Annotated in this window: 56 protein-coding genes and 7 pseudogenes (1 of these 63 running past the window's edge); 33 read left to right on the forward strand and 30 right to left on the reverse strand. The window is 68.7% G+C overall.

Features of this window, described 5'->3' with window-relative positions:
- A pseudogene (locus ACZ7M2_RS32980) lies at window positions 1-200 on the forward strand (hypothetical protein); the annotation flags it as partial.
- 153 nt (window positions 201-353) lie between these two features.
- Here ACZ7M2_RS32980 and ACZ7M2_RS32985 read toward each other — a convergent pair.
- A pseudogene (locus tag ACZ7M2_RS32985) lies at window positions 354-547 on the reverse strand (transposase); the annotation flags it as partial.
- A gap of 241 nt (window positions 548-788) precedes the next feature.
- On the opposite strand from ACZ7M2_RS32985, the gene ACZ7M2_RS32990 reads away from it, so the two are divergent.
- Window positions 789-1,385: a Rid family hydrolase gene (locus ACZ7M2_RS32990; protein ID WP_471598408.1), complete on the forward strand. Its 597-nt coding sequence runs from the start codon at window positions 789-791 to the stop codon at window positions 1,383-1,385.
- A gap of 101 nt (window positions 1,386-1,486) precedes the next feature.
- Here ACZ7M2_RS32990 and ACZ7M2_RS32995 read toward each other — a convergent pair whose 3' ends face one another.
- Window positions 1,487-1,972 (reverse strand): cupin domain-containing protein, encoded by a 486-nt coding sequence (locus tag ACZ7M2_RS32995; RefSeq protein ID WP_471598409.1) that lies wholly within the window; start codon window positions 1,970-1,972, stop codon window positions 1,487-1,489.
- Window positions 1,973-2,335: 363 nt separating this feature from the next.
- Window positions 2,336-3,517: an IS4 family transposase gene (locus tag ACZ7M2_RS33000; RefSeq protein ID WP_471598410.1), complete on the reverse strand. Its 1,182-nt coding sequence runs from the start codon at window positions 3,515-3,517 to the stop codon at window positions 2,336-2,338.
- 307 nt (window positions 3,518-3,824) lie between these two features.
- Here ACZ7M2_RS33000 and ACZ7M2_RS33005 point away from each other — a divergent pair, with 307 nt between their 5' ends.
- Window positions 3,825-5,057 carry a GNAT family N-acetyltransferase gene (locus ACZ7M2_RS33005; protein ID WP_471598411.1) on the forward strand — a complete coding sequence of 411 codons (1,233 nt, stop codon included), beginning with the start codon at window positions 3,825-3,827 and terminating at the stop codon, window positions 5,055-5,057.
- 507 nt (window positions 5,058-5,564) lie between these two features.
- On the opposite strand, the gene ACZ7M2_RS33010 is transcribed toward ACZ7M2_RS33005, so the two are convergent.
- A complete protein-coding gene (locus ACZ7M2_RS33010; protein WP_471598412.1) occupies window positions 5,565-6,668 on the reverse strand; it encodes a sensor histidine kinase in 1,104 nt (367 codons plus the stop codon).
- A complete protein-coding gene (locus tag ACZ7M2_RS33015; protein ID WP_471598413.1) occupies window positions 6,665-7,330 on the reverse strand; it encodes a response regulator in 666 nt (221 codons plus the stop codon). The genes ACZ7M2_RS33010 and ACZ7M2_RS33015 overlap by 4 nt, the downstream gene beginning before the upstream one ends.
- 351 nt (window positions 7,331-7,681) lie before the next feature.
- Here ACZ7M2_RS33015 and ACZ7M2_RS33020 point away from each other — a divergent pair, with 351 nt between their 5' ends.
- From ACZ7M2_RS33020 to ACZ7M2_RS33035, 4 genes are all read left to right on the forward strand, one after another.
- Complete coding sequence (locus tag ACZ7M2_RS33020) at window positions 7,682-8,077, forward strand: hypothetical protein (protein WP_471598414.1); 396 nt, start codon at window positions 7,682-7,684, stop codon at window positions 8,075-8,077.
- A gap of 93 nt (window positions 8,078-8,170) precedes the next feature.
- Complete coding sequence (locus ACZ7M2_RS33025; RefSeq protein WP_471598415.1) at window positions 8,171-8,851, forward strand: histidine phosphatase family protein; 681 nt, start codon at window positions 8,171-8,173, stop codon at window positions 8,849-8,851.
- 519 nt (window positions 8,852-9,370) lie between these two features.
- Window positions 9,371-10,468 (forward strand): DUF4037 domain-containing protein, encoded by a 1,098-nt coding sequence (locus ACZ7M2_RS33030; RefSeq protein ID WP_471598416.1) that lies wholly within the window; start codon window positions 9,371-9,373, stop codon window positions 10,466-10,468.
- 289 nt (window positions 10,469-10,757) lie between these two features.
- A complete protein-coding gene (locus tag ACZ7M2_RS33035) occupies window positions 10,758-11,231 on the forward strand; it encodes a hypothetical protein (RefSeq protein WP_471598417.1) in 474 nt (157 codons plus the stop codon).
- 233 nt (window positions 11,232-11,464) lie between these two features.
- On the opposite strand, the gene ACZ7M2_RS33040 is transcribed toward ACZ7M2_RS33035, so the two are convergent.
- The 3 genes from ACZ7M2_RS33040 to ACZ7M2_RS33050 all read right to left on the reverse strand — a co-directional run bounded on the left by ACZ7M2_RS33040 (window position 11,465) and on the right by ACZ7M2_RS33050 (window position 13,883).
- On the reverse strand, window positions 11,465-11,839 hold the full coding sequence (locus ACZ7M2_RS33040) for a zf-HC2 domain-containing protein (RefSeq protein ID WP_471598418.1): 375 nt from the start codon (window positions 11,837-11,839) through the stop codon (window positions 11,465-11,467).
- Window positions 11,840-11,986: 147 nt separating this feature from the next.
- Entirely contained in the window at window positions 11,987-12,682 is a 696-nt protein-coding gene (locus tag ACZ7M2_RS33045; RefSeq protein ID WP_471598641.1) for a response regulator transcription factor, read from the reverse strand.
- A complete protein-coding gene (locus ACZ7M2_RS33050) occupies window positions 12,654-13,883 on the reverse strand; it encodes a sensor histidine kinase (RefSeq protein WP_471598419.1) in 1,230 nt (409 codons plus the stop codon). Before ACZ7M2_RS33050 ends, ACZ7M2_RS33045 begins: the two co-directional genes overlap by 29 nt.
- 685 nt (window positions 13,884-14,568) lie before the next feature.
- Here ACZ7M2_RS33050 and ACZ7M2_RS33055 point away from each other — a divergent pair.
- Window positions 14,569-14,994: a hypothetical protein gene (locus ACZ7M2_RS33055; RefSeq protein WP_471598655.1), complete on the forward strand. Its 426-nt coding sequence runs from the start codon at window positions 14,569-14,571 to the stop codon at window positions 14,992-14,994.
- A 9-nt stretch (window positions 14,995-15,003) separates the two neighbouring features.
- Here ACZ7M2_RS33055 and ACZ7M2_RS33060 read toward each other — a convergent pair.
- The 4 genes and pseudogenes from ACZ7M2_RS33060 to map all read right to left on the reverse strand — a co-directional run.
- Window positions 15,004-15,180 (reverse strand): annotated as a pseudogene (locus ACZ7M2_RS33060) (transposase); the annotation flags it as partial.
- 57 nt (window positions 15,181-15,237) lie between these two features.
- Window positions 15,238-16,305 (reverse strand): serine hydrolase domain-containing protein, encoded by a 1,068-nt coding sequence (locus tag ACZ7M2_RS33065; RefSeq protein WP_471598420.1) that lies wholly within the window; start codon window positions 16,303-16,305, stop codon window positions 15,238-15,240.
- A 201-nt stretch (window positions 16,306-16,506) separates the two neighbouring features.
- Window positions 16,507-16,779, reverse strand: a complete 273-nt coding sequence (locus ACZ7M2_RS33070; protein ID WP_471598421.1) for a hypothetical protein — start codon at window positions 16,777-16,779, stop codon at window positions 16,507-16,509.
- Window positions 16,780-17,077: 298 nt separating this feature from the next.
- Entirely contained in the window at window positions 17,078-17,845 is a 768-nt protein-coding gene (gene map / locus ACZ7M2_RS33075) for a type I methionyl aminopeptidase (protein ID WP_352048914.1), read from the reverse strand.
- A gap of 62 nt (window positions 17,846-17,907) precedes the next feature.
- Between map and ACZ7M2_RS33080 the strand changes: the two genes are divergently transcribed.
- From ACZ7M2_RS33080 to ACZ7M2_RS33105, 6 genes are all read left to right on the forward strand, one after another.
- Window positions 17,908-18,183 (forward strand): helix-turn-helix domain-containing protein, encoded by a 276-nt coding sequence (locus ACZ7M2_RS33080; protein ID WP_471598422.1) that lies wholly within the window; start codon window positions 17,908-17,910, stop codon window positions 18,181-18,183.
- Between the two features lie 33 nt (window positions 18,184-18,216).
- Complete coding sequence (locus ACZ7M2_RS33085) at window positions 18,217-18,399, forward strand: hypothetical protein (RefSeq protein WP_471598423.1); 183 nt, start codon at window positions 18,217-18,219, stop codon at window positions 18,397-18,399.
- Window positions 18,400-18,920: 521 nt separating this feature from the next.
- Complete coding sequence (locus ACZ7M2_RS33090) at window positions 18,921-19,274, forward strand: DUF1259 domain-containing protein (protein WP_471598424.1); 354 nt, start codon at window positions 18,921-18,923, stop codon at window positions 19,272-19,274.
- Window positions 19,198-19,491, forward strand: a complete 294-nt coding sequence (locus ACZ7M2_RS33095) for a DUF1259 domain-containing protein (RefSeq protein ID WP_471598642.1) — start codon at window positions 19,198-19,200, stop codon at window positions 19,489-19,491. Before ACZ7M2_RS33090 ends, ACZ7M2_RS33095 begins: the two co-directional genes overlap by 77 nt.
- On the forward strand, window positions 19,491-20,696 hold the full coding sequence (locus ACZ7M2_RS33100) for a cytochrome P450 (protein WP_471598425.1): 1,206 nt from the start codon (window positions 19,491-19,493) through the stop codon (window positions 20,694-20,696). The genes ACZ7M2_RS33095 and ACZ7M2_RS33100 overlap by 1 nt, the downstream gene beginning before the upstream one ends.
- Window positions 20,697-21,309: 613 nt before the next feature.
- Window positions 21,310-21,873 carry a DUF4259 domain-containing protein gene (locus tag ACZ7M2_RS33105; RefSeq protein WP_471598643.1) on the forward strand — a complete coding sequence of 188 codons (564 nt, stop codon included), beginning with the start codon at window positions 21,310-21,312 and terminating at the stop codon, window positions 21,871-21,873.
- 27 nt (window positions 21,874-21,900) lie between these two features.
- On the opposite strand, the gene ACZ7M2_RS33110 is transcribed toward ACZ7M2_RS33105, so the two are convergent.
- Entirely contained in the window at window positions 21,901-22,077 is a 177-nt protein-coding gene (locus ACZ7M2_RS33110; RefSeq protein ID WP_471598426.1) for a hypothetical protein, read from the reverse strand.
- A 704-nt stretch (window positions 22,078-22,781) separates the two neighbouring features.
- On the opposite strand from ACZ7M2_RS33110, the gene ACZ7M2_RS33115 reads away from it, so the two are divergent.
- The gene (locus tag ACZ7M2_RS33115; RefSeq protein WP_471598427.1) at window positions 22,782-23,519 is read left to right on the forward strand and encodes a class I SAM-dependent methyltransferase; all 738 of its coding nucleotides are present in this window, start codon (window positions 22,782-22,784) and stop codon (window positions 23,517-23,519) included.
- A gap of 70 nt (window positions 23,520-23,589) precedes the next feature.
- A pseudogene (locus tag ACZ7M2_RS33120) lies at window positions 23,590-25,025 on the forward strand (NF041680 family putative transposase); the annotation flags it as partial.
- Between the two features lie 89 nt (window positions 25,026-25,114).
- Here ACZ7M2_RS33120 and ACZ7M2_RS33125 read toward each other — a convergent pair.
- Together ACZ7M2_RS33125 and ACZ7M2_RS33130 are read right to left on the reverse strand one after the other, a co-directional pair.
- Entirely contained in the window at window positions 25,115-26,161 is a 1,047-nt protein-coding gene (locus tag ACZ7M2_RS33125; RefSeq protein ID WP_471598428.1) for a CU044_5270 family protein, read from the reverse strand.
- Window positions 26,158-26,904, reverse strand: a complete 747-nt coding sequence (locus tag ACZ7M2_RS33130) for an RNA polymerase sigma factor (protein ID WP_471598429.1) — start codon at window positions 26,902-26,904, stop codon at window positions 26,158-26,160. Before ACZ7M2_RS33130 ends, ACZ7M2_RS33125 begins: the two co-directional genes overlap by 4 nt.
- Window positions 26,905-27,106: 202 nt before the next feature.
- Between ACZ7M2_RS33130 and ACZ7M2_RS33135 the strand changes: the two genes are divergently transcribed.
- Both ACZ7M2_RS33135 and ACZ7M2_RS33140 read left to right on the forward strand, forming a co-directional pair.
- A complete protein-coding gene (locus tag ACZ7M2_RS33135) occupies window positions 27,107-27,454 on the forward strand; it encodes a hypothetical protein (protein WP_471598430.1) in 348 nt (115 codons plus the stop codon).
- A gap of 66 nt (window positions 27,455-27,520) precedes the next feature.
- The gene (locus ACZ7M2_RS33140; RefSeq protein ID WP_471598431.1) at window positions 27,521-28,240 is read left to right on the forward strand and encodes a DinB family protein; all 720 of its coding nucleotides are present in this window, start codon (window positions 27,521-27,523) and stop codon (window positions 28,238-28,240) included.
- Between the two features lie 167 nt (window positions 28,241-28,407).
- On the opposite strand, the gene ACZ7M2_RS33145 is transcribed toward ACZ7M2_RS33140, so the two are convergent.
- The 3 genes and pseudogenes from ACZ7M2_RS33145 to ACZ7M2_RS33155 form a co-directional block, all read right to left on the reverse strand.
- The gene (locus ACZ7M2_RS33145) at window positions 28,408-28,737 is read right to left on the reverse strand and encodes a hypothetical protein (RefSeq protein WP_471598432.1); all 330 of its coding nucleotides are present in this window, start codon (window positions 28,735-28,737) and stop codon (window positions 28,408-28,410) included.
- Window positions 28,738-28,939: 202 nt separating this feature from the next.
- Window positions 28,940-29,536 (reverse strand): type 1 glutamine amidotransferase family protein, encoded by a 597-nt coding sequence (locus ACZ7M2_RS33150; protein ID WP_471598433.1) that lies wholly within the window; start codon window positions 29,534-29,536, stop codon window positions 28,940-28,942.
- 361 nt (window positions 29,537-29,897) lie between these two features.
- Window positions 29,898-30,255: pseudogene (locus tag ACZ7M2_RS33155) on the reverse strand (transposase); the annotation flags it as partial.
- 248 nt (window positions 30,256-30,503) lie between these two features.
- Here ACZ7M2_RS33155 and ACZ7M2_RS33160 point away from each other — a divergent pair.
- The 5 genes from ACZ7M2_RS33160 to ACZ7M2_RS33180 all read left to right on the forward strand — a co-directional run bounded on the left by ACZ7M2_RS33160 (window position 30,504) and on the right by ACZ7M2_RS33180 (window position 35,924).
- Window positions 30,504-30,911: a YciI family protein gene (locus ACZ7M2_RS33160; RefSeq protein WP_352048906.1), complete on the forward strand. Its 408-nt coding sequence runs from the start codon at window positions 30,504-30,506 to the stop codon at window positions 30,909-30,911.
- Window positions 30,912-30,919: 8 nt separating this feature from the next.
- A complete protein-coding gene (locus tag ACZ7M2_RS33165) occupies window positions 30,920-32,065 on the forward strand; it encodes an RNA polymerase sigma factor (protein ID WP_471598644.1) in 1,146 nt (381 codons plus the stop codon).
- 396 nt (window positions 32,066-32,461) lie between these two features.
- Window positions 32,462-33,985: an APC family permease gene (locus tag ACZ7M2_RS33170; protein WP_471598434.1), complete on the forward strand. Its 1,524-nt coding sequence runs from the start codon at window positions 32,462-32,464 to the stop codon at window positions 33,983-33,985.
- Between the two features lie 429 nt (window positions 33,986-34,414).
- Window positions 34,415-34,579 (forward strand): hypothetical protein, encoded by a 165-nt coding sequence (locus tag ACZ7M2_RS33175; RefSeq protein ID WP_471598435.1) that lies wholly within the window; start codon window positions 34,415-34,417, stop codon window positions 34,577-34,579.
- Window positions 34,580-35,573: 994 nt separating this feature from the next.
- Complete coding sequence (locus ACZ7M2_RS33180; protein WP_352048903.1) at window positions 35,574-35,924, forward strand: VOC family protein; 351 nt, start codon at window positions 35,574-35,576, stop codon at window positions 35,922-35,924.
- A 111-nt stretch (window positions 35,925-36,035) separates the two neighbouring features.
- Here ACZ7M2_RS33180 and ACZ7M2_RS33185 read toward each other — a convergent pair whose 3' ends face one another.
- Window positions 36,036-36,626 carry a TetR/AcrR family transcriptional regulator gene (locus tag ACZ7M2_RS33185; RefSeq protein WP_471598436.1) on the reverse strand — a complete coding sequence of 197 codons (591 nt, stop codon included), beginning with the start codon at window positions 36,624-36,626 and terminating at the stop codon, window positions 36,036-36,038.
- A gap of 450 nt (window positions 36,627-37,076) precedes the next feature.
- Here ACZ7M2_RS33185 and ACZ7M2_RS33190 point away from each other — a divergent pair, with 450 nt between their 5' ends.
- On the forward strand, window positions 37,077-38,039 hold the full coding sequence (locus tag ACZ7M2_RS33190; RefSeq protein ID WP_471598437.1) for an alpha/beta fold hydrolase: 963 nt from the start codon (window positions 37,077-37,079) through the stop codon (window positions 38,037-38,039).
- Between the two features lie 65 nt (window positions 38,040-38,104).
- Here the strand turns inward: ACZ7M2_RS33190 and ACZ7M2_RS33195 are convergent, their stop codons facing one another.
- Window positions 38,105-38,539, reverse strand: coding sequence for an ankyrin repeat domain-containing protein (locus ACZ7M2_RS33195; RefSeq protein WP_471598438.1), 435 nt, complete (start codon window positions 38,537-38,539; stop codon window positions 38,105-38,107).
- A gap of 173 nt (window positions 38,540-38,712) precedes the next feature.
- Between ACZ7M2_RS33195 and ACZ7M2_RS33200 the strand changes: the two genes are divergently transcribed.
- Window positions 38,713-39,696, forward strand: coding sequence for an aldo/keto reductase (locus ACZ7M2_RS33200; RefSeq protein ID WP_471598439.1), 984 nt, complete (start codon window positions 38,713-38,715; stop codon window positions 39,694-39,696).
- Window positions 39,697-40,083: 387 nt separating this feature from the next.
- Here the strand turns inward: ACZ7M2_RS33200 and ACZ7M2_RS33205 are convergent.
- Window positions 40,084-40,275, reverse strand: a pseudogene (locus tag ACZ7M2_RS33205) (transposase); the annotation flags it as partial.
- Window positions 40,276-40,337: 62 nt separating this feature from the next.
- On the reverse strand, window positions 40,338-41,873 hold the full coding sequence (locus ACZ7M2_RS33210; protein ID WP_471598440.1) for an AMP-binding protein: 1,536 nt from the start codon (window positions 41,871-41,873) through the stop codon (window positions 40,338-40,340).
- A 590-nt stretch (window positions 41,874-42,463) separates the two neighbouring features.
- Here ACZ7M2_RS33210 and ACZ7M2_RS33215 point away from each other — a divergent pair.
- The 5 genes from ACZ7M2_RS33215 to ACZ7M2_RS33235 all read left to right on the forward strand — a co-directional run bounded on the left by ACZ7M2_RS33215 (window position 42,464) and on the right by ACZ7M2_RS33235 (window position 47,032).
- The gene (locus ACZ7M2_RS33215) at window positions 42,464-42,985 is read left to right on the forward strand and encodes an HAD domain-containing protein (protein WP_471598441.1); all 522 of its coding nucleotides are present in this window, start codon (window positions 42,464-42,466) and stop codon (window positions 42,983-42,985) included.
- Window positions 42,986-43,199: 214 nt separating this feature from the next.
- Entirely contained in the window at window positions 43,200-43,706 is a 507-nt protein-coding gene (locus ACZ7M2_RS33220) for a SigE family RNA polymerase sigma factor (protein WP_099918540.1), read from the forward strand.
- A gap of 8 nt (window positions 43,707-43,714) precedes the next feature.
- The gene (locus ACZ7M2_RS33225; protein WP_471598442.1) at window positions 43,715-44,224 is read left to right on the forward strand and encodes a cellulase; all 510 of its coding nucleotides are present in this window, start codon (window positions 43,715-43,717) and stop codon (window positions 44,222-44,224) included.
- Between the two features lie 187 nt (window positions 44,225-44,411).
- On the forward strand, window positions 44,412-45,638 hold the full coding sequence (locus tag ACZ7M2_RS33230; RefSeq protein WP_471598645.1) for a bifunctional glycosyltransferase family 2/GtrA family protein: 1,227 nt from the start codon (window positions 44,412-44,414) through the stop codon (window positions 45,636-45,638).
- Window positions 45,635-47,032 (forward strand): hypothetical protein, encoded by a 1,398-nt coding sequence (locus ACZ7M2_RS33235; protein ID WP_471598443.1) that lies wholly within the window; start codon window positions 45,635-45,637, stop codon window positions 47,030-47,032. Before ACZ7M2_RS33230 ends, ACZ7M2_RS33235 begins: the two co-directional genes overlap by 4 nt.
- A 13-nt stretch (window positions 47,033-47,045) precedes the next feature.
- On the opposite strand, the gene ACZ7M2_RS33240 is transcribed toward ACZ7M2_RS33235, so the two are convergent.
- Complete coding sequence (locus ACZ7M2_RS33240; RefSeq protein ID WP_471598444.1) at window positions 47,046-47,348, reverse strand: hypothetical protein; 303 nt, start codon at window positions 47,346-47,348, stop codon at window positions 47,046-47,048.
- A 126-nt stretch (window positions 47,349-47,474) separates the two neighbouring features.
- Window positions 47,475-47,825, reverse strand: coding sequence for an MFS transporter (locus tag ACZ7M2_RS33245; RefSeq protein WP_471598445.1), 351 nt, complete (start codon window positions 47,823-47,825; stop codon window positions 47,475-47,477).
- Here ACZ7M2_RS33245 and ACZ7M2_RS33250 point away from each other — a divergent pair.
- From ACZ7M2_RS33250 to ACZ7M2_RS33260, 3 genes and pseudogenes are all read left to right on the forward strand, one after another.
- Window positions 47,806-47,904, forward strand: a pseudogene (locus tag ACZ7M2_RS33250) (Lrp/AsnC family transcriptional regulator); the annotation flags it as partial. The gene ACZ7M2_RS33245 and the pseudogene ACZ7M2_RS33250 overlap by 20 nt on opposite strands.
- Before the next feature lie 100 nt (window positions 47,905-48,004).
- Window positions 48,005-48,316, forward strand: coding sequence for an Lrp/AsnC ligand binding domain-containing protein (locus tag ACZ7M2_RS33255; RefSeq protein ID WP_471598446.1), 312 nt, complete (start codon window positions 48,005-48,007; stop codon window positions 48,314-48,316).
- Window positions 48,267-48,986, forward strand: coding sequence for a GntR family transcriptional regulator (locus ACZ7M2_RS33260; RefSeq protein WP_471598447.1), 720 nt, complete (start codon window positions 48,267-48,269; stop codon window positions 48,984-48,986). Before ACZ7M2_RS33255 ends, ACZ7M2_RS33260 begins: the two co-directional genes overlap by 50 nt.
- Window positions 48,987-49,011: 25 nt before the next feature.
- Here ACZ7M2_RS33260 and ACZ7M2_RS33265 read toward each other — a convergent pair whose 3' ends face one another.
- The 6 genes from ACZ7M2_RS33265 to ACZ7M2_RS33290 form a co-directional block, all read right to left on the reverse strand.
- On the reverse strand, window positions 49,012-49,872 hold the full coding sequence (locus ACZ7M2_RS33265; protein WP_471598448.1) for an amidohydrolase family protein: 861 nt from the start codon (window positions 49,870-49,872) through the stop codon (window positions 49,012-49,014).
- Window positions 49,873-49,934: 62 nt separating this feature from the next.
- On the reverse strand, window positions 49,935-50,258 hold the full coding sequence (locus tag ACZ7M2_RS33270; RefSeq protein ID WP_471598449.1) for an L-rhamnose mutarotase: 324 nt from the start codon (window positions 50,256-50,258) through the stop codon (window positions 49,935-49,937).
- Window positions 50,255-51,805, reverse strand: coding sequence for a sugar ABC transporter ATP-binding protein (locus ACZ7M2_RS33275; protein ID WP_471598450.1), 1,551 nt, complete (start codon window positions 51,803-51,805; stop codon window positions 50,255-50,257). The genes ACZ7M2_RS33270 and ACZ7M2_RS33275 overlap by 4 nt, the downstream gene beginning before the upstream one ends.
- The gene (locus ACZ7M2_RS33280; protein ID WP_471598451.1) at window positions 51,802-52,869 is read right to left on the reverse strand and encodes an ABC transporter permease; all 1,068 of its coding nucleotides are present in this window, start codon (window positions 52,867-52,869) and stop codon (window positions 51,802-51,804) included. Before ACZ7M2_RS33280 ends, ACZ7M2_RS33275 begins: the two co-directional genes overlap by 4 nt.
- Window positions 52,866-53,942 (reverse strand): ABC transporter permease, encoded by a 1,077-nt coding sequence (locus tag ACZ7M2_RS33285; RefSeq protein WP_471598452.1) that lies wholly within the window; start codon window positions 53,940-53,942, stop codon window positions 52,866-52,868. The genes ACZ7M2_RS33280 and ACZ7M2_RS33285 overlap by 4 nt, the downstream gene beginning before the upstream one ends.
- Before the next feature lie 42 nt (window positions 53,943-53,984).
- Window positions 53,985-54,455 carry the final stretch of a mandelate racemase/muconate lactonizing enzyme family protein gene (locus ACZ7M2_RS33290; protein WP_470053279.1) on the reverse strand. 618 nt of this gene lie beyond the right edge of the window, so 471 of the gene's 1,089 nt are visible here — the last part of the coding sequence; its start codon lies off the right edge, out of view — the gene reads right to left on this strand; its stop codon occupies window positions 53,985-53,987.

Below are 54,455 nucleotides of genomic sequence, written 5' to 3' on the forward strand. Positions count from 1 at the left end.
CCACCACCCTCCACGCCACCTTCCACCACTACACCGAACACCACACCCCCACCTACATCACCGCACACACCAACAACAACGACACCGACACCGACACCGACCACACCCCAACCCCCACCACCCACATCACCGCACACCAAAACAACACCACCGTCTTCACCGCACAACTCACCACCCACACCCCCACCGACACCACCTGAGAGAGCGCTTCACCCTGGTGAGGTCGTTTCGTACGAGGTTCAGGTGTCGCGCCAGTTCGGGGTGCATGCGCGGGTGAGTCCTCGACTTATGAGGGAATGACTTTTGCTGTGACGCTAGCGGCCCGCGATTTTCTTGCCGGCATCGATGCCTCAGTCGGCCGCGGGCACGTTCGCGGAGGTCTTCACGCTCTGCGCGTCCAGCACGCAGACGCTCTGCTCGCCGTCGCGGCCTTCGGCCTTCCGCTCTCTCACGGTGCAAAGTCATGTGGCAGGTATCGCCGGGGGAGGCCGGTACGGGCGACGTAGAGGATGACGTCCATATCCGGGCCGTTGCCTCTCAACTCGGCCCAACGGCCATGAGTCAACAAGTGGCGTGCGCAGGCAGCTCCCATCCCGTCTGCCATCGAGCCAGGCAGAGCAGACCACACCATCAGCCACCGGTGGATCCGGGCTTACGGCGACGAGGACCGTGCTGTTGTTGTGGCAGCGTTCTCGGCGAGACTGCGGCCGTACGGTGCGCCCTGCCTGGTCCTGACCGCCATGGCCTCCGGACGCGGAGGTGGCCGGCAGGGGACACCCTGGTTTGGGGTGCTCTTCACGCCGGGAGGGCTCTACCACAGCATCGGCGCGAAGCTGGTCCTAGCTGTCGTCCACGCCCGCGCGGGGATGGTTGGGCCGATGAAGGAGAAAACCGTGACCGTTCGGTGCAGGGAACTCAGCTTCGGTATGCCGTGGGAAAGTCTTTACGGGTTCAACCAGGCCGTGCAGGCCGGCGACACGCTCTACGTCTCCGGGCAGTTGTCGCACAACAGCACCGGGGCCTTCGTCGGAGCGGGCGACTTCGAGCTGCAGGTGAGAACGACTCTCGAAAACCTCGACCGGGTGCTGGAGCACTTCAGCACCGACCGCGACCCGATCGTCGAGACCACCGTTCTCGTCAAGGACCTGCGGGACCACTTCGATACCGTCGCCCGACTGCACGCCGCGTACTGCGGCGACCACCGGCCCACCAGCACCGTCCGACATCATCACCGCCGCGATCCAGCGACTGGACGCCCTCCTCAACCCTGGCTGACCAGCAAAAACCCAACCCGACCAGCTGGAAACACCCACCGGAGAAGTGAAATCCGGCGCCCACCCGACGCGACAGCCAGGCCATCAAGCGGCGAGGCCGGGGTCTGTTGAGCTGCCGTCGAAGCTCGCCGGTATGGCCGTCTGAGCGTGCGGACGCCGGTACTGTGCCGCTGCACGCCCGGAGCCCGACGCACCGGGCGCGGCGGGACCGCTCAGTCGACGAAGTACTGGTCGTGCCTGTCGAAGAACTCGGCGCGTTCCTCCTCCGTGGCGTTGCTCAGCTCCGACATCTTCTCGAAGAACTCCTCACGCGGTGCGCCTGGCGTGAAGAGCAGCAGCATCTCGGCCAGGGTGTCGGAGTCGTTGCGGAAGGCATGCAGCCCGCCCCGCGGAACGTACAGGAAGTCGCCCTCCCGCCCGTCGACCCACTGCTCACCGTTGAACAGGCGAACGGTTCCGTTGAGGATGAAGAAGGACTCCGAAATGGTCCGGTGGAAGTGCGTCTTGGGGCCACCCGACTTCTCCTTCATCATGACCCGGTAGAGGCCGAACTCACCGCGCGTCATGTCGTTCGTCGCGAGGTAGCGGATGCGCATGCTGTCTCCGGATTCGCCGACATCCGGCGCGGTGTCGGCCGGCAGGAAGTGCGCGCTGACCTCGCCTCCATCGCCGAAATACACCTGCTTCGGGTACGACATGCAAACCATCCCCTTACCCGGATCGCGTGCGCACCGACGCACCGACGGGACATGTGCCGATCACTCCAGATGCCCGCCGCCCAAGACCACGCCCCTTCAGGGAGACCGAATTCCCCGCACCTGTACGACAGTTGCGGAATCCCCCGCGGCCCCGTCCGTCCGACAAGATCGCGACCGTTTTGCGCGTAATATAGCCCCTTAGCCAGTTTTATGATAACAGCATTCCACGACGTTCCCACTGAGCGGGCACGCCTCACTGACCATGAGTTAAGCCGTGTCGGGTGCCAAGTTGGTGAGGCACGATGGTGCGGGTGACTCGGCGGCTGCCAGGGGCTGTTGAACTGCGGGTCTGGTAGCTCGGGTTCAGGGCCTTCGCGACGAGTCCAGGGGGAAAGGGCCGTCCGCCCGGAGCTTTTGATCGCCTTCCAGGACGGGCGGGAAGCTGATGCGGGCCGGGTCGACGCCCGCGATCACGGAGGCCTTCGTGATCAGGGTGCGTAGGGCCTGGTAGAGGCAGAGCAGGGCCCACAACTCCTGGCGTACGCCCTCGGGTTTGCCTGACCGCAGGACGCCGCCGTCGGTCCGCAGGTCGACCTTGACCAGCTTGAACAGGACTTCCACGGACCAGCGCTCCGCGTAGTTGCGGGTCAGTTCCAGGGCGGGGGCCGCATCGGGGTCCAGCAGCGTGGTGATCAAGCAGAACACCTCACTCATCCCGTCGTCGTCAGCCACGCTGTACTCGATGACCCGCACTGTCACACGCTCCGAGCGCCTGGTGCCGCGCAGCTCGGACAGGTAGGTGCCATCGGGCAGTTGTTTCTTGACGGGCAGGGTGGAGGAGGTCGAAACCCGCCACAGCAGTTCGGCCCCGGTGAGAGCGGCGGCTGTGTACAGGTCGTAGGAAGGAAAGCCCCGGTCCGCCAGCAGCAACATGCCCGGGGTCAGCCGGTCCAGCAGGCGCTCGAACAGGATCCGTTCGCCGACCGCGATGGAGTCGAAGGCCGCCCCGGCCAGGGCCAGGGAGCCGCACTCGGCCAGCATCACCATGCGGGCTTGCGGGCGGCTGCCACCGGCCGGCACATCGAAAGCAACTTCGTTGTGTTGGCCCGAGGGCACATCGAAGACCGTCCCGTCCACCGCCATCAGCCGCAGCCCCCGCCAGAACGCGTTCGGGGTCCGCTCATCGGCCACGGGGGCGGCGACCTCGTAGAACAGATTGCGCAGCGGCGCCTCACCCAGCCGGTAGCGGGCCAAAGAGATCGCCCCGTCGCTGGGCATCCGGTAGCCATCCCAGCCGCCCCGCGACCACCGCAACCCCTCCAGCAGGCCTCGAAGCGTGCGCACATACCCCTTGCCCGGCTCCAGCCACAACGCCATCGCGAGATACATCATCAGTTTCGACGGCAACGAGCGCGTCCGCTCCTCCCGCGCGCCGGCCTCGTCCACCGCGGCCTGCACCGCATCCTCCGGGAACACCGTTGCCAGGAGCCCGATCGACACGTCATCCGTCAGCCGCCCCGCGGCCCCACCCTCAGCTCGCTCCACCCGGAGATCATCACATGGAGATCGTTAACTCATGACTATTGCAGCTCGGCCCGCCAGGTGGTGTGCGTGAGCCCGATGAGTCGTCGGCGTGCATCGGAGTGGCCACTGGGATACGCGCGAACGAGGTCGAGCGGGGGCGCCTTGGGATCAGACACGAGCGAACTGACGGAAAGAGGCCGCAGCCGGGCTGGGACCGGGCTTTGCAGTGACCGGTCCTAATCCGCTTGACCTGACCACGGGTCAACGCTGCACTGTGGCGGGACACCACGAGCAGTGGTGCCGGTACCCCAGGGAGGCAGCGGCAGCGATGGAGATTCGTCCCACGACCGACCAGGACCTCGACGTCTTCGTCGACACACTCCATGCCGCGTTCGGACGCTTCCCTGAAACCCCGACCGAGGGCGGCGGGGTCTGGTGGTCTGCGCTCGAGATGGATCGCAGCCTGCTCGCCCTGACGGCGGACGGGCGGCCCGTCGGCACCGCCGGTGCGTATGCCTTCGAGCTCACCCTGCCCGGTGAGATCCTCGTCCCGGCCGCCGGGGTGACCGCCGTGGGCGTTCTGCCCTCGCACCGACGCCAGGGCGTGCTCAGCGCGATGATGCGGCATCAGCTCACCGAGCTGCGGGCGCGCGGGGAGTTCCTCTCCGTGCTGCTGGCGTCCGAGGCCCTGATCTACCGCAGGTTCGGCTACGGACCGGCGACCTACACGCAGCGGCTGACAGTGCCACGCCACCAGGCCGCCCTCGCCCTCCCCCGGGCGCGAGGAACGGCCGACGCCCCGCCGACCGGCTCGGGCACCGGCACGATCGAGCTGCTGCGGCGTGCCGAATGCGGCGAGATCCTGGAAGAGGTCTACGACCGCTATCGTCGCGCACAGCCCGGCGCGCTGTCCCGGCCGCACCGCTGGTGGGCCTTGGGCGCGGGGCAGCCCCCGGTCGCTTCGGCGCCGCGTTACGTCGCCGTCCACCGGGACGCCGACGGAGTCCCGGACGGGTACGCCAGCTACTCGGTCGGCGAGCCCAGCACCTTGACGGTGGACGAGACCATCGCCGCAGACGACGCCGTCTTCACGGCCCTGGCCCGGTTCGTGCTCGGACACGACCTGGTCACTCAGGTCGTGTTCAAGCATTTCCCGCCCTCGCACCCGCTGCGCTGGCAGTTTGCGGACTTCCGCGCCGGCCAGGTCAGCGGCGACACCGACTGGCTCTGGGTGCGGCTGCTGGATGTCCCGCGTGCGCTGACCGCGCGCGGCTGGTTCATGGACGGCGAGCTCGTCCTCGACGTCGATGACCCGTTCCTGGGCGAGCACGGCCGCTACCTGCTGACCGTCCGGGACAGCAAGGCCGACTGCGTCCCGACGGACCGGGAGCCCGACCTGTCCCTGGACGTGAGCGACCTGGGCTCGATCTACCTCGGCGGCACCGCCCCGAGCACGCTCGTGCGTGCCGGACACATCCGGGCCCACCGCCCGGGCGCGGCCACCCTCGCTGACGCCCTCTTCCGCGCCGACCGCTCCCCGCACTGCCTGCACTGGTTCTGAGCGCACACTCGCCCACCCTGCACGCGTGATGAACTGTGGGAGTTGTTCAGGCAGGTGATTCCGGAGACGGCCATCCTGCGCCCACAAGGAGGCGGCCGGTGTCGTACCGGCGACTCGGAGACGTTCGCGGCGATCGTGTTCGTGGCCACGCCGGGCTGCATCTGACAGCAGTTGCCGCCACTGTTCGGGCCGTGCCGGTGGACCGTGTACTGCCGCCGCTTCGCCCAGTGGAGCCGTGACCGGGTCAGGGCACGGCCTCACCGCGTGATGGTGGACCACGCCGCAGGCGACCGGGCCAACTACACGCCGGCAAGGGCTACGACTGCGACCACCTGCGCTGATGGCTTCGAAGCCGAGGCATCCGCCCCCGGATACCGCCCTCGCCAGCCGGCGGTATCCGAACAGATGAGCGGCGAGTCCGACGAAGCTGAAGGGTTCCGGACTCGGAGCCCGCTCCGCCTCGGAGCCCGCTCCGCCGCTTCGGTCGTGGCAGCGGCCAGCAGTCCGTCACGACTCGCCCTCGGCTGGCAGCTCGAGGTGCAGTTCGTAGCCCCCGTCGGCCGTTGGGCCGGAGGTGACGGTGCCTCCAAGGAGTGCGGCGCGCTGTCCCAGGCCGACCAGACCATGGTGCGCACTGGGCAGAGGGAGAGGAGGCCGGGTCGGTGCCGTGTTGGTGATCGTGGCACGAATGGCGCCGCCCTCGTTGCGGATGCGGACCGTCGCACTGGTCCCGGGGGCGTGCTTGCGTACGTTGGTCAGCGCTTCTTGGACGGTGCGGTAGATGGCGCGCTGAACGGTGGGCGGAAGGTCGTCGGACACGTCGGTGTACAGCTCGACCTGGATGCCGCTGTTGTCGACCAGCCGCTCAAGGTCGGCCAGGGACGGCTGCGGTGTCAGCTCCGTGGGGCGGCCCCCGGAGGCGCGCAGGACGCTGACCATGTGCCGCAGTTCGTCCAGGGTCTGTACGCTCAGCCGCCGGATCGTGGCGGCGGCTTCCTTGACTTCGGCGTCCCGGGCGCCGACCTGAAGGGCTCCGGCCCGCACCGCGATCAGACTGACCTGGTGGGAGACCACGTCATGCATCTCGCGGGCGAGCTGCGCACGTTCCCTGGCCAGTACGGCCTCGGCAGTCAGCAGCCGCTTGTGGTCACGCGCCTCGGAGATCTCGGCGAGCCGCTGCGACAGATCGCGCCGGGTCTGGACGAGTTGGCCGAGGAAGACAGGAGCGGCCGCCGTCGCCGCGGTGTAGCCCAGAGTGACGAGGGTCGAGGTGGCCGCGAGGTTCCAGTGCAGTGACGGCCATGAGGTCATGTCGCAGATCGTGAATGTCGTTACGCAGACGGCCAGCAGAGCGCGGTGTCGGGTGAATGAGGCGAGGGTGTACAGCGCGGCCAGCGCGGCGATGACCGCGTCTGAGACCAGGACGGCGGGGAGCGTGAGCAGGAAGGTGAGCAGCGGCCGGCGACGGCGCAAGAGAAGCGAGAAGGCGGCAACCAGGGCGCAGCCCAGGCGCAGCGGCTCGTCGATGTGGACCTTGACCCAGACATCGAGCAGCGAGGCTCCGACGAGGATGGCGTCCAGCAGCGGGGCGGGCGGGCGGCGAGGGGTCATCCCCCCTCCTGGTCCCGCGACGGTTTGAGCAGGCAGGCCCCTTCGGCGAGCCGGGAGTCCTGGATGCGGCCGTCCACTGTGAGTTCCGTGAGGATGGCGCTCACGTCGTCCTTGACCGTGCTCGTGCTCAGCTGCATCCGTGTGGCGATGTCGCTGTTGGACAGTCCCTCGCCGATGAGAACGAGCACGGCGCGCTCGCGGTCAGTGAGTCGGGCGAGGCTGTGGGCAGCGGGTTCCTGGGGGCCGGTGTCCGGACGGACGTCCACGACCGTCCGGGTGACCTTGGACGACAGTACGGTGCCGCCGTCGGCCAGGGCCCGTACCAGGAATGGAAGCTGCTCGGGGTCGGTGTCCTTGAGCAGGTAGCCCGCGGCGCCCGAGCGGAGTGCCGTTGCCACGTGCTCGTCCATGCCGATCGTCGCGAGCATGGCTACCACCGGAGGGTGGGACAGCCGACGGAGGCCGGCCAGGACGGTGAGGCCGTCGACGTCCGGCATCCGGACGTCCAGAAGCACGACGTCAGGACATATCTCCTGTGCCGCCTGAAGCGCCTGGCTGCCGGGAACCGCCGCCGCGACCTCGATGTCCTGCGCCGCGTCGAGGATGTACTGAAAACCCTTGCGGATCAGGGCCTCGTCGTCGACCACCAATACTCGGATCACGGGTGCTCCACTCACCATGGGACCACTGTCCGATTCGTACCATGTCATGACACTACCGGCTGGTTCACAGCATCGAATCCAGCCAGTCGGCGGGGGCTGCGTCGGCCAGTCGGCGGGGGCGGTTCCGGACACCTGCCGGATGGTTGTGACGCACACCGTCCGGGACCCTGGATCACATGTTGCACGCCGTATCAGAGGTCGCACCGTCCGGGGCGGCATCCGCTGTGGGGGCAGGTCTCGCCCCCCTCCCTTACGGCGTCAAGTGCCCTGTTCGCCCTGCTTGCCGGGTTCACCCTGGTCCTTCTCACTGGTCGGCCACAGCCACGGACGGGGCGAGCCGGGCGGCAGGCCATGGGCAGGGTACTGATCCGCTCCGCCGTCCTGGTTGCCCTGGGATACGCCCTGACCTGCCTGGAAACCTCGGTCGACGTGATCCTCGCCGCCTGTCTCTTCGCCACGGACCGGTCGGCCCGCCTGCGGCGGCTTGCCGCGCCCCCCATCGCGGTCGGTTCGGTCTCCCTGGCCGCTTACGTCGGTCACATCATCGCCATCAAGACCCTGGGCATCGACGACGTGCCGACCTCCGCGGCACTGTATGCCCTGGCCTGCTTGGCCGCGGGCCAGCATGCTGCCGGCCGTCGCCTGGACGCGGGCGTTCCGGCGAGGACCACTGGAGTACATGCTGCACGCCACCACCACACCCGCACGCCTGATCAACTAGCTGACTGTGGTCCAAGCCCCCTCTAGGACACAAACTCCATCGCCGATTCCAAGGCGCCCACGGTTTCCGAAGGTCTCACACCATCCGGCGTCACGCCGGGCCAGGAAAGAGGTAAGCCGATGTCGGTCCGCCTGACGTTCATGTGCGCGACAGCCGGGGACACCAGCAGGAACGCGGTGTTCGGTGACGGTCTTCTCAGCGAGCGCGGCCTGCGCGAGGCACGCCTCGTCGGAGCCACACTCCCCCCGTACTCGCTGGCCATCCGGGCACCGTCGACCCGCTGCGGGCAGGTCGCCGACGCTCTCGGCCTGAACGCCACGCTCGAACCCGCGCTGCGCGATTTCGACTACGGTACGTGGCGTGGGCGCACAGTCGGCGAAGTCACCGCGCACGACCCCTACGGGTACGGTGCCTGGCTTACCGACCCGGATGCCGCGCCACACGGAGGCGAGTCGGTACGCCGGCTCTGTCGCCGAACCGCCGGCTGGCTGAGCAGAGTGCCGCCTGGCACGGGCGACGCGCTGGTCATCACCGAGCCGGCGATCATCCGGGCCGCGCTCGTCCATGCTCTGTCCACACCCACAACGGCCTTCTGGCATTTCGATGTGCCACCCCTGTCCGCGGTCTCCCTCACCTTGCGTGGTGACCACTGGAACGTCCGACCCGGGCCCGTCATCCCTGGAGGAGTCGGCACCCGTCGTACCGTTCCCGTGCCTGCTGTCGCTGTGCGGAATCAGACGACGCTCCTGTGGGACGAGACGGCGAACGACGAGCAGCACGACCTCGTCGCCTGGGTGTGACCCACGAGCACGCTCGCTGACATGTGCCGCTACAGGCTGGGACGCCAAGCCGAGGACGAGTTCGGGGCGCTCGACCCCCAGGTGCAACGGGCCGCGGACGGGGTGCGGTCCGCGGCCCGCCAGTTGGCTCCTCGGTGCGGATCAGGCAGTCTTCTCGGGAACCGCTTCCTCGCCCGCTTGCGCGAGGGAAAATCGGGCGGGTGACCCTCGCTGGGCGACAGCGCCCACGCGAGGGTGCCGTGCCAGGCCCAGGGTGCGGCGCGTGCGATTCGGGACGCGGCCGTGCCCGGCGACGCCCTCGCGGGTGCCACGTCGACCGAGGTTCCCGACGCGCTCGTCCGGTACGCGCTCCGGGCAAGCACGGCCCGAAGTGACGTCGCTGAACTCGACGCCGCCTTGCAAGAGTTGACCCGCCGCTCCTCAAGCCCACGGCTTCCTCACGCATGGAAGACGGCGTGAAGAAACCACGCATGCCCCGCCATAAAGTGGGCACGGCTTGCTGGCATGAGCGTCACGAATATGCCAACTTTCCTTCCCGGCCTGGAACTCTCCCGCCGCTTCTACACCGAAGCAGTACGCCCCCTGCTGGAGGAAGCCTCCCCCGCAATCCCTCACTCCGCAGCACGCCTGGGCAGCGGCTCCGAGGTGCTCGGGTTCGACACCCCCCGCTCCGCCGACCACGAATGGGGCCCCCGTCTCCAGCTCTTCCTCCGCCGCCAGGACGTCGCCCGGCACGCGGGACGCATCAGACACGTACTCGCCGAGCACCTCCCGAAGACCTTCCACGGCTACCCCACCCACTTCGCCCCCACCGGCGACCGCGACATCCGCGTCATGAGGGCCACCGACGGCCCCGTCCACCACCGCGTCGAAGTCACCCACCTCTCAGCATGGTTCATCGACGCACTCGGCTTCGACCCCTCCTCCGGCATCGCCCCTCGGGACTGGCTCGCCACCCCCACCCAGCTCCTCGCCGAAGTCACCGGCGGTGCCGTCTTCCACGACGGCCTCGGTGAACTCGCCCCCTTACGGACGGCCCTCCGCTGGTACCCGCACGACCTCTGGCTTCATGTCCTGTCCTGCCAGTGGCAGCGCATATCCCAGGAGGAGGCCTTCGTCGGCCGCTGCGGCGAGGTCGGCGACGAGCTCGGATCCTCCGTGGTCGCCGCCCGCCTCGTGCGCGACCTGATGCGCCTGTGCCTCCTGATGGACCGCCGCTATCCGCCCTACAACAAGTGGCTCGGCAGCGCCTTCGCTCGCACCCCCATGGGCCCTCGCCTCACCCCCGACCTCACCGCCGCCCTCACCGCCGGCAACTGGCGCGACCGCGAGCAGCATCTGGCGTACGCCTACGAGACGGTCGCGGGCCTGCACAACCAACTGGGCCTGACCGACCGTGTCGACCCCGCCACTCGCCCCTACCACTCCCGCCCTTTCCAGGTCCTGCGCGCCGACCGTTTCTCCAAGGCCCTCACGGCCCGCATCACGGATCCGACGCTTCGCGATCTGCTGCCCGTCGGCTCCGTGGACCAGTTCCTCGACAGCACCGACGTCCTGAGCCGCCCGAAACTGACCCGCGCGGCAGGCCACGCCGTACGAAAATCCAGGTCAGAGTGAACCTGACGTGGGCTTCCGTGCAAGCTGCGTGCCACCGCCACCGGCCCAGGGAGTCGACTCACGTCGTCCTCGCGGACTCCGGGCTCCCGGACTTCGACGTGCTCGTGGGCAACGCATCCATGGGCGGGTCGACGCACCATGTTGGGCCGTGGTGCGGCACATCGCCCCCGCCCGGGGTCAGCCAGGTCGCCGTCTCGTCCGTCGGGGCCACGGCCCTGCTACGTGCTTCGGCGTGCCCGGCAGGAAGTGCCAACTTCCCCTGGTCCCACCGGTGATGGAGGATCTGCTCATGACTCAGCAGCGAACCGATGGGGCGCTGTCGGCCGACGCGGCCAACGCCTACCTGGAGGCACTCCGTGAGCGGCTGGCGGCCGACGGATGCGGGGTGACCGCGACCACCTGGCGCGACTACCGGGTAGTGATCGGCAGTCGATCGGACCGCAGGGTGCGGTGGTTCGGCACCAAGGTGGAGGTGTTCGTCCTCGCAGCCGCTGTCCCCCAGGTCGACGACGCCTCGATGGCCGAGTTCACCGGATGGGCCATGGACTATGTGAAGAGCCTCCGCAGCGGTCTGCCCGGCGCCCGCAACGCGGCGATGGTCCTGCCCGCCCTGGCCAGCGGCAACGTCCAGCCGTCCGCGAGGAATTGGGCCGCCAAAGACGCATGGATCCTCGGGACGTCCCTGATCGGCCGACCCGTCACGGTAGAAACGCCGGTCTCCAGTGCCACCCGAGTCGCCATGTACCGAGGCAAGGCCGTGTAGGGCGGGATGTTCACGCGTCACGTCCTGGAAAAGGCGTCACTGTACGTCCCCTGAGTACCCCGCTGAGGCTTCCCCTGCGTACTCTCCCGAGGCGATCGCGGGGCGGTGGCCCCCTCCGCCGTCCGTCTCCAGATCAACCGTACGAGTGCTCTTCGCCGGTCGCCAGTGAGACACCGCAGAAGGGTCCCCTCGCCGTTCCGCCCCAGGCACCTCGTCGCATCCGCGAGATCTGCTCACCGGATGGGCGACGTGGTCCTGCTGACCCATTGGGGCAGCGTGAGCTGCATGGCCAGGTTCGCTCGGTGTGGCCTGCGGTGACGGGGCGACGGGTGGCCGCGATCGGGCCGGGTACCCGCGTGAGTCCGCGTGTTTCGGCCTTTGCCGCAGGCCAGAGCGTCGCGCAGCAGAGACAGGTGTGCGGGTACGGCTGCGAGGCGGTCGTACCCGTCCCGGCATGTGTGGCAGGTCGCCAGGTGAGCCCGCACCGCGCCTGCCTCATCGGGGGCGAGGGTCTTGCGTTCACCTACGGCCAGAAGCTCACGGATCCTGCGGCATTCCTCGAGGGCCGTCTTCTCGTCGGGCTTCGTCAGGCACTGGGTCGCGGTCATGGTGAAACCTCCGTTCAGGGTTTCACCATGGCTCAGGAGCGGCCCTCAGCGCGTCGTCCCCACGCAGCGACTTCCGGCTACCACGGCTGCAGTAGGCGGTACGTCGGTCTGCGGCCGGGGCAGAAGACGGACGCACCGTGTTGGCGACTACGCGGGTTGCTGGGATTGATCCGGTTCCGTAGCCGGACTGACCAGCCCGCACTGGTAGGCGATGACGACGAGCTGGGCGCGGTCACGAGCTGCCAACTTGGTCATGGCCCGGTTGATGTGGGTCTTCGCGGTCAGCGGGCTGACGAACAGGCGCTCGGCGATCTCGTCGTTGGACAGGCCCAGTGCGGCGAGGCTCGTGACGTCGCGTTCCCGCGGTGTCAAGCTCTCCAGCCGCTCGTGTACGGCCGCCGGGCATGGATCCGGTTGGGCCAGAAACCGGGTGATCAATGCCCGCGTCGCTGACGGGGACAGCAGCGCCTCGCCGTCTGCGACCGTTCGGACGGCATCGAGGAGTTCCTCGGGTCGCGCGCCCTTGCCGAGAAAGCCGCTCGCACCCGCACGCAGTGCGTCGGCGACGTGCTCGTCGTCTTCGAAGGTGGTCAGGATGAGCACCTTCACACTTGCGAGGCCCTCGGACTCGGTGATGAGCCGTGTCGCCTCGAGGCCGTCCATCTCCGGCATGCGGATGTCCATCAGGACCACGTCAGGGCGCTGTGAGCCGGCCAGCTCGACCGCCTCGCGGCCGTTGGACGCCTCGGCCACGGTCTCCATGTCGTCCGTGGCGTCGAACAGCATGCGGAAGGTGCCCCGCAACAGGGCCTGGTCATCGGCAAGCAGCACGCGAATCGTCATGCTCATGTCTCCGATTCCCTACCGGGCTGGGGCGCAGCGGAAGCTCCGCGGTCACGGTGAAACCGCCTTCGGGGCGCGGTCCCGCATCCAGCGTGCCCCCTATCGTGGTAGCCCGCTCTCGCATCCCGATCAGCCCGTGACCGGCCCCCGGGTGAGGATGGTGCGGTCCGGCGCACCCGTCGTCCTCGACGGTGATCGTCAGCCGTTCGCAGTGATAGTTCACGAACAGTCGGGCATGGTCGGCCCCGGCGTGCTTGCGCACATTGGTCAAAGACTCCTGCACGATGCGGTACGCGGCCAGGTCGACCGCCGGCTCCAACGATTCGGCCGTGCCCAGCCACGTGTGGCTCACGGCCAGCCCGGCGCGATCGAACGACGCCAGAAGTGCTGGGACTTGTGCGAGGCCCGGCATCGGGTCACGGGGCGCCACCGGCTCGTCGGACTGCCGCAGCAGGCCTACAGTCACCCGTAATTCGTCCAGCGCGGACCGGCTGGTGTCCCGGATGTTTTCCAGAGCCGTCAGGATTTGTTCCGGGCGCTGGTCCACCAGGTGGACGGCGACGCCTGCCTGAGCGTTGATCAAGGCGATGTGGTGCGCGACGATGTCGTGCAGCTCTCGTGCGATCCGGACGCGTTCGGCCGCCACTCGCTGCTGTGCTTCTTGCTCGCGGGTGCGCTCGGCGTGCTCCGCCCTTTCCTCCACGGCCGCCACATAGGCGCGCCGTGAGCGCAGCCCGTCCCCGACGGCGGCCGGCAGGGCCGTCCAGGCCACCATCGCGGCCTTGTCCGGGTCCAGCCACGAATCCGAGGTCCACACCGCGTCGGCGCCCACCAGGACAGCAGCCGAGACAGCTGCCGCGGTCCAGGCGGTACGCCGGTCGGTCCGCAGCGCCACGTTGTAGATGGACGCCAGCACCGGGCTTGTCACCAGCGGGCTCTCCCGAAAACCAAGCATCTGAAAGATCACCCCGCAGCCAATGGTGATCGCCAGTACTCCGAACGGGTGACGACGCCGCCAGAGCAACGCGGAGCAGCCGACGGCAGCCAGCACCACGGCGGACCAGCGCAACACGAACTCGTGCTCGTGCGGGTCGACCGAGGCAGCCACCACCGACAGTACGCACAGCACAGCCACGCCCAAGGCGTCGAGCGCGCGGCTCCGGGCTCGCCCTCGCCGCCTCCAACCGTTGAGCACCGTCATGCCATCACCGTAGGGTCGGTGGCCGGGTCAGGCATCGTTTCACCACAGCAGAGGGGCGTCCCGGAGCGCCATGGCCTGTCCGCGGAATCCTGCTCCGTCCGGGCTGCGCCCGAAACCAGCCCGCTGGTCAGTTGCGTGTTCTCTGGCTGTCCGAGCTGTCTGGGCCTTGCTTTGGCATTCCCTTCAGGGTGCGGACCGGCGTTGCGTGGCGGGATCTGCCCGCACGCCTTTGCGGGCGATGTGGTGCCGGGCTGCCGTAGACATCGGCACCGGTGGTCGCAGTCGTAGCCCTTGTCGATGTGGAGCTTTGTCGGCCTTCGCCGACGAGATCCGCGGCGCGAGCGGATGGGCAGGATGCCGGCGCTGTCAAATCCGCGCTGGCCGACCGCAAAGACCGTGGTCGAGTGCGTCGTGTGCGACGACCCGCGACATGTCAGTGACCCATGCCACGATCGCGGGCATGACGTCGATCGACGAGCGGCTCGTTCACGAGACAGCCGCCGAGTACGGCGTTCCCGGACCCGTCACGCAGGAGTTTATGTCCCGGTTCCGGCCATGACTCTATCTGGTGCCGCACGAGGAAGTGCCTCCGCCCCGGCGGGAAAACGTCCGCTCCGCCGCACGAACGGGCCGGCTTCCCGCTCTGCCGGACGCGGTGGACTGGCCTGAAGGGAGAGCGCCGCTCGTGCTGAGCGTCGACTGCGCGGCCCTGCCCCACGACGTACTGGAGATCGAACTGCCCGCCGATGGGCACCTGTTGTTCTTCACCGAGATCGAGTACCCGCCAGAGTCGTCCGTGGTGCTCCATATCCCTGCCGGAGCACGCGCCACGGAGCGTGCCGCGACGTATGAATTCAACGGTGAGGCCATGGAGGTCAGGGTCTATGAACCACGCACTCTGCATCCCGTGCCCCGACTGACCCTCGACAGCGACTGGCCAGGGGGGCCGCAGACCCGCGCGTACCTGGACGGCGGCGGAGAAGAGGACGCGCTGGACAGTCCTGATCGTGGGCACACGGGAGGACATCGCCGCCCGACAGTATGTCGGCCTCCGGTACGAGCAGCAGTGCTGAGCCGGGCCGCCGGTGAACCGTCGCCCCAGTTGTTCTGAGCACACCGCCGGGAGCCGCCCCCACGTGCACCCCGTGGTCGCCACGGTCCTCACGAAGAAGATCGCCGCCAGCACCTCGCGGTCTCCGTACCGGCGCCGACCACCGCCTTGCGGCCTGGTCGGCGCCTCCGGCACCACCCGCTGAAACAGTCCCCACAGCCTGTCGCGGACCAGGCGATCAACCATCAACACACGTACAGCGCATCGAGATCACCCATTGAGATGATCTCCAAGTAGCGCGGTTCAGCGGCACAGGGCCGTGTCCACGACACCGTCCATGCGCTCCTTCACTGCCTGGCTCGGCTGCACGGTCACGGCGACATTGGCCGCGCGGCCGTCATCGGTGACGCCGCCTCGGGTCTCGTATCCCGTCATGCTGCCGCCGTGGCCCCAGTACACACCGCCGCACGACAGGGGCGTGCTCACGAGTCCCAGCCCGTAACGGGCACCGGCGGGAAAGGGATAACTGGCGGGGACGGTGGTGCGCATCTGGTCGAGCTGAGCCTTCGGGAGGAGGCGGCCGGCCAACAGCGCGGTGAAGAACCGGTTCAGGTCGGAGTTGGTGGAAACCATCTGGCCCGCGGCCCAGGCCCACGAAGGGGCCCATTCCGTGGCATCGACCAGAGGCGCGCCTGCCGAATCCTGGTAGTAGCCCTTGGGATGGCGCTCCCGGATCGTCACCTCTCCTGGGACGGGGAAGTAAGTGTGGCGCAGTCCGATGCGGTTGATGACGCGCTGGTCGATCTCCTCAGCGAGGGGACGGCCGGTGACCTTCTGAACGATCAGGCCGGCCACCAGGTAGTTCGTGTTGCTGTAGGCCCAGTTCGCGCCAGGGGCGAAGTCGGCCTGGTGCCGGAGAGCGAGGTCGAGGAGTTCGCGGGGGTCGTAGTAGCGGATGTCGTCGCTGAGGTACTTGCTGTAGTTGGGAAGTCCGCTGGTGTGCTGGAGCAGTTGGCGAACGGTGATGTGGCGTCCGTCGATCCCGTCCCCGCGGACGAGACCCCGCAGATAGGTGTCGACCGGGGCGTCAAGGCCGATCTTGCCTTCACCGACCAGTTGCAGCATCACCACCGCCGTGAACGACTTGGTGTTGCTGCCCATGCGCACCTGACCGTCCCGGGGCACCGTCCCTCCGGTGGCCAGGTCACCGACCCCTGCGGTGTAGGTGCGGGTGCGGCCGTCACGGTCTCTGACGCTCGCCAGCGCGGCGGGCACGCCGTCGGTGTGCACCAGCGCGTTCAGGCCCATTTGGACGGTGTGCGGCCTGGCGACGGCAGACGCCACGGGCGGGGCCAGGGCGCCCATCGTCATGACGCCGACGGCCAACGTGGCCGCGGCCGGGACGGCTCTGCGCCGACCACTCCGCCGCCCGGACGAACAAAACCTCAGCCATGCCTGCTCACGCACGAGCCAACTCCCATGGAATCATTGGGTAACCACCGGCTTATGGGCCCAGCATCTCGGAAGTCACCACGCGGGACAGTCCTGGTACCCGCCCAGGTCCGGGTAGGGCTAACCCCCGGCCGCTTGGTCGGCGGGGAACAGGGGTGGGGACGCCATGGGCGCGGTGGCCCAGAAGACGCGTCTGGCACTGGCGTAGGGCTCGGTGGTCATGGCCTGGGTGACCAGGTTCATGAATGGCGCGATGCCGGAAGGGGAGATCGACCCGGCGATGAACCAGCCGACGGCCTCCCGGACCAGCTCCAGGCAGGACCAGCGCGACAGCGGGGTGCCGGTCTCGGCGGGTAACTGGAGGGCCAGCGACTTGACTTCGGCGGCCTGCAACGCGGTGAACGAGGCCGGCCGACCGGACCGCTTGCGGTCGGCGAGGGCGAGCAGGCCGCCAGGCCTGATGTGGGGTCTTGTGGCCGTAGGCCAGGTTCTTGAGTCCGTGGTGCTCGGAGGCGGTCAGGGTGGGCGAGACGGCTCGGGCCGCGGGCATGGACGCTCCGCGTTCAAGGGTTGCCAGTACTGCCAACCAGGACTCGGCGCCGGTAGGAGCCGTGATCGGTGGTCGGTGCTTGGCCGAGCGTGGCCGAGCACGGCCGACGTGTCTGGCTGCCGGGTGGGAGCGGATTCGAGGTCAGAGAAGGGTGAGGATGCGGGGGCCGTCCTCGGTGATGGCGATGGTGTGTTCGAAGTGGGCGGCTCGACTGCCGTCGATCGTGCGCAGGGTCCATCCGTCGGGGTCGGTGTGGTAGTCATTGCGCCCTCCGGCCATGAGCATGGGTTCGATGGCGAGAGCGAGGCCATGACGCAGGGGGAAGCCGCGGCCGGGTCGTCCGTGGTTGGGCACGTGGGGGTCTTCGTGCATCTGGCGACCGATGCCGTGGCCGCCGAAGTCGGCGGGCATGCCGCAGTCGGCCTTGCGGGCGACCGTGCTGATGGCATGGGAGATGTCGCCGATCCGATGGCCGACGGTGGCGGCGGCGATGCCGGCGTCCAGGGCCTGCTGGGTGGCGGCGATGAGTTCGAGGTCGGCGGGGCGAGGGGTGCCGACGGTGAAGCTGATCGCGGCGTCGCCGGTCCAGCCGTCTAGTTCGGCTCCACAGTCGATGCTGACCAGGTCGCCGTCGCGCAAGCGGTAGTCGTCGGGGATGCCGTGCGAGACGGCGTCGTTCACGGACGCGCAGATCACTGCAGGGAAGGGGGTCGGGGCGAAGGAGGGCTGGTAGCCCAGGAACGGAGAACGCGCTCCGGCCTTGGTCAGAACGGTGCGGGCGGCTTCGTCGAGCTCACGCAGGCGAACCCCCACAGCTGCCGCCGCGCGGGCGGCTGCGAGTGCATGCGCCACGACGCGTCCGGCTTCTCGCATCGCCTCCAGTGCCGTGTCGGTCTTGATCTCCACCATGTGTCGTGACTCCCTGCGATGCGACGCCATCCAATACTTATACCGGTATTAGTATCACGGGCATGGTGAGAGTTCCTTTGAGTCCGCAAGAGCGGCAACGCGGAGAACGCTTCGGGATCCTGCTCCGCCGGGCGCGCGGTGACCGCAGCATGGTCGACGTGGCAGCAGCCGCCGGGGTGTCCGCTGAAACGCTTCGCAAGATCGAGACCGGCCGGGCCCCGACCCCGGCTTTCTTCACCGTGGCAGCCCTGGCCCACGCGCTGCACCTGTCCCTGGACGACCTGGCCGCCACCTGCGCGGAAGGCGCCGAAAGCGGCGAGCAGGCCATGTCGGCGTGACCGTCAGGCGCGCACCATCCGACTGAGAATCGGATGTTCCTGACGCAGCGCAATCCGGACACTTACGTCAATCTCCGAAGGACTTCGGGCGCCGACCAGAACCTGCTGACGGTTGCCCGTTACCTGGTCGGCCATCCGGGGCTCCGGGGCCTGGACGACATCTTCCAGTCGGACGGCCTAAAGCACCTTCACCAAGCGGCGAGCCTGTACGGCTGAGGCGGGTCGGACGGCTCGGCCGCGCCGCCACCCGCAGAACCGCGACAGCCCAACAGGGCCGCACGCATAGGCCATACGGGTGACGCACGTCGCCGAAGGGGACCCGCGAAACCTGCACAACCGCCCGGGGCGACCTCATCGTAGAAGTCGTGGCGGGAGCACTCGGCGCCGCGTCACCCTTCGGCCGCCACGGCATGCCCGGCAGACGCTGGTGGGGATGGTTGCGATGGCTCGTGCGGCCAGTTGTTGCGCAGGCAGGGGCCATAGGCCGCAGCCAGTTAACCCACCTGGCGGGATGTGGCTGTGCCGATCAGCGTTCCACGAGGTCTCCTGTGCTTCCATCGCGCCAGGAGGCATATGACATGGCTGAAAAGCGACAGCAGGACACCCACTCCCGGCTCCCCCCGTCCCGGCGCCGTGTGCTGGCCGCGGCCGCCGTTGCGTCCGTACTCACCACTGTGCCTGCCAGGGCCCGCGCCCTGTCCGCCGGACCGGAGGACCGCTCCCCGGCCGAGCCGGTAATGACCCAGCCGACGGGCTGGGCGGGCGTGGGTGACGCTCTCGGCCCGACCGGTGACCTGAGGCGGTTCATGCACCACACGGGCTTGCCGTGCCGGGACCGCACGGCCTTCTCTCGCGGCATTCGGATCAACCGCTCGCTCGTTCTGGGCACGCGCGTGTCCTTCATCCGTCACCCGGACGACAGCACGCTTTTGATGGGCGACGCCGTGGTCACCGAGCGCGAACTGCAGATTTTCAGATGTCCACCGCGAGACTGTCGCCGACGGCCGTGCGATCCTGCCTCCGAGACCGGTCGCCACCACTTCCGTCAACTTCCAGCCGCTCGGCGGCGGAAAGGCTGCCCCAAGCGGTGACCTGGTCGTGATCGCCAAGGAAGTCCAACCCGTCCTCGTGGCCCAGCCGCGCGGTGGCGTCAAACTCGTCGAGGCGTACTACCACAACCTCACCGACGATCCACACATGTTCTTCGTCCACAACTGGGCCGTCGGCGATGCCGTCAGCCTCGCCAAGGCCATTCGCCGGGCCGTGGACACCACCAACGTCGTACCCATGCCCGGAGGAGCCGCCTGATGACCGCGGACAACAAGACAAACATCTGCCCGTTCGACTTCAGCGAAGCCCTGGAGTTCGACCCTGTGCTCGCGGACCTGATGGACCGCGAATCCCCCACTCGCATCCGGCTTCCCTACGGCGATTCGGACGCCTGGCTGATCACCGGCTTCGACGCCGTCAAGCAGGTGACCACCGATCACCGGCTCAGCCGGGCCGCGATCATCGGCCACGACTACCCCCGGCTCACCCCGGAGCCCATCGTCTCGCCCGAATCCATCAACGTGATGGACCCGCCGCACAGCAGCCGTGTCCGCCAGCTGGCCTCGCAGGCCTTCACCCAGCAGCAGGTCGACGGAATGCGGAGCCGGATCATCTGGCTCGCGGACGTCCTGCTGGACAGGATGGAGGAGGACGGCTCGCCGGCGGACCTGGTTCAGTACCTCTCCGACCCGCTTCCCCAGCACACCATCCTGGACCTCCTCGGCGTCGAACAGGAGGACTGGCCCCAGATGCAGGAGTCCGTGCGCCAGTTGCTCGTCGTCGGCGAGGGCAACAAGGAGGCCGCGGCCAGCGCCAAGGCCGATCTGACGGCCTACTTCGCCAAACTCGTCGAGCAACGCCGGAGCTCCCCCGGCAAGGACCTCATCAGCGCGATGGCCGCAGCGCGAGACGGCGAGGATCAGCTTGACGACAGGGAACTGGCGGTCATGGCACTGACGCTGACACTCAGCGGCCAGGACACGGCAACATGCCAGATCAGCGACATCGCATACCTGCTCCTGACGCGTCCCGAGCTGATGGAACACCTCAGGCGTCGGCCGGAGTCCCTGACTGACGTCCTGCAGGAGATGCTCCGCCACATCCCGTTCCGCAAGGGGGTCGGTATCCCCCGGGTGGCCCTTGAGGACGTGGAGCTGGACGGCGTACAGATCCGGGCGGGCGAGTTCGTCCACGTGTCGTACCTGACGGCCAACCGTGACCCGAAACGCTTCCCGGACTCACACGTCCTCGACCCCGACCGGCCGTACCAGCCGCACATGACGTTCGGCTGGGGCGGACACCGGTGCATCGCGGTGCCCTTGGCCATGGCGGAGATGGAAGTGGCAATCGGGCGCCTCTTGAAGCGCTTCCCCGGGCTGCGGCTTGCGGTACCGCCTGAGGAAGTACGGTGGGACACGGAGACGATCCGGCGCTTTCCGCTGGAGCTGCCGGTGACCTGGTAGGAACAGGTGTCAGTAGCATCCTCGTCCACCCCTTGTACGAGCCCTGGTCCCGGGCTCAACGATGGGGGGCGAGGATGCTGGTCGTGGAGGGCCGGCGACCGCTGGCGCTCATTCAAAGTGCCCCTGTCCGAGTGGGTCGCCCCGTACGGCAATGCGCGGAGCTTGCGGGGTCCCTACGGTGCGCGATGGCTTCCTGCTTCAGGAACCCGCGCCGCATAGCCATGGCACAAGACTCAGAACAGCGACTGAAGCGACCGAGCGGCCGACAGCGATGAGGTCCGGACAGCGCGCGACTCGCCGCTCGCCATGCCGAAACGACCCGAACCACCTCTGGCGCCGCCCGCCGTGCGGCCAGGACGACGTCGGCGCAGCGATCGCCTTCCTCGACGATGACACCATCCCGCTGGTTCAACGGCGGTGGCCGTCGGCGCCGGGCCGCAATCCACGTGCCGGCGGAGACCACCCGGCACGCGGGACACCTGGACGTCAACGCCCAGGCCAGGACGCATCTCGGACTGCCGAGGGATGGGTTCACCGGTTGCAGTCCTTGGACGGACAGCGGCATGCGATGGCTGGCGACCGGTCGAGCGGACAGTCGGTCGCGGCCAGGGCCATGTGCGACGACCACATCACCCACTGGACCAGACACGGCTACGGCGACTTCGCGGTCAGGGATGCGGCAACGCACGCGCTTCTGGGCCGGGTGGGACTGCGCAATCGGGCCCAGCACGGAATCGACGCCCCTGGCCACCTCGCCGAAGCAGAAGAAGCGGTGGCTGTCGCCGCACTGGTCGCGGCGCAATGCTCCGAAGGTCAACCCGTCGACACGCCCTTCGGCCCAGAAACACCCATGCCGGTGCTTCCCACTGGCCTTCGGGCGCTCGCTGACGAAGCCCGCGCCCGTATCGCCGACGACGAGGCGGGGCCGGCCTCACATTGGGTCGCCCAGGAGGACTGGAAGCGGACACCACCCGCCGCCGGCACCGCTGTCGGGCAGGGGGGCGAGGGCCGCACTGCTCGGCTTGGCACCGGATTACTGCGAAAGCCCGTGCGAACGCGGAGTCGTGGGTGCCCTTGGCTGTGGCCTGAACGAAGTTGCCTGTGTGGATGTCAGGGGGGATGCTGCGCGTTCTGTCCAATCCGTACGGTCCTCGCCGGGCGCTGTATGAGGGCCTGAGTGAGGGTCTCGCCGGCGCCGTAGGTCTCACCGCCGGTGAGCACTGCGACAGGGCCGGTGTACCGGAACCGGTCGGGGTCGGTGCTCGGGCGCCGGCGCCAGGTCCAGGTCCAGGTCCAGGTCCAGGTCCAGGTCCAGGTCCAGGTCCAGGTCCAGGTCCACCAGGGTCCTCACCGGCCCGTCCGTGCACAGCACCACGCTCACCGGCACGGCCTTTGCGTCAAGTCCTGTACCTCTTGGAGGGTCCAGGTTCATGCGGAGGCGGACTCGCTGTCCGGGGAATCCCCGTGTGGGTGGCCTGCGTTCACCGCCGGACCTGCTACTGCGCCAGGCAAGGATCACCGATCGTCGGCTTCCTCCGCTCGCCTTCGGGGGTGAAGGCCAACGATCCGATCCTCGGAACGACCTCCTGCCAAAGCGCACTGCGAGAAGCAGCGGTTGCTCATGCTCGGGCGGCCACGATCCGGCCCCTGGATCGCTGCCGTTCCACAGGTGGAAGACCACCATCGGCTGCCGCGGATCCTCAGTGAGGTAACCAAGCGTCTTCCCGTACAGAGGGTTGTTCCCTCCGAACAGCACAGAGGGAGAGCCGAACTCCGCCGTCACGTCCACCCACGTGCGGTCCACAGCGGCCCACCGCCGGACACGGCCCGTGAGGGTCTCGTACGCCTCCCCGTGAGAACGTGGTCAGGCCGGAGCCAGCCGCGTCGATGCACGAACTCCGCGCACACCGAAGCGAAGGTCACTCGCACAGTCTTCCGCATGAGGAACGCTACGGACCGCGCACGCGGATGGCTGCCGAGGTGGTTGAACGTCAAGCTCAGCTTGTGCTCTAAGGTCTGGCCTCGAACGATGTCCTGGACATGTTCTTGGGGGGTACGCCGCGTGGCACACGGACGGGGTGACAGGTGATCGACTACAACGACGAGGCCCGGGATTATGACACTTCCCGAGGCGGCGAACCGCGAGCGCAGGCGGCGGCGGACGCCTTGGAGCAGTTGCTGCCGCAAGGCCGCTGCACGCTCCTGGATGTCGCGTGCGGCACGGGCATCGTGACCCGGAGACTGCTGCGGGCAGAGCGCACGGTGCTGGGCGTCGACCGTTCACCCGGGATGCTTGGCCTGGCCGCCGAGCGGGTGCCGGGAGGCGTGGTGTACGGCGATGCCACGCGACTTCCTCTTGCGTCGGTCAGTGTGGACGCCGTCGTGAGCGTCTGGCTGCTGCATCTACTGCCGGACCCTGTTGTGGTGCTGAACGAAGCGGCCCGGGTGCTGCGGCCCGGCGGGGTACTGATCACTACCGTCGACAAGGACGACGCGTACTTCGTCGTCGACAGCGACATAGCCCAGGTCACAGCGGAGCTGCGACACCAGTACGTGCCTCGTATGCCTGATCGGGCCTCCCGTGTGCTCGGCTGGGCAGCCGAACACGGTCTGGGGCTCGTCGGCGAGACCGTTTTCCCCGGCACCGGTCAAGGCCGCAGCCCGCGCAGGTGGCGGCAGGTGATCGAGGCAGGCCACATCCCCTGGTGCACGCACGCCGCCCCGCATCAGGTGGCGGAGGTGAGTCGGCGGCTCGCTGCGCTATCGGACCAGGACGCGCCGCGCCCGGACCCGTTGTACCGCCTCATCGCCCTGAAGGCGTGACGCGGCACCGACTCGATCTTTCAAGCGTGGCTCCGAACGACGTCCCGAACGTGGTCGAGGCCGTGGGGGAATGAGTCTGCTGCATCACGATGCCCAGCGAGAGCCGTTCGCTGTGGCGTCAGCCTTCCGGGACGACTTCCATGCGTGTCTGGGCGCTCGGCGTGACGAATTGTTCGGCTGGCGGATGCGCTGCTGTGTGCTGACGAGCCGGTGACGTCCCCGTCGGTCTGACGCTGCTGGCCGAACACCGTCGCGGGCACCGGGCGTTGTACGACGCCCTCAACCGGGGTCGTGTCGATGCCGGGCGGCTGCAGCGGACGCTGGCCGCGCTGCCCCAGCCCGGGCGGCCGATCGGCGGCTGGTGCTGGCCGTGGATGTGAGCAACTGGCTGCGGCCGGACGCGCCGAACAGCGCGGAACGGCTGTTCTGTCACACCTTTGGCCGCGGCCGGGACCATCACCTGATGATCCCGGGCCGGCCGTACTCGTTCGTCGCCGCGCTGGAGTCCGGCCGCACCTCCTGGTGCCACTTGCTCGACGCGGTCCGCCTCGCAACCGAGGACGACGCCGCCGAGGTGACCGCTGTCCAGGTCCGCCAGGTGGTCGAGGGCCTGATCACCGGCAGGCAGTGGCACGACAGTGACCCGGACATCCTGGTCATCTTCGATGCCGGGTACGACGCCCCTCGCATGGCCCACTTGCTGCGTGGCCTGCCCGTCGAGGTGCTCGGCCGCCTGCCGTTCGGACCGGGCCATGCGCAAGCAGGTACCCCGTCCCTGGCTTTCGCCGCCGCAGGGCGGTCGGCCGCCCGAGCACGGCAAGGAGTTCCGCTTCGCCAAGTCCGACACCTGGGGAGATCCGGATGCGGCGATCGTTCAGGTCACCGACCGGTACGGCACTGCGCGGACGATGGCCTGGGACCGTGTCCATCCCCGCCTCACCACCCGATCAGCATGGATCGACCACGACGGCGAACTCCCCCTCATCGAGGGCACCTTGAGCCGCCTGGAGGTCGACCGGCTGCCCAGGCGGTGGCGACCCATGCCAGCGTGGCTGTCGTCTTCGAAGACCGGCATGGCCTCCGCCGACGTCGATGTCCGTTGACAGGCTGTCCTCCACCGATTCGATCTTGAACACACTTTCCGGATGGCCGAGCAAACGCTCGGCTGGACCCGACCGAAGATCCGCACGCCGGAAGCGGCAGACCGCTGGACGTGGCTGATCATCGTTGCCCACACGCAACTCCGGCTCATCAGGCCCCTCGCCGAAGATGTCCGACGCCCATGGGAGCGGCGCGCCCAACCCGGTCGGCTCACCCCGGCCCGCGTCCGCCGCGGGTTCAGGAACCTCCGCGCTCAGCTGCCTTGCCCGGCCCGTGCTCCGAAACCGAGCCGTCCGGGGCCAGGGCGGCCACCCGGCTCGAAGAACCGGGCGACCGGCACCCCGCTATCACGTGGGCAAAACCATCAAACGCCCAGAGACGATCAACGAACGCGAGCGGCTCAGGAACATGAAGCACAAGCTCAGCCGTGCCACGCGGAAAGGGCGTCCGCCGGCGCGGACGCCCTCTGGCCGCGTGGCGGCGCCGAGGCCGACTCAGGAAGAGCCGACCGGCACCTCACCCGTTTTGTCCGCGACGCCCATTCCCAGGAGCGCGCTCTTGGTCGTTCCGAGGTAGACGAGACTCGACGAGTCGAAGACCCAGGCGTAGCCCTTCGGGACGCCGTCGAACGTAAGGCCGATACCCTCCCGCCCTGCGGCATCCTTGACGTGGTCCACAACGCGCACACCCGGGAGCTTGGCGGTGGCACGGTAGAGCGCGGCGCTGAGGTCGGGCAGCAGGGTGGCGTCGTCGAGTATGGCTCCGAGGTTCTCGACGATCACTTCCGTGCTGCGGCTCGCTTCCACATTCTTGGCGTCGCCGGAGAGCTTCTTCAGGAGCGCGTCGGGATCGGTGGGCAGAGCCCGAAGCTGCCGGAAGGCCAGATATCCGGTGCCGATCATGCTCATGACCATCTTCTTGGAAGGGTCGGTGAGCGCAACGCCCTTCCGCAAACCTTCCCGCTTGCCGTCCACCGAATCCCATTGCTCTTGCTGGACGGCCCCCTTGTACCTCTCCACCTTGAAGGTCCCCTTGCGCTTCGCGAGCTGTTCAGGACTGCTGAAATCGACGCCCAACTCACGTGCCGACCCTTGGGACTTGGTGTAGATGTACTGGTCGTCGCGTACCGTGACCGCCGAGTGGTCGGCCGCCGCCAGGGCGATCCGGTCCAGCAGCCGCGTGGCCTTCCGGTGGTCGTCCGCGGTGACACCTGCGGCAGCGGTGTCGCGCTTGCCGTCATGTGCGCTGTCGACCGCCACCACGCCCAGACCCACGACGGTGGCCAATGCCAGTGGCGCCGCGACGAGTACGAGACGCCGGCCGGGGCGCTGACGCGCGGGGGTCACAGGTGAGGTGTTCGGTGAGGTGTTCGTCGCACCCGGCTGATCGCGGGTGGTCTCGTGGGTGATGTGCTCCATCAGGTGTTCCCTCAGTACGCGGTGGCGGTCCCGCGCGAGCACCGGACAGCCCGGCGCGGGCAGCAACTCGGCCATGTCCTGGTAGTCGACCGGGTGATCGCGTCGTCGCGGGTTGGTGTTCATCGCTTCTTCTCCTGCGTGGACCGAGCCGCCTGATGGCGGCTACCCAGTGACTGTCCGACCACGGCCGGGCGTTGCCCTCCGCTCTGCCCGATGCCGCCTTCCGCGCCACGGCTGCCATCCCTGCCGTTCATGGCGCCCGTGCCACCTGTGTTGCCCGTACTGCCTGTGCCACCCGTGCCACCTGTGCTGCCCGTGCCGCCGTCGAGTTCGAGCTCGGTGAGCTTGCGCAGGCGCTTTCTCGCGCGCGAGAGCCGGGCCCGTACGGTGCCGACGGCCACGCCCAGTGCCTCGGCCGCCGTGGCGGCGTCCAGGCCCTCCCACACACAGAGTGTGAACACCTCGCGCTCCCCGCGGCGCATCTTGCTCAACGCCTTCTGCGCGGCGGCCAGTTCCTCTCTGTCGGCCAGGCGCTGTGTCACCTCGTCGGCGAAGTCCAGCACGGGGTCGGGGGGTGGGACTCTGGTGAGCGCGGTCTGGTGTCTTCGCGCCGCCCGCGCGGTATTGCGCGTGACGTTCGTCGCGATCCCCAGCAGCCACGGGCGCAGACTGTCGCCACCCGGCAACACCCGCTCACGCATCCGCCACGCCTCCAGGAACGTCAGCGAGACGATGTCATCGGCCATGACCCAGTTGCCGGTCATCCGGACGGCATGCCGGTGGACCACCGATGCGTGCTCGTCGAAGAGTTGCCTGAACGCATCCGGATCCCCGGCCCGCACGCGGGCCCGCAGTGAAGTCTCCACACTCCTCCCTGTCCTCTGCGCGGACCGCGCTGCGGTGATCCACGTCACACCATGGCTGGATCATCCCTGCACGGCACATCACCGGACCGCTGCAACCATTCCGGCTTCTCGGACCATTCGCCGGTGAACGGCCTGGGGCCTTGGAGGCCACGCCTGGGGGTTTGCGGTCGGAGCATGCCATGCCCTGTGGGATGAGGCCGCGATGGCGCCACATGCGAAGCCGGTGAGGCCGGGCAGTTGGACGGCGTCGATCCAGTCGGGGAACGTTGCATCCCCGGCGGCCGGTGAGCATCTCGCCGAAGTCGCGGACATGCCCGGCTGCGGCGTCCAGCTCGGGGCGGCGGGCCAGGACGTCCCGCAAGGCGACGCGGTCCTCCTCGCCCAGGGCCGTGGCATGGCGGGGGCGAATGGACGTCACCGCCGGTCCAACCGCTCGAACCACTCGGACCACTCGAACCACCAAGGCCTGCGAACCTATGTGGTCACAGCATCAGGCGGCCGTCTCGGCTCACCGGAGATACCCGGCGAGGAAATCGGTGGCGCCTCGTGAGGTGAGCCGTTAGCTTCCGCCTGAGCGCGGTGAGGTACGAGACGCGACGGCGAAGGGAACCAACGCATGGAGACCGAAAGCGTGCGGACCGACCGTTTGGGCTTGCTGCTCAGCCAGTTCGACCAGGCCAGGGAGACGGCGCAGGTGCGGCTGACAGGGCTCGGCGACGAGGAGTACTTGTGGGAGCCGGCGCCTGGTTGCTGGTCGATCCGGCGCCGGGGCGAGGCGGCGACGCCCAGGGCGTTCGGGCCGGGCGAGTGGGTCCTCGACTTGGGCGAGGCGGACATCCCGGCGAGCGAGTACGCCGAGGTCGCCCGGCAGGCCGCCGGCGGCATGACCGTCGCCAAGATCGCCGATGACTGGAGTGTGAGTGCCGAGCGGGTCGAGCAGATCCTCGCCCAGACCGGTACGCCGGAGCCCGACACGACGCCGATCACGACCATCGCGTGGCGGCTGGCGCATCTACACTTCCACTTCGCGGGGGGATGGGAGTGGACCTTCGGTGAACGCCGACAGGAGCCGAAAACGCTGGTCGACTTCACTCCATCCGCCGCCGTGGCACTCGAGCGGTTCTGGGCGCTGATCGACCGCTGGCGCGACGACGTCGCCGCCCTCACCGACGAGCAACTCGACATGGTCGGTTTCTCGCAGTACCCGTACGGCTCCGACCCCGACGACCCATACATTGCCGTGCTGTCGGGGGCCAACCTCGAATTCATCCATCACATGGCCGAGATCGCGTTGCTCCGCGACCTGTGGCGGGCCCGCTTCGCCACTCCCGGGTAGGCCTGGGCGCGCCGCGAGGGTGTTGAATGGCGTTTCAGGCCCTACGCCGACGTGCGGTGCGTAACCCCCAGCGTGAGCTGGCCAGTTGAGCTGACAGGGCAGCGCAGCACCTGGTAGGTGGGTTTCGGCCAAGAAATCCGTCTCCACCGTGGACTTCCTGTACTCATCTACCCGCCCGGCAGCAACGTCCAGCACCACCCTGCGCTTGCCGTCCGCTCGCGGCGGAGGGCATGCCGAGCGGCCCGGTCCGAGACCAGGCCGCCCGTCGCGGCCACGACCTCGGGCAGGATTTCCTGACGGCCGAGCCAGCCTTGCAGCGACCGCCGCTGCCTCGGCTCGGCAATGGCATGTTCCACCATGATCCACCGCTGGGATCGGCGGCGGCTGCTGTCATAGGTCTCGGCGTACGCGCACAGTCCTCGCAGGTACGCGGCCGCAGACCGGCTCGTGTCGTACGGTTCCGCCAGCGCCTGATGCGGCAACGGGAAGCGCGCCACGACGCGTGTCCCGACTACCTGGTCGACGCACACCAGATCGTGGTTCGGGGTCCGGCAGTAGGCGCACGTACCCGGTCACACGGGCGGCGCGAGACGAGAGTACTGCGACATGTCGCGCGTACCCCTGACAATGCCACGCCCTCAACGCGCTCAGCGGTCGTCGCCATGACCGCGGGCGGCCCGCAGGACTGATCGCGGGGCATCAGCCCAGTACGACCTCGCCCGCGTGGACCGCACGCATGGCGCGCGTGACAGTCTCCTGGTTTTCGCCGACCGGAGCCACGTACCCGATGACGTTGCGCGCGGCGTCCTCCCCGAGCATCCGGGTGATCACCCACGTGGCGAGATACTGGGACGCCAGACAGCCGCCCGCTGTAGCGATGTTTCCCTCGGCGTGGAACGGCGCGTCCAGCACGGTGACGTTGCAGGCCTCGACAAAGGGCCGGCTCGTCATGTCCGTGCAAGCCGGCATGCCACCCAGCAACCCGAGGCGCGCGAGCACCAGTGCGCCGGAGCACTGTGAACCGATCAGCTGTCGCGAAGGGTCGAGCGGCAGCCTGGAGATCAGCCGGTCGTCGGCGACCACGTCTCGCGCCTTCACTCCGCTGCCGATCAGCACGACGTCGGCTTCGCTCACGAACTCCATCGGGCGCTGCCCGGTCACCTCGACGCCGTTCATCGACGTGACCACCGGTGTCGGAGTCGTGATGAAGGCTTCCAAGCCGTCCTTACGGCACCGGTTGATCAGCGCGGAAGCGATAAAGCTGTCGAGCTCGTTGAACCCGTCGAAGGTGACCACGGCGCTACCTGCATCACAACTCCTTCAAGTACGGCATCAGGTCCCCAGTCTCCCCAGCGCGCCGTTCCGCAGCGAGGGCCAATCAGCGGCCGGTGGCATGCCTACCGGCGCTCTGCGCGCCGGGCTCCGATCTCCGAGCTTCAGTTCAGTTCAGCTCAGCTCAGCTCAGCGAGAGCGAAATCGTGCTCGCCCTCATCAGTGGGCGCGCACGCGACCGTCCGTCGGCAATCTGCGCTGCATCAAATGCAGCCTCCTCGACGCTCTCGCGCAGTTCTGTCTGATCCAGCACTTCGGCCCGTACCAGCACGCCCGAGACCAGGGCCGATGTACCACCGGTGTCGTCCGTGATCTCCTGACAGTCGGCGAGCCAGGCCCGGATGTCGCGCTCGAAGGCCTGGACCGCGCAGTGGACGCCACGGCGGAGCTTTTTCGGGGCGAGTTCGGCGCACCACCGCTCCACCGGGTTGAGCCAGGACGATCCGGTCGGCGTGAAGCGCAGGTGAAAGCGCGGACGCGCTGCCAGCCATTGCTTGACCGCGGGGCACCTTGTGCGTGACGTAGTTGTTCGGGATCAGGCGGACTTCCAGGCCGGCCGACACCTGTGTCGAGCGTGGTGCCCGCGAGCACGTAGTCGTGGCTGCGGCGCTCAGGCACCTCGGCATGATCGGCAGCACTGGCTGGGACCGGTCCAGCGCCTGGATCTGCGACTTCTCGTCCATCGCCCGCTCGGCAGCAGACAGCACCGCCGGCGGGATCTTCGGCCCAGGACGACTCACACCAGACCAACGACAAATCTCCGACTCAGGACACCAGGGCCTGTCCGGCGGCTCCCCCAGGCGCGTCTGCCCCAGGCTCATCTACGAGAGCCAAAAAAGATTCGGACGGCGATGTCGAGAAACCGTGGCTGGCTCCGTCCCCGTAGTGAACGCGACCACAATGGGTCGGACCAGCACCGAGGAGAAACACGATGGCCAAGTACTTGCTGCTCAAGCACTACCGCGGCGCTCCGGCTGCGGTCAACGACGTGCCGATGGACCAGTGGGCGCCGGAGGAGATCTCGGCCCACGTGCAGTACATGAACGACTTCGCGGCCCGGCTCGAGAAGACCGGCGAGTTCATCGACGGTCAGGCGCTCGCGCCCGAGGGGACGTGGGTGCGGTACGACGGCGAGGGGCGCCCGCCGGTCACCGACGGACCGTTCGCCGAGACCAAGGACCTGATCGCCGGCTGGATGGTGATCGACGTCGACAGCTACGAGCGCGCCGTGGAGCTGGCCGGAGAACTGTCGGCCGCCCCTGGGGCGGGCGGGAAGCCGATCCACGAGTGGCTGGAGCTGCGTCCGTTCCTCGGCGTGCAGCACACCATCACGGAATGATCGCCGACGTGAACGAGGTTCTCCTCCGGAGCCTCACACCGAGCGTGCTCGGCATCCTCGTCCGCCGCGGAGCCGACTTCGCGGCGGCCGAGGACGCCGTGCAGGACGCGCTGGTCGAGGCGGTCCGCGTCTGGCCGGACGATCCGCCACGGGACCCGAAGGGCTGGCTGATCACCGTAGCCTGGCGCCGGTTCCTCGACGCGACCCGGGCGGATGCCGCCCGCCGCCGGCGCGAGGACCTCGTCGACGAGGAGCCGGCGCCCGGGCCCGCGCCCGCGGTGGACGACACGCTCCAGCTCTACTTCCTGTGCGCCCACCCGTCGCTGACGCCGTCGTCCGCGGTCGCGCTCACGCTGCGGGCCGTCGGCGGGCTGACCACCCGCCAGATCGCCCAGGCCTACCTGGTACCCGAGGCGACCATGGCGCAGCGCATCAGCCGGGCCAAGCGCACTGTCTCCGGCGTACGGCTCGACCAGCCAGGTGACGTCGCCACCGTGCTGCGCGTCCTCTACCTGGTCTTCAACGAGGGCTACTCCGGCGACGTCGACCTCGCCGCCGAGGCCATCCGGCTCACCCGGCAGCTCGCGGCCGCGATCGACCACCCGGAGGTGGCGGGGCTGCTCGCCCTCATGCTGCTCCACCACGCCCGGCGCGCCGCCCGGACCGCGCCCGACGGCAGCCTGGTGCCGCTCGCCGAGCAGGACCGCGGCCGGTGGGACACCGAATCGATCGCCGAGGGCGTCGAGATCCTGCAGGCGGCCCTCGTCCGCGACCGGCTGGGCGAATTCCAGGCCCAGGCCGCCATCGCGGCACTCCACGCCGACGCGCCCACCGCCCAGGAGACCGACTGGGTGCAGATCGTCGAGTGGTACGACGAGCTCGCGCGCCTGACCGACAGCCCGGTCGTCCGGCTCAACCGCGCGGTGGCCGTCGGCGAGGCTGACGGACCGCGCGCCGGCCTGGCCGCGCTCGCGGCACTGGACGACGCACTGCCCCGATACAGCGCGGTGGCAGCCTACCTCCACGAGCGCGACGGCGACCTGAGCACGGCGGCACGGCTGTACACCAAGGCGGCCCAGAAGGCACCCAACCTCGCCGAACGCAACCACCTGACGCGCCAGGCCGCCCGGCTCAACGCCCGCGGGGGTCGTTGACGGTCGCAGTCGGACACCGCGAGTCTCTTGCCCTTCAGTCGGTGCGTTACCGGCTCCCCCTCGTAGTGAACAGTGGGACCGTCCGCTGTGGGCTCGCCCGCGTCGCAATGCGGCTGCGCGCCCGTTCCGGCATCCGCGTGGAACCAAGGCGGCGGCCGGGTTCGGGCTCGGACGTCGTTGGAACGACTCGGGCGGTCGCTTCACACGGTCACTGACTTTCCCCGCAACGTAGCGAGTACATTTCGACGGTGTTTCCGGCGGTGTACCGAACTTGGGATTTGGTCAAGAATGAGATTCAAGCCTTGTCGCCCGTCGGATCACCGACACACCATGTGCCGAACATAACGACCTTGTCAGCAGGAGGCCCGGGTGTCCGCTGGTCTGTCCAAAATAGAGATGGATACCACCACTCTCGCAGCGGAGTCCGAGCGGAACAAACTCCGCAAACACTTCGGCCGCTTCGACATCCTGTTCTTCCTGGTCTGCACCCTCGTCGGCCTCGACACCATCGGTACGGTAGCCGCCTCCGGAGCGGAGGCGTTCACTTGGCTGATCGTGCTGGCCGTCATCTTTTTCGTCCCGTCAGCACTGCTCACCGCGGAACTGGGCACGGCCTTCGCCGAGGAGGGCGGCCCGTACATCTGGACCAGCCGGGCCTTCGGGCGGCTGGCCGGAGCAGTCAACAACTTCCTCTACTGGGTGACCAATCCGGTCTGGCTCGGCGGCACTCTCTCCGTCTCGGCGGTCGCCGCGTTCACCACCTTCTTCAATGACGGCAAGGATCTGAGCACGCCCGCCTTCTACGTCTTCACCCTGCTATTCATCTGGGTGGGCGTGCTCGCGGCGATCCTCTCCTTCGACGTCGGCAAGTGGATCCCCACCGCCGGGGCGTGGTCCCGTTTCGTGCTGCTCGGCCTGTTCACGCTCACCGTGGTCATCTACGCCTTCAAGCACGGCCTGCATGGTTTCGGCTTCGGCGACTTCTCCCCGACGTATGCCGGATTCGTCGGTCTGGTCCCGGTCCTGATGTTCAACTACGTCGGCTTCGAATTGCCCAACACCGCGGGCGACGAGATGACCGACGCGCAGAAGGACGTCCCGTACGGCATCTTCCGCGCCGCCGGGCTCGGCGTGCTGCTGTACGGTCTGCCGATTCTCGGCATCCTGCTGGTCCTCCCGGTCAAGGCCATCACCGGTCTCGGCGGCTTCCTCGACGCCATCCGCCAGGTTTTCACCGTCTACGGCGGCCACGTCGCCTCCGACGGCACGGTCACCCTCAGTGGGGCCGGGTCCGTGCTGGGCGGTCTGGCCGCGGTGATGTTCATCCTGACTGTGCTCTCCTCGGGCGTCACCTGGATCATGGGATCGGACCGTGCGCTGGCGGTCTCCGGGTACGACGGTGCCGCGCCGCGCGGCCTGGGTGTGATCTCCGAACGGTTCGGCACGCCGGTGCGGGTCAACCTGCTCAGCGGAGTGCTCTCCACCGGCGTGCTGGTCCTCGCCCACCAGCTCACCGGTGGTGACGCGGGCAAGCTCTTCGGCGCCGTGCTCGGGCTCGCCGTCTCCACGACGCTCATCAGCTATCTCGGCATCTTCCCGGCGCTGCCGGTGCTCCGCCGCAAGTACCCACAGGTGGAGCGGGCCTACCGGGCTCCCGCTGCCTGGCCGATCACGATCGTGCTGACGCTGCTGATCCTGTTCGCCTCGGTGCAACTGCTGGTCCCGGGCGCGCCCTTCGACTGGTTCAGCTCGGACTTCCGACCGGACGGCTGGAGTTACAGCGAGCGCTGGACCTATCTGCTGACGGAGGCGGTGCCGCTGGCCGTCTTCATCGTCACGGGCGTGATCTTCTGGGCACTTGGCGCACCGACCCGCGCCGAGACCAAGAAGACAGCCGCCCCAGAAGTGACTCCGGGTTGAGCGCCAGCTCGCCCTCCCCCATCGGTCCCGGTCACGACCGACACCATCTCCCGGCGAGCCGGCCCGGCCACTGGCCGAAGTCGGAGTCGGAGTCCGCGCTCGCTGTGGTGAACCGCGCCCTGAAGGCACCCTGCCAGGTCTGGACCCGCTGATACTGATGCTCAATCCGTCTTGGCAGAGCCGTACGACGCGACGACATCACTGACCGTGAACAATTTCATCCGAGGTGCTCACTTCCTGACGCCTCAGGCTGCCCCGCAATGATCAACTGACTCGACGCGGTCAGCATCAGGGATGTGCTCCTCTTTCCAGACCGGGAGTTCGGCCCACGCATTGATCATTTCACCGTGGCTCGGGCCAGGCCCCTCCTCCAGATTCTCGACCGCCGGCCAGTCGGCGTCGCCACCACAGGTCAGGACGCCACTGCCGATGAGCGGCGAACGGATCCGGCAGCGTGCGCTCGACGTACCTGGTGTCCAGGGCACGCACTCGGTGTTCCAGTTCGACGCGGGCCTGGGCGGGCAACTGCCGCAGGACCTCCCCGAGCACGTCGCGTGCGTGCCGCACGTCGTCGAAGGAGCAGCCGCGGCATGAACACTCCGCATCCTGCGGATACAGAGGTCGTCGGCCGGGTGGTTGCAGAAACGCTCGATACCGTCGCAGCGCACGGTCGGTGGCGCCGGGGTAGACGTAATAGTCGTCCGAGAGCCTCTCTACTCGCCCTATCGCGACGCTGGTTCGGGCAGAGAGGCCGTGGATCCGGTCCGGAGGCAAGCCCCACGCGGCCCGGAGAGACTGTTCAGCGCGCAGCGCGCCGGGCCGCTTACGCGGCATCGGCCTTTCGGTACATGGACATGAGCATCATCATGTCAGCGTATACGGCCCGACGGTTGTCAGGACGCCGCATCCGGTATCGGTCCATCACCCCCAGGGCTCAAACCCGCATGTTGTCCGGGGCGGAGTGGAGGACAGCCCTTGGGCGGCACCCCGGGGCACATCCCGGAGCGACGTGTCCGGCGTTCTCGGTCGGACAAGGTGAGCGCGGTCCTGTCGTCGGCGGCCGTAACGTCGACCGCGTGTCGACTCCGACGATCGGCAGACGCCCTGGGTGCCAGTCCGGCACAAGCGGCGGACAAGTGCGTGAACCTTGACAACGGGAGGCTGTGCGTGGCCATTACGCCCGTCAATGCCCAGGGGGCCATACAGGTGATCTACGAGAAGACAGGAGGGGCGCCGGTCTACGGACATCTGGCCGACTTGGATCGGTCCGGGTTACGTGGAAGGTGCCTTGTGGTCAGACCGGTACGGGCGTCTCAGCACCGGGTATGTGAAGGTGAACTGACGGCTGTTGACCCGATCGGCGGGATGCCGGAGGCCCCGGTGTTCCAGAGGCCTCCGGTGGTCGCAGTCGGTCAGGGGCTGTCGAGGGGCCGGGGTGCACCGGCCCGCAGTCACCTTGACACACCGTTGATCACTTGCCGGTGATCCCGCCAGTGGCTCCGCTCAGACGGTCGACCGGCCCTGAACCGCAACACCCTGTGTCACGACGCAGCGCCGCGATGTCCGTGTCAGGACCTACCCTGGACGCATGATCACTGGTGGGCACATCATCGTATACAGCCGTGATGCGGAAGCGGACCGGGTCTTCTTCAGGGATGTTCTGGAGTATCCGCATGTCGACGTGGGAGGTGGCTGGCTGATCTTCAAGCTTCCGCCGACCGAGATCGCCGTGCATCCCACGGACGGCCCGGAGACACAGGAGCTCTACCTGATGTGCGATGACGTCGACGCAACCGTGCAGAGCCTGACCGCGAAGGGAGTGGAGTTCACGCAGCCCGTTACCGACGCGCGCTGGGGGCGGCTGACCAAGTTCCGTCTACCGGGTGGCGGCGAGGTGGGCCTGTACGAGCCCCGCCATGAGCTGGCTATCGACTTGTGAGCCATCCCGGCACTCGGGATTCGTTCCCGACCTCACCAAACGCCGGCGAGCGGAAAAGTCACCAGCAGGAACGCGTCCCTGGAACGCCTGCGTCAGATGCCCTGCCGGTCGTCACTGCGGCTGGCGCAGTCCGGCGATGAGGAGGCCGACGAGTCGGCGTGCGTCGTAGCGCGGATCGCTGTCCGCACCGACGCAGAGGTTGCCCACGCCTCGCATCAGCTCAAGGCCTTCCAGGCCGGGGAGGATCTCGCCGCGACCGGCCGCGGCGTCGAGCAGTTGGTTGCACACGGGCACGAGCCGGTCGAGGAAGTAGGCGTGCAGCGTGTCGAAACCGGCGTTGTCGGGCTGCAGCACGGCAGCCAGTCCGTGCTTCGTGACGAGGAAGTCGACGAAGAGGTCGATCCACTGCCCCAGCGCGGCATACGGAGTGGCGCAGCTCGCCAGGAGAACCGGACCGGCGTCGGCGCAGGCGTCGACCTGGTGACGGTAGACCGCGACGATGAGGTCCGCGCGTGTCGGGAAGTGCCGGTAGATCGTGCCCATACCCACGCCGGCCTTGGCCGCGATGTCGCGTACCGGCGCCTCTACGCCCGAGGTGACGAAGACTGCGGCGGCAGCATCCAGCAAGGTCTGTCGATTACGCCGGGCATCCTTGCGCTGGGATCCCGGTGCACTTCCCGCGCCCTGACCGCTGTCGTTCACCGCGGCGATCCTTCCATGAGACGTGCGAAACGGAACGGTGCCTCGTATCGCCTTCGGAGCGAGGTTCCATTTTCCTGCATTGTGGCAGACCACGGGATGGGCTCCCAAGCCGTCTGCCGCCGACAGGCTTCGCCCGGACGAACACCCCGAGCGCAGAGAAGATCGATCGGCCTTCCTGTTGAGGCCCCCCATACAGTGGCCAGCCACTCCTGCGGAGCCGAGACGGCGGGCACGTTGCTGGGCGCCCATCCTCGACTTCGACGGTGTTCCCGGTGAGGACATGTCCGACTCCCCGCGTCACGGCCGGTGTCCTGCTCGCCCTGGCCGGCCTGTGCGCCGACCTGACCCCGTTCACCGTTGAGCCAGTCGCTTCGCCGGCTCGCTGCGACACGAGTGAGGCGGGCTGTTGGTGAGCCGAGCGCGAAGATCACAACACGTACCCTTATGCACATGGTTGAGCATCGAATGGTTGACGTGAACGGCGTTCGGCTGCACATCGCCGAGCAAGGCGACGGCCCCTTGGTAGTGCTCCTGCACGGCTTCCCTGAGTCATGGCACTCCTGGCACCGCCAGTTCGGCCCACTGGCCGATGCGGGCTTCCGAGTGGTTGCCCCGGACCAGCGTGGATACGGACGCAGCGACCATCCCGACGACGTCGACGCGTACACCATCCTCCACTTGGTCGGCGACGTCGTCGGACTGATCCATGCCCTGGGCGAGGAGAAGGCGTACGTCGTCGGGCACGACTGGGGCGCGCCGGTCGCCTGGCACACCGCGCTGCTGCGACCGGACATGGTGCTCGGGGTGGCGGGCCTGAGCGTGCCGCCCCCGTTCCGGGGGACGGAGCCTCCATTGCCGGCCATGGAGAAGAGGTTCGAAGGCCGCTTCTACTGGAACTACTTCAACCGCCCGGGTGTCGCCGACGCCGAGTTCGCCAAGGACACCCGCACCGCGTTGCGGAAGTTCTTCTATTCGGCCTCCGGCGACGCTCCGGGCACCGGCGAGGGCATGCAGCCGCTGGTCGACCCCGAGCGAGGCTGGCTCGCGGCCATGCCGGACCCCGAGGTGCTGCCGGACTGGTTCACCGAGGAGGACCTCGACGCGCTCACCGAGAGTTTCTCCAAGGGCTTCACCGGAGCCCTCAACTGGTACCGCAACCTCGACCGCAACTGGGAACTGACCGCTCCCTGGCACGGCGCCGTCGTCACCCCGCCCGCCCTGTACATCTACGGCGACCGCGACTTGGTTCCGGCGTTCCCCGGCACTCCCGAACTCATCGAGCGCCTCCCCGACCTCATGCCCAACCTCTGGCGCAAGCCCCTCAAACTGGCCGGCTGTGGACACTGGACTCAGCAGGAACGCCCGGACGAGGTGAGCGCGGCGCTCATGGCATTCCTCAGGTCCTGTGCCTGAGCTTGGCCTGAGGTGGCGCTTCAGGCCCATGGTGCTGGTGGGATCGGTGATGGCGACCGGTGGTGCTAGGTCGTTCTCCCGCGGGGCGTCGCGCCCGCCGTGGTGAGGAGATCGGCAGTTTCGGGACAAGGGCCTTTGAGTGCCCACTCCAGTGGGGACCAGCCTGTGCCGTGATCTTCTCGGAGATTGGGATCGGCGCCGTGCGCCAGCAGTTCGCGCACCGTCTCGGTGTGCCCCCAGCATGCGGCCGCGCACAGGGGTGTGCCGTCCGCGCCGAGTCCGCTGCTCTCGGTGTCAGGAGAGGCCCCGGCCGCCAGGAGTAGGCGGGCGATCTCGACTTCCCCGTTCACGCATGCCTCATAGAGAGGGGTGGTGCCCTCGATGTCGGCTCGTTCTGGGTCGGCTCCCGCCCTCAGAACCGCCTTCACGCGGGCGGTGTCACCCACCAGAATCGCTTCGAGGAGGCGGTGGGTGAGCTTCTTGTGCTGCCGCTGGTTCATGACCGCAAAAGTTAGCGACCGGGCGCGTGGCGGGGCCAGTCAGTTCCACCCGTTGATGGCCGCGACCAGCATGGTTGCCCCCCAGCGGACCACAAGCCTGAAATTTCCCTTGGGAACGTCGCACGGGCCACGGCAGGATGGTCGCGTTACCAGCCATGCGAGGGGAACGGTGAATGAGGCGCAACCGGCTTGGGAAAAGCAAGGTGCAGGTCACAGAACTGGGCTTCGGTGGCGGACCACTCGGGGGACTCTTCGCTCCGCTGGACGACGAGACCGCCGCGGCAGCCCTTGAGGCAGCCTGGGACAGCGGGATCCGCTACTTCGACACCTCTCCGCACTACGGCATCGGGCACTCCGAGCGCCGCACCGGTGGTCTGTTGCGCGGCAAGCCGCGTGAGGAGGTGACGCTGTCGACGAAGGTCGGCAGGCTGCTGGTCCCGCAGGACCCGGCGGGCCGGATGGACGAGAGCTTCATGGTGCCCGCCACACATCGCCGGGTGTGGGACTTCACGCGGGACGGCATTCTGCGCAGCGTGGAGGACTCGCTCAAGCGGACAGGCGTCGACCGTATCGACGTGCTGTTCCTGCACGACGCGGAGCAGCATTTCGAGGATGCGTTGCGCGAGGGCTGTCCGGCGCTCGCCGAACTACGCCGCCAGGGAGTGGTGGGCGCGATCGGCGCGGGGATGTACCACCCCGGCAAACTGACCAGGCTGGTCAAGGAGTCGGACGTCGATGTAGTCATGCTCTCCGGCCGCTACACGCTTCTGGACCAGAGCGCCCTCGACGAACTGCTGCCCGCCTGCACGGACCGGGCGGTTTCGGTACTCGCGGCGTCGGTCTTCAACTCCGGGCTGCTCGCCACGCCCCGACCTGTCGAGGGTGCCACCTTCGACTACGCGCCCGCCGCGCCGGGGACGCTGGAGCGGGCGCATCGCATCGCCGATGTCTGCGAACCATACGGCGTGACCCTCCCGGAGCTGGCCATGGCCTTTCCGCTCCGTCACCCCGCCGTCTCGGGCATCGTGGTCGGCATGCGTACCGCCGACGAAGTACGCCGCAACATGGCGGCGTTCGGCGCGAAGATCCCGGCTCAGGTCTGGGACGATCTGCGCAGCGAAGGTCTCTTGGACGAGCGGGCACCCGTACACGTATGACGATCACCGGAACCATGATGCGCCGACCAACCCTCAGGCCCTGCCCAACGTGTCTCCCCGGCCCGGCAGTTCGCGGCCGGGCGGCGTGACGTGACGCAGGGCCTCATCAACCAGGACGTGTCGCAGGCCGACATCGTTGGATTCGGGCCGTGACGATGAGGGCAGCGTCGCCTACGGGCGGTCGGTTCCGAGTGTTGTCGGGCCGGATGCGGGGCTGCCGTGCGCCTTCCCGACAGCCTTTGGTGTGCTCAAGGACGCCGGTCGGCTGAGGGAGGGGGAAGACGTGCTGATCCGCTCCGCGGCGTGGAGTCCTTCTCTCGCTCACCCGACCCTATGTCAACCGGCCGGGCGGGGCGCCTCACTTCCAGGAGCGAACGACCGGTTCTCCGCATGCTGGTGAGCCCGGCAGGAGGTGGAGTCCGCGCTCACCATCACCATCGACCAGTCGGACACGGCCTTCCGCGTCAGCGTCCGCGAGGACGGCAGCGAGAGCTTGTCCCACGTGCCGTCCGCCGACCAGCGCCGATGCCGCTCGTACACAGTTCTCCACTTGCCGGAACGCACAGGCAGATCTCGCCAGCCGGCTACGTCACCGAACACCTCACCACCAGCAGCATCGGCACCCACCCCGGTGAGACGGCTCAGCCGACTCCCCGCTCGTGGCCCTCCCAATACGGCTCCCGCAGCTTGTACTTCTGGAGCTTGCCGGTCGTCGTACGCGCCAACTCCTCGCGGAACTCCACCGAAGTAGGCGCCTTGAATCCGGCAAGACGCTCCTTGCAGAACCGGATCAGCTCGTCCTGCGTCACCCGCGCACCGGGAGCAAGAACCACCAGCGCCTTCACGGTCTCGCCCCACTTCTCGTCAGGCACCCCGATCACCGCGACCTCGGCAACCGCCGGATGGCTGAACAGGACGTCCTCCACCTCGATCGACGACACGTTCTCCCCGCCCGTGATGATCACGTCCTTCTTCCGGTCACTGATCGTCAAATGTCCGTACTCGCCGATCGATCCCCCGTCCCCCGTGTGGAACCAGCCCCCGGACAACGCCCGCGCACTCTCCTGCGGCTGCTCCCAATACCCCTCCAGAACCACGTTCGAGCGCGCAAGAACCTCACCCTCGGCGTCCGTCCTGAGCGTCACGCCCAGCGCGGGAGCACCGGCCCGCACCAGCTTCTCCGCCCGCTCCGCAGCGCCGAGGCCGTCCCACTCGGCGCGGGCACGGTTGACGGTCAGCAGCGGCGAGGTCTCGGTCAGGCCGTAGATCTGAATGAACTCCCACCCCAGCTCCGACTCCACACGCGCGACCGTCCGGGTCGGCGGCGGAGCGCCCGCGACGATGATCCGCACCCGATCACGGCCGGGGATCTCCCCCTCCCAGCACTCGGCGGCGGCCAGCACCGCCCCCACGACCGCGGGCGCCGCGCACATCACCGTCACACCGTGCTCGGCCACCCGGCGCAGGATCTCGGCCCCGTCCACCTTGCGCAGCACGATCTGTGGCACGCCCAGGGCCGACATCGCGAACGGCATGCCCCAGCCGTTGGCATGGAACATCGGCAACGTGTGCAGATACACGTCCCGGTCCGTCACCCCGGCGTGCAACGCGAAGGTGACCGCGTTCACCCAGATGTTGCGATGGGTGATCTGCACCCCCTTGGGCCGGGCCGTCGTACCACTGGTGTAGTTGATGGTCGCGGTGGCGTTCTCGTCCGGCTCCCAGGCCTGCGGGGCAGTGCCGAAGCGGTACAGCTCGGCGTCGGATGCGGCGCCGAGCGTGAAACGGTGCCTGCAGTCGACATCGGCCAGACGCTCCGTCAACTCCGGATCGACAAGGAGCACATCGGCCCCCGACTGACCGACGATGTAGCTCACCTCGTCCGCCGTCAGGCGGAAGTTGACCGGGACCAGCACCCGCCCGTAACCACTGACACCGAAGAACGACGTCAGAAGCCGCGCGCTGTTCGGCGAGACCACCGCCACGCGAGCGCCCAGCGGCACACCCAGCGCGTCCAGCCCGGCAGCCTGAGCCCGCGCCAACTCCCCCACTCGCCGGTACGTCAGCCCCTCCCAGACCTCAGCTGGTTGGTCCGGCTCGTCCACCACACCCACCCGGTCGGCATACACAGTGACGGCACGGTCCAGAAAGTCATGGACCCCGAACGGGACGATCATCACAGCCTCCGAAGCTTGAACGACACAGAGCCTCTATCCCGCCACGCCCTCGCGTATCCCGACAAGCCATTCGACATCTTGCGAACAACTCAGCACCACCCGGCCTCGCGAGACCCGGTCGACCGCGGTTCTACGGCTGCACGGTCGCCGTGGCAACGGTGTAGATCCCGATGTGGTTGCCTACGAGCCGGTTGTCCCGCACGACCGTGCCCGATGTGCTTGCCATGATGCCCGGGTCCTGGATCTCGCCGGAGAATTCCAGGCCGCAGTCAGGATCTGGTTCCCGGCAAGTCGTTGCCGCTGACGGTGCTGTTCGACCGTTCTGATGCGTGGGAATGCCATTTCGTTTCCGCTCTCGTGCGGTACTCCATGGGGCCGCGGCATGACCGTGACCCGCCTGCCGGCTGCGCACGCAACGTATCCACGGTTCGGAGTACGGGAACTCCGGGACACCTGATCGCGAGCCTGCTTCCCTCTGACGGACGACCGGCGGACTCGAGCGGATCGCCGTGACTGTTCGACGGTCGGCCGCAGGGCTGACGTGTGGAGACGGTCCGGTCCCCGTTGCGATCCGCCGCTATCGTGCCGGCGTGACTGGCTCTCCGCAGCGTCCGCTGCTGTTTCTCGATGTCGACGGACCGCTCATCCCGTTCGGTGCGGCGCCCGAGCAGTATCCGGCCCATGCCACCTCCCTCGAACCGCTCGATGCCGATGCGAATCCGCTCCTGGCCCGGCTCGATCCCGAGCACGGGCCTCGGCTGGCGGCGCTCCCGTGCGAGGTGGTCTGGGCCACGACATGGATGGCTGACGCAAACGAATGCATCGCCCCACGCATTGGTCTGCCACAACTGCCCGTGGTGGCCTGGCCGGAACCGTCCGACATCGATGATCAGGACGAACGGAACGGACTGCACTGGAAGACCCGCACCCTTGTCGAATGGGCGGCGGGACGCCCGTTCGTCTGGGTCGACGACGAGATCACCGACACCGATCGGACCTGGGTCGCCGCTCACCATCCAGCGAACGCCCTGCTCCACCGGGTCGACCCCCGCCGTGGTCTGACTGATCACGACTACGCGGCGATCGACTCCTGGCTGAGGCGGTTGTTCTGACTCCCCGTCCGGTTGGCGCCGCACGCGAGCCGAGCGATGGGCAACCGCGCCGCATCCGTGCCCTGTTGGTCGGAGCACCGAGGAGCCGGGGCGGGCCCGCACCGCGGCCTCCTCGCCGGACGTGACCCGCATCACGCCCCGGAAGTGCATAGCGAGGTGCTCACCAACGTCTTTCTCCAGGTGTACGAAGCTGGCAAGTGCGGGGACGGTGCGGATGGAACAGGCTCAGGCCGAGAGTTTCGACGGGTTCGTTGCGGCCCGTTGGTCGGCGTTGTTCCACCTCGCCCGGCTGCTCTGCGGAGGTGACCGGCACCGTGCCGAGGACCTGCTCCAGGAAGCCCTGGTCAAGCTCTGGTTCGTCTGGCCGAAGGTCGCGGACGAGGCGCCCGAGGCGTACGTACGCAAGGTCCTGGCCCGCGCGGCCGCCCGTTCCGCCCGCCGACGGTGGTGGGGCGAGCGGCCCGTGGAGCAGTTGCCCGACCTGGCGCAGACCGGGGACGAGTCCGCCGCCGTGGTGGAGCGGACGCGACTGGAAGCGGCCCTCGCTCAGCTGCCACCCCGGCAGCGGGCCGCCGTGGTGCTGCGTTACTACCAGGACCTGCCCGAGAAACAGGTCGCGGAAGTGCTGGGATGCCCGCTGGGCACCGCCCGGTCCCATGCGTCACGCGGTGTGGCGCGACTGCGTCAGATCCTGGCCGATGTCATCGAGCCGGTGGGGTGAAGGGAAGCATGGATCACTTCGAACGGGAGTTGGCGCGGATGATGCGCGACGCCCAGGAGTACACCCCTTTTGAGCCCGCACAGCAGGACCGGCTCAGGACGGGAGTGCTCGTCCGTCGCCGGGTCCGCGCGGCGCAGAAGGCCGTGGGCTCCGTACTGGTGGCCGCCGGGCTCGGTGTAGGCCTGGTCCTGCTGCCACACGCGCCGGACCGCGACCAGCCCCAGGCTCCCGTGCCGCGGCCCTCGACCGGCTCCTCCTCCCCGACCAGCACGCTGTCTCCGACCCAGCCCCCCAGCAGCAGCTCCACCGGGTCGGCCCCCACCACGCCCACGGCACCGATCACGACGGAGAGTGCGGTGGGGAGTTCGAGCTCGGTCGGCACCGGTCCGTCCGGGACCGCGACTGCCGGTCCGCCGGCCACTATTCCGGCCACGCCGAGCGGAAGCATCATGTCGTCGTCCCCGCCGACGACGACAGGCGAGCCCTCGTCGTCCGTCAGCGCGACCGGCGTCGGGTAGCCACCGAGCGCACGGCCGGCCGTCCCGGCCGCTCACCCACTGAATTTCCGCACCGCCCCGGCCTCACTACCTGATCGCAGCTCCGCCGTGAGCGCCTTCGGTATGCCCTGCGACAGCACAGAAACCTGGATGAACCATGACCAAGACCGCACGGTCCGCCCCGATGAACCTCGCGACGGGACTGCCCATGGACCGACTGCCGCTCCGCCTGCCGCTGCCGGCGGACCACCCGGAACCCGTACTGGACGTCGTCGTCCCCGTGTTCAACGAGGAGACGGATCTGGAACCGAGCGTGCGGCGGCTGCACGCGCATCTGCGTGAGACGTTCCCGTACCCGTTCCGCATCACCGTCGCCGACAACGCCAGCACCGACGACACCCCGCGGATCGCGGCCCGGCTGGCGGCCGAACTGCCGGAGGCCGAGTGGATACGGCTCGCCGAGAAGGGGCGCGGCCGTGCCCTGCGCGTCGCCTGGTCGCGCTCACGGGCCCCGGTACTGGCCTACCTGGACGTGGACCTGTCCACCGAACTGAACGCGCTGCTCCCGCTGGTCGCCCCGCTGATCTCCGGCCACTCCGACATAGCCATCGGCACCCGTCTGGCCCGTGGCTCCAGGGTGATACGCGGCCCTAAACGGGAGATCATCTCCCGTTGCTACAACGTCCTGCTGCGTTCCACCCTCGCCGTCGGCTTCTCCGACGCGCAGTGCGGCTTCAAAGCGGTCCGGCGCGACGTCGCCGAGCGGCTGCTGCCCCTGGTGGAGGACTCGGAGTGGTTCTTCGACACCGAACTGCTCGTGATCGCCGAGCGGGCCGGGCTACGCATCCACGAGGTGCCCGTCGACTGGGTGGACGACCCCGACAGCCGCGTCGATCTGGTCTCGACGGCCATGGCCGACCTGCGCGGCATCGTCAGGATCGGCAGGGCGCTCGCCCGTGGCACACTCCCGACGGCGGGGCTGCGGCGCGCCACCGGAGGTGATCCGCCCGGCCCGCTGGCCGCCCAGTTGCTGCGCTTCGGCGCCGTCGGCGTGGTGAGCACGGTCGGGTACGTCCTCCTCTACTCGGCCCTGCGCCCGATGACAGGGCCCCAGAGCGCCAACGCGTGGGCGCTGCTCGTCTGCGCCGTCGCGAACACCGCCGCGAACCGGCGGCTCACCTTCGGACAGCGCGGGCGGGGCGGAGCGCTGCAGCAGCAGGCCAAGGGTCTGGTGGTCTTCGGCCTCGGGCTGGCGCTCACCAGCGGCTCGCTCGCCGCGCTGCACCGCTGGGCACCGAGGCCCGCGCGGCCCACGGAAGTCGCGGTGCTCGTCATCGCCAACCTGGTCGCGACACTGCTGCGCTTCCTGCTCCTGCGGGCCTGGGTGTTCACCGCCGCCCCCCGCGGCAACGGAACAGGAGCCGAGCCCCGATGAACGACCCGAGCCTCGCGAACGCTCCGTCGTACGAGGGCAACAGGCCGCACGCCGACGGCCGTTCGCCCGCCACGGAACCGCCGTACGAAACCGGCGTGCCCACGGTCCCGTCCCCCTCCATCACCTCCCTCACCTCGACCGCCCGTCAGCGGTGGCCGCGACTGTGCCGGGCGGCCGAGCACCACGGTCCGGTGCTCGCGCTGTACGGTGCGCTGAAGCTCGTCGGCTTCTGCGTCTTCATGTACCTGCTGGACTCCTCCGGGGACTTCCGCAAGAAGGACCCCCGATTCGGTGGCGGCGCCCACGCCTGGGACGTCCTGGCCAGCTGGGACGGCTGGTGGTACCAGCAGATCGCCGCGCACGGCTACCACCCCGCGCTCGTCCCGGTACCCGGGGCGGGCGGCCTGATCACCATCGAGGGCAACTCCGCGGCGTTCTTCCCGCTGTACCCCGCCCTGATGCGGCTGGTCTCCTCCTGCACCGGCCTGGGTCTGTTCGGCGCCGGCCTGCTGATCTCGGTCGCCGCCTCTTTCGTCGCCGCCCTGGCGATCCACGCCGTCACCGCACGGATCGGCGGACGGCGGGCCGGGCTCGCCGCAGCCGGCCTCTGGGCCGTGTGGCCCGGATCCGGCATGGAGTGGTCGGGCTACTCGGAGTCCCTCTACGTCGCCCTCGCGGCCTGGGCCTGCTACGCCGTCATGCGCCACCACTGGATCACCGCCGGCATCCTGACCTGCGCCACGGGTCTCACCCGTCCGACGGCCACCGCGCTGATCGCGGCGCTCACCGTCGCGGCGCTGCTGGCCGTACACCGGCAACGGCGGGAGGTCCGCCGCTGGGAGGACGCGCCCGGCCCGGACGGGAAGAGGCGTCGGGTCAAGTTTCTGCGCCCGCTGATCGCCGTGGTGATCGCCCCCCTCGGCCTGTTCGGCTACCTCGGCTGGGTGGGATACCGGATGGGCGACTACAGCGGGTACTTCAAGCTCCAGGAAGGCGCCTGGGCCCACACGTTCGACTACGGCAAGCACACCCTCGACGTGTTCACGTCCCTTCCGGTGGGCCACTTCGACTACCTCTTCGCCTACCCCTTCGAAGACCTCATCGGCGTAGGCACGGTCCTGCTGGCCCTGATCGTCCTGCCTCTGCTGCTCCGGCTCCGCCCGCCGGCGGTCCTCGTCGTCCACACCCTCCTGACCATCGCGCTCGTCCTGGGAAGTCAGCAGATCTTCGGCAACATCTCCCGCTACCTTCTCCCGGCCTTCCCCCTGTTCATCCCGTGCGCCGTCGCCATGCGGCGGCTCAGCACGCCGGTGCTGTGCACCGTCCTCGGAATTGCCGCGCTCGCCTCCGGCTCATACGGGGGGTACGCCCTGTTCGAACTCGGCGTCCCATAAACGTCATCGGTGCTCAGCCATCGTGATCCGGTGCGGGTGCCGAGCAGCACCCGAGCGAGGGCAGCCCGCGCCGGCGCCGGACCGTCTCGGCCGCGATCTCCGTGACGGCGTCCAGGGCCTGTCGGCGGGATACGGGAAGCCGGGAAACCCTCAGCGCCGACCCGCCGCCCGGTGCTCCCGTGCCGCGGTCGGCAACCCGGCCGAGGAGGAGGTCGCGCTCGGCCCGATCATCGACGCGGGCTGACGGGAGTGGATCCACGGCCTCGTCACCGCCGGCGCCGCGGGCGGCGGCCGCCTCGTGGCCGACGGCACCCATGAGGACCTCCGACCCATCGTGCTCACCGACGTCACCGCTGAAGCCATCACCGCCGCCCAGCCAGGCTGGGGCCGCGTCCGCTGAGGCAGCGGCTGAACGCGATGCCGAACACGGCGAACGTGCAGGTCATCCACCTAGCGGTGTCGCCAGCAGTATCCCCACCGAGGGGGAGAAGGCGCCGCCTGCCGATCCCAGGCTCAGCAGGAGCAGCCCCGTGATCAGACAGCGCCGTGCGCCGAGCAGTTCGGCCAGGAGCGACACAGCCAGGCCGCCGAGCATTCCGGCCACCTGGATGATTCCGAGCAGTGTCCCGGCCTGGAACGGGCTCATCGACAGGTCTTCCCGCAGGTACGGGATCGCGGCAGGCAGTTTCCACACCTGAAGTCCCGCGCCGACACCGGCGAGAACAACAGCGGCCCAGGGAGCATCCGGGTGCCGAAAACGCCTGAGAACTGCAATGCTCAGCGTGGCACGCATCGACGCCTTGGTCGCCCGGATCGTCCTCGCCCTGGACGATGATCCAGACGCAACGATCCTCGCCCTCGCCCGAACCTTGGGCATCGCCCGGAACACCGTTCACGCTCGGCTGCGGCGGCTGTCCGCCGACGGCACGCTGGGGCCTTTCAGTCGCCGCTTCGACCTCGCAGCCCTCGGCTATGAACTCACCCCCGGAAGTCCTCGAAGTTCACTACACGACCGGCGACGCGGACCTGCTCGCGCACGTCGTCGCGCAGGACACCAGCGACCTGCACCGCGTCACGAAGGCGATCCTCGCAATCGACGGCGTCACCCGCTCCAGCACCGTCATCTCACTCGGTGTGCCGAGGAGCCCGAGTAGAGTCACGCGGCCCGAACGGTACGGCCACACGCCGCTAAACTGCTGGTGGCCGCAGCACACTGAGCAACGAGGAGAGCCGGATGCCGGCGCACGACCCGTCCGTCTCCGCCGACGCGGCCGGGGTGAGTGAGCCGTCCACACCGCCGGTCCGACAGGCCTTGTCCGACAGTGTCTACGAGGACATCAAGGCCAAGGTCATGGACCACGAGATCGCCCCGGGCGCACGCGTCGGTATCGAAGCCCTGGCCCGTACGCTCAACGTCTCACCGACACCCGTGCGCGAGGCGCTGGCCAGGCTGGAGGCCGACGGACTGGTCGTCAAACGATCGCTCTCCGGGTACCGGGCGACCAAGTTGCTGACCCGGCAGGGAGTGGAGGAGCTGTTCGAAATGCGGCTGCTCCTGGAGCCGCGCGCCGCGGCGCTGGCCGCCCACAACGCCGACGAAGGTCAACTCGACGCCATCGAAGCGACGTTGGAAGCCATGCAGGCCCACTCCGGCCCCACCACCGGGCCGTACGCCTCCTACCGCGTCTTCGCCGCCCTCGACCAGCGTTTCCACGACGCCGTCGCGGAAGCCGCCCACCGGCCCCTGCTCGCGGACGCGGTGGAGCGGCTCCACGCGCACCTGCACGTCTTCCGGCTCAGCAGCGTGCAGGACGCCGGAGATCCGACCCTGAACGAGCACGACCGAATCCTGCGCGCGATCCTCCGCCGCAGGGCCGAACATGCCGCCGAGGCGATGACCGAGCATCTGACTCGCAGCCTGGAGCGCCAGCTGAGCCGCTTCGATCAGAAGTGACCGGCGCGGCCGCGCCCCCGCGTGGTCATCCGGCGTCTGAGCCCGTCATCCGGTAGACGCGCCGGGCGGTGCCGGCCCACACCTCGGCCCGCTCGTCCGGCCCCAGTCCCGCCGTGAGCTCCCGGGCCCCGCGGATGACCTCGTCGTAGCCCGCGGCGAGGGTGCTCACCGGCCAGTCCGAGCCGAACATCAGCCGCTGGGGTCCGAAGGCGTCGATCACGGTCTCGGCGTACGGTCTGAGATCGGCGACCGTCCACGACGCCCAGTCGGCCTCGGTCACCATCCCGGAGAGCTTGCACACCGTGTGGGGCAGCGCGGCCAGCTCCCGCAAGTGGCCCTCCCACGGCTTCCGTTCCCCGGACGCGATCGGTGGCTTGCCGAGGTGGTCCAGGACGAAGGTGAGACCCGGCACGGCGGCTGCCGCCCGCGCCGCCGAGGGCAACTGGTGCGGCAGCACGACCAGGTCGTAGACGAGTCCGGCCGCGCCGACGGCACGCAGGCCCCTCAGTACCTCCGGCCGGGTCAGCCAGTCGAGGTCGGGTTCTGACTGGACCTGGTGACGGATGCCGCGCAGGAAGCCACCACCGGGCAGGGACCGCAGGCGGTCCAGTGCCTCGGAGACGTCCGGCGCCGTCAGGTCGGTCCACCCGACGACCGCTTCGATCACGTCGCTCTCCGCGGCCAGGGCCAGGAACTCCGGCGTCTCATCAGCGACGTTGACGGTTTCCACCAGCACTGTGGCCGTCACCCCGGACGCCCGGATCTCGGCCTCGAGGTCCGCCAGGAGGAAGGACCGCCGCAACGGGGCGAGCCGCGGGCCGGAGATCCACTTCTGGTCTCGTACGGAGAGATCCCACAGGTGATGGTGGGCGTCCACGATGGTCACGACACATTCCCTTCCGGCACGAGCACATCGCCGGGCAGCAGCCCGGTGGGGTCGTAAGAGGCCTACTCCATGAGGAACACCTGCTCCATGGAGGCCCACCACTCGCCACGCGCCGCCTCATCCACGGGTGTCTGGCACGGAGCGGTGCGCCGCCACCATTCCCCGGTGGCCGGGTCGGCCGCCATCAGCGCGAGGTCCGCCGCCAAGTCGTCGCCGTGGTACTCGAAATAGCCGAACAGCCGGTCGCCGAGCAGATGGATCGAGTAGTTGGTGATGTGGCAGGCCCGCAGCCGGTCGAGGACCGGCTCGGGCACGTCACGGTGCAGCTCGCGGTACTCGTCCGCCTTGTCGGGCAGGACGCGGATCACCTGGGCGACGCGCCTCATGCGGCGCCGCTCTTCCGGGTCGAGGTCACGGCCGAGTGCGCGCGGTCGTGGATGGTCCGGATGATCTTGCCGCTCATGCGGCCGTAGTCGTGGTCGTTGTCCAGCTCGCCACGGATACGGTGATCGGCCATGACGACGATCCGGTCGGCCAGCGTGATCATTTCCGTCAGGTCGCTGCTGATCAGCAGAATGGGCAGACCGCCGCGGGCGAGTTCCCAGATCAGCTCGTGGAAGGCGTGCTTGGTGCGTACGTCCACCCCGACGGTCGGCTCGTCGACGATCAGCAGCCGCGTGTCGGCCGCAAGCCATTTGGCCAGGCTCACCTTCTGCTGGTTGCCGCCGGAGAGTTCACCGGCGTTCTGCTCGATGCCGGAGACGCGGATGCCGATGCGGTCGACGAGGTCCTGGGCCACTTCCTTCTCCTGGCGGGACGAGATGTCGCCCAGGAACCGGCCGAGCTTCTTCCACACCGTCACGGTGATGTTCCGGACGATGGGCTGCTCCAGGAAGACGCCTTCCTCCTTCCGGTTCTCCGTCAGATAGCCGATCCCGTACGTGTGGAGGGCCTCGCGCGGAGAGCCGATCCGCACCTTGCTGCCGTACACGCTGATCTCGCCACCCGTCACCCGGTCCAAGCCGAGCACCGCCTTGACCAGTTCGCTGCGGCCGGCGCCGACCAGGCCGTACAGGCCGACGATTTCTCCGGGTCGGACGTCGAGACTGATGTCCCGGTGGCCGGACGCGGTGGACAGCCTGGAGAGGGAGAGCGCCGGCCGGACCGTGGTGTCGACCGAGCGCTCGGGCATGTCCGCCACCGAGTGGGCACGGCCGACCATCAGGGTGACCACGTCGTCCTGCGCGTAATCGGCGAGGGGTGCCGACTCGAGCACCGAGCGCCCGTCGCGCAGGACGGTCACGGTGTCGCAGAGGGCGAAGACCTCCTCCAGTTTGTGGCTGACGAAGACCACGCACGTGCCCCGTGCCGTGAGCCGGCGGACGACGTCGAAGAGGCGCTCCGCCTCCTGCGGGGACAGGGAAGCGGTGGGCTCGTCGAGCAGGAGCACCTCGCTCTCGGTGTACAGGGCCTTGGCGATCTCCACCAACTGCTGCTGAGCCACCGACAGTTCGCGCACCGGCCGGTGCGGGTCGAGGTCCAAGCCGAGCTCGGCCAGGCAGCGCTCGGCGGGAGCGGTCATCGCCGCGCGGTCGAGCAGGCCCCGGCGAGCGGGCGGGCTCTGCAGCGTGATGTTCTCCGCGACCGAGAAGCCGGGGATCAGGTTGCGTTCCTGGTGGACCACACCGATGCCGGCCCGGTTGGCCTCCAGTGGGGAGCGTGGGTGGATCTCCTCGCCGCGCCGGAGCAGTCGGCCGCCGTCGGGCGGATGAACGCCGGTGATCACCTTGATCAGCGTGGACTTGCCCGCCCCGTTCTCCCCCAGCAGGGCGTGTACGGAACCGGCGGTCAGCTTCAGGCCCACGCCGTCGAGGGCGCGTACCCCGGGGAAGACCTTGACGATGTCCTCGCATTCCAGCAGGACGTCGCTCATCGGGCACCTCCCGTGGTCGGCAGGGCGGCGGCCGGCTGAACCTCACCCTCCGGTGGTGTCCGGCCGGGCGCCCTGACCTTCTTCTCCAGGTGCGTCTGGCGGATGCGGCCGCCGACGACCGTGACGAGAACGACGAGGCCGATGAGGAAGTTCACCCAGCTCGGATCGAGGGAGAACTGGGCACGGGCGGTGTCGATGAGCCGCATGACGAAGGCGGCGAGCACGGTTCCCAGCACGGCCACGGAACCGCCGCTCAGCGCGACGCCGCCGATGATCGGGGCGGCGAAGCTGGGCAGCAGCCAGTCGCCGCCGACACTGCGGTTGACGCCGGGCAACGAGGCGGTGGCCAGGGCCGCGGCGACACCGACGAGCAGTGCGGACAGGGAGTGCGCGACCACGATCTGACGGTCGGTGGAGATGCCCGACAGCCGTGCCGCGAGGGGGTTGCCGCCGGCCGCGAGCAGCCGCCGCCCGGGGACGGTGCGATACATGAACGCGGCGAGCAGACCCGCTGCGGCGAGCGCGGTGAGGAACACGAGGGGGATGTTCAGGGACGCGGAGCGGCCGAGGTCGCGCAGCGTGGCGGAGTACCCGTCGATGGTGCGGGTGCCGGAGAGCCGGTACTGCGCCCCGAGCAGGATGGTCATCGTGCCGAGGGTGACGATGAAGCCGTTGATGCGGGTGGCGACGATGAACACGCCCGTCAGCAGGCCGATCAGCGTGGCGGTGAGGACACCGATCAGTACGGCGGGGAGAGCGGGCACCCCGCGGTCGGCCATCAGCACCCCCATCAGGCAGGCGGTGAACCCGCCCAGGGCGCCGACGGCGAGATTGAGCTGTCCGACGCACAGGGCCACCATCTGGGCCAGGCCGATCAGGATGGGTGTGGCGAGGTACTGCAGGAACGTGCGGAGGGAGGACCCTTCGAAGAAGGAGCCGGACGAGGTGATGCCGAGGGCCACGTAGCCGGTGACGACCACGCACAGCAGGGTCATCGTCGTGGACCGGAAGAAGCGTCGCAGCGCCGGCACGGCCGCGGCCGACGTGTCGCGGAGCATCGTCATGTGGAGCGGACCACCTTGCGATAGGACACGACGCTGCGCACCCGGTCCGCGGACAGAGCCAGCAGCAGTACGCAGCCGAGGTAGATGTTGAGACTCTCCAGGCCCACCCCGAGCAGGTCGAGCCCCTTGCGGATCACGCCGACCAGAGATGTGCCGAGCAGGGCGCCGATGACGGAGACGACACCGCCGGTGAGCAAGGTGCCGCCGAGCACCGCGCCGAGGAACGACGGGAGCATGAAATCGTCGCCGATCGAGGCGCGGAACGTACCGGTGCCGACGGCCGCCATGAAGCCGGCCAGGGCGGCAAGCAGCCCGGACAGCGCGTGCGCCAGGACGATCCTGCGCCCGGTGGGAATGCCCGACAGTTCCGCGGCGGCCGGGTTCGCTCCGGTCAGCAGAAGCTCCCGGCCCATGCGGGTACGGGCGTAGAGGAAGCCGAGGCCGGCGAGGGCCAGCACGGTGAACTGGGCCAGCTGCGGGATGGCCGGTGAGCCGCATACGGGGCCGACGCAGATGTCCGCCAGCGAGTAGGAGCGCAGCTGCGCCAGTCCGCCGGGCCGCGTGGTGAACGCGGCGTTGTCGGTGAGGGCGGAGTAGAGCAGGGAGACCAGCCCCAGCAGGGCGAAGTCCATGGCCAGCGTCACGACGAACGAGTTCACCCCGGTGCGGGCGGTGATCCAGCCGGTCAGTGCCCCGACGGCGCAGCCGGCCACCAGGCACAGCAGCAGGCCCAGCGGCAGCGGCAGCCCGAGCCGGTCGTATCCGAACCCGGCTGCGAAGGCGCCGAACGCGGCCATGCGTCCCACGGCGAGGTTCATGTGCCCGACGGAGAGCACGACCATCTGCGCAAGTGCCACCACGGTCAGCGTCGAGACATCCCTGAACAGCGGGAAAAGCACCAGCCGCGCGTCGAAGAAGGCTGGGCGCAGTGCGCCGAACAACGCGGCGAGCGCGACGACGAGCACGAGCAGCCCCAGCCGCTGGTTCACCCAGAATGGCAGCCGGTGGGTCGGGCGGGCCCCGTCGGTGGGACGTCGCGTCGCACTGTCGGTCTCGGTGACGGCCGTTTTCATGCGACCCTCCGGTGGTCCTTCATGCGACCCTCCGGTCGTCTTTCATGCGACCCTCCGGTCGTCGATCGCGTCCATGTCCCAGTCGATGCCGATGCCGGGTTCGTCCGGCGCCACGGCACGGCCGTCGCGCAGCACCAGTTCGGTCCGTGTCACCGCACGCAGCTGCGGTATGTACTCCACATACGCGCCGTTGCTCACCGCGGCGACGAGGCTGACGTGCAGTTCCATCAGGAAGTGCGGGCAGACCTGGACGTTGAAGGTCTCCGCGAGGTGGGCGACCTTCAGCCACGGCGTGATACCGCCGACGCGGGCGACGTCGGCCTGCACCACGGAGGCGCCGCCGGCCTCCAGGTAGGAGCGGAACTGCATGGGCGAGTACATCGACTCGCCGACGGCGATCGGGACCCTGGTCGAGCGGGCGAGCCGGGCATGGCCGCTGATGTCGTCCGCGGGCATGGGTTCCTCGAGCCAGTACGGGTCGTGGGGTTCGAGGGCCGCGGCGAGTTGCACGGC

Source organism: Streptomyces sp. NPDC111507, assembly GCF_055638955.1.

Coding starts and splice junctions, on each gene's coding strand:
- ACZ7M2_RS32995 (WP_471598409.1), bottom strand. CDS start 1,972: ATGTCGTACCCGAAGCAGGTGTATTTCGGCGATGGAGGCGAGGTCAGC.
- ACZ7M2_RS33005 (WP_471598411.1), top strand. CDS start 3,825: ATGGAGATTCGTCCCACGACCGACCAGGACCTCGACGTCTTCGTCGAC.
- ACZ7M2_RS33010 (WP_471598412.1), bottom strand. CDS start 6,668: ATGACCCCTCGCCGCCCGCCCGCCCCGCTGCTGGACGCCATCCTCGTC.
- ACZ7M2_RS33020 (WP_471598414.1), top strand. CDS start 7,682: ATGGGCAGGGTACTGATCCGCTCCGCCGTCCTGGTTGCCCTGGGATAC.
- ACZ7M2_RS33025 (WP_471598415.1), top strand. CDS start 8,171: ATGTCGGTCCGCCTGACGTTCATGTGCGCGACAGCCGGGGACACCAGC.
- ACZ7M2_RS33030 (WP_471598416.1), top strand. CDS start 9,371: ATGCCAACTTTCCTTCCCGGCCTGGAACTCTCCCGCCGCTTCTACACC.
- ACZ7M2_RS33035 (WP_471598417.1), top strand. CDS start 10,758: ATGACTCAGCAGCGAACCGATGGGGCGCTGTCGGCCGACGCGGCCAAC.
- ACZ7M2_RS33040 (WP_471598418.1), bottom strand. CDS start 11,839: ATGACCGCGACCCAGTGCCTGACGAAGCCCGACGAGAAGACGGCCCTC.
- ACZ7M2_RS33045 (WP_471598641.1), bottom strand. CDS start 12,682: ATGACGATTCGCGTGCTGCTTGCCGATGACCAGGCCCTGTTGCGGGGC.
- ACZ7M2_RS33050 (WP_471598419.1), bottom strand. CDS start 13,883: ATGACGGTGCTCAACGGTTGGAGGCGGCGAGGGCGAGCCCGGAGCCGC.
- ACZ7M2_RS33065 (WP_471598420.1), bottom strand. CDS start 16,305: ATGACGATGGGCGCCCTGGCCCCGCCCGTGGCGTCTGCCGTCGCCAGG.
- map (WP_352048914.1), bottom strand. CDS start 17,845: ATGGTGGAGATCAAGACCGACACGGCACTGGAGGCGATGCGAGAAGCC.
- ACZ7M2_RS33080 (WP_471598422.1), top strand. CDS start 17,908: ATGGTGAGAGTTCCTTTGAGTCCGCAAGAGCGGCAACGCGGAGAACGC.
- ACZ7M2_RS33085 (WP_471598423.1), top strand. CDS start 18,217: ATGTTCCTGACGCAGCGCAATCCGGACACTTACGTCAATCTCCGAAGG.
- ACZ7M2_RS33090 (WP_471598424.1), top strand. CDS start 18,921: ATGACCCAGCCGACGGGCTGGGCGGGCGTGGGTGACGCTCTCGGCCCG.
- ACZ7M2_RS33100 (WP_471598425.1), top strand. CDS start 19,491: ATGACCGCGGACAACAAGACAAACATCTGCCCGTTCGACTTCAGCGAA.
- ACZ7M2_RS33105 (WP_471598643.1), top strand. CDS start 21,310: ATGTGCGACGACCACATCACCCACTGGACCAGACACGGCTACGGCGAC.
- ACZ7M2_RS33125 (WP_471598428.1), bottom strand. CDS start 26,161: ATGAACACCAACCCGCGACGACGCGATCACCCGGTCGACTACCAGGAC.
- ACZ7M2_RS33135 (WP_471598430.1), top strand. CDS start 27,107: ATGGCGCCACATGCGAAGCCGGTGAGGCCGGGCAGTTGGACGGCGTCG.
- ACZ7M2_RS33140 (WP_471598431.1), top strand. CDS start 27,521: ATGGAGACCGAAAGCGTGCGGACCGACCGTTTGGGCTTGCTGCTCAGC.
- ACZ7M2_RS33160 (WP_352048906.1), top strand. CDS start 30,504: ATGGCCAAGTACTTGCTGCTCAAGCACTACCGCGGCGCTCCGGCTGCG.
- ACZ7M2_RS33170 (WP_471598434.1), top strand. CDS start 32,462: ATGGATACCACCACTCTCGCAGCGGAGTCCGAGCGGAACAAACTCCGC.
- ACZ7M2_RS33175 (WP_471598435.1), top strand. CDS start 34,415: ATGAGCGGCGAACGGATCCGGCAGCGTGCGCTCGACGTACCTGGTGTC.
- ACZ7M2_RS33180 (WP_352048903.1), top strand. CDS start 35,574: ATGATCACTGGTGGGCACATCATCGTATACAGCCGTGATGCGGAAGCG.
- ACZ7M2_RS33190 (WP_471598437.1), top strand. CDS start 37,077: ATGGTTGAGCATCGAATGGTTGACGTGAACGGCGTTCGGCTGCACATC.
- ACZ7M2_RS33195 (WP_471598438.1), bottom strand. CDS start 38,539: ATGAACCAGCGGCAGCACAAGAAGCTCACCCACCGCCTCCTCGAAGCG.
- ACZ7M2_RS33200 (WP_471598439.1), top strand. CDS start 38,713: ATGAGGCGCAACCGGCTTGGGAAAAGCAAGGTGCAGGTCACAGAACTG.
- ACZ7M2_RS33210 (WP_471598440.1), bottom strand. CDS start 41,873: ATGATCGTCCCGTTCGGGGTCCATGACTTTCTGGACCGTGCCGTCACT.
- ACZ7M2_RS33220 (WP_099918540.1), top strand. CDS start 43,200: ATGGAACAGGCTCAGGCCGAGAGTTTCGACGGGTTCGTTGCGGCCCGT.
- ACZ7M2_RS33225 (WP_471598442.1), top strand. CDS start 43,715: ATGGATCACTTCGAACGGGAGTTGGCGCGGATGATGCGCGACGCCCAG.
- ACZ7M2_RS33230 (WP_471598645.1), top strand. CDS start 44,412: ATGGACCGACTGCCGCTCCGCCTGCCGCTGCCGGCGGACCACCCGGAA.
- ACZ7M2_RS33235 (WP_471598443.1), top strand. CDS start 45,635: ATGAACGACCCGAGCCTCGCGAACGCTCCGTCGTACGAGGGCAACAGG.
- ACZ7M2_RS33240 (WP_471598444.1), bottom strand. CDS start 47,348: ATGGGTGCCGTCGGCCACGAGGCGGCCGCCGCCCGCGGCGCCGGCGGT.
- ACZ7M2_RS33245 (WP_471598445.1), bottom strand. CDS start 47,825: ATGCGTGCCACGCTGAGCATTGCAGTTCTCAGGCGTTTTCGGCACCCG.
- ACZ7M2_RS33255 (WP_471598446.1), top strand. CDS start 48,005: ATGAACTCACCCCCGGAAGTCCTCGAAGTTCACTACACGACCGGCGAC.
- ACZ7M2_RS33260 (WP_471598447.1), top strand. CDS start 48,267: ATGCCGGCGCACGACCCGTCCGTCTCCGCCGACGCGGCCGGGGTGAGT.
- ACZ7M2_RS33270 (WP_471598449.1), bottom strand. CDS start 50,258: ATGAGGCGCGTCGCCCAGGTGATCCGCGTCCTGCCCGACAAGGCGGAC.
- ACZ7M2_RS33275 (WP_471598450.1), bottom strand. CDS start 51,805: ATGAGCGACGTCCTGCTGGAATGCGAGGACATCGTCAAGGTCTTCCCC.
- ACZ7M2_RS33280 (WP_471598451.1), bottom strand. CDS start 52,869: ATGACGATGCTCCGCGACACGTCGGCCGCGGCCGTGCCGGCGCTGCGA.
- ACZ7M2_RS33285 (WP_471598452.1), bottom strand. CDS start 53,942: ATGAAAACGGCCGTCACCGAGACCGACAGTGCGACGCGACGTCCCACC.